The following is a 56047-nucleotide window of genomic DNA, read 5'->3' on the forward strand; positions in this document are numbered from 1 at the left end:
CATCGTTCTACGCCTCGGGCGTGGTCTCCTCCTGGATCACGGTCCGCGCCACCCGGAACGCCGTGTTCGCCGCCGGAACACCGCAGTACACGGCCGACTGGAGCAGCACCTCCTTGATCTCGGCGGGAGTCAGACCGTTGCGCAGCGCGGCCCGGGTGTGGAAGGCCAGCTCCTCCATGTGCCCGCCCGCGACCAACGCGGTCAGTGTGACCGCGCTGCGGGTGCGGCGGTCCAGGCCCTCCCTGGTCCATACCTCGCCCCAGGCATAGCGGGTGATCAGCTCCTGGAAGTCGCCGGTGAAGTCGTCTGCGGTTGCCGTGGCACGGTCCACATGCGCGTCCCCGAGGACCTGTCTGCGTACCCGCATGCCCGCCTCGTACGGGTCCGGGCGCCCTGCGGAGACGGCCTCCGGCTGCTCGGCGGGCGCGATCTCGGCGACCGGTACGGCCGGTGCGGAGACGGCGGGCTGGAGCAGCCGGTCGGGCAGCACGGTCAGCCCGGTGGAGGTGTCGGACGGGTTGTACCAGGCCGTGGAGAAGTGGTGGACGAGCAGATCCGTGACGGCGGCGGGCTGCTCGACCGGCGCGAGATGGGAGGCGCCGGGCACCAGCGCGAGCCGGGCGTCCGGTATCCCGGCCACCAGGGTACGGGCCTCAGCCGGTCCCGTGACCTTGTCCTCGGCACCGACCAGGACCAGCGTCGGTACGGTGATACGGCCCAGCTCCGCGCGGATGTCAAAGGCGGCGAGCGCCTCGCAGGCGGCTATGTAACAGCCGGGATCGGTGGTACGGACCATCTGGACGGCCCACTCCACAATGGCCGGCTGGGCTGCGGCGAAGTGCGCGGTGAACCAGCGCTCGGGCGCGGTGCGGGCCATCGGGTCCAGACCGTTGGCCCGTACGATCACTCCGCGCTGGCGGAACTCGTCGGCCGTGCCGAACCGCGGCGAGGCGGCCACCACGGCGAGCGAGGCGATCCGGTCGGGACGGCGCAGCGCCAGCTCCGCGCCCACGGCACCGGCGATGGAGCAGCCCACATATCCGAAGCGCTGCACCCCGAGCCCGTCGAGCGTGGCCAGCAGCCGTTCCGCCAGCTCGGGAACGCTGCTGGCAGGATGCGCGGGCGCGCCACCGTGCCCCGGCAGATCAAAGCGGATCACCCGCCACTGCCGAGCCAGCTCGGGCACCTGCCGGTCCCACATGTGCCAGGTGGTACCGAGGGAGGGGCCCAAGACCAGGATCGGTGCGTCTTCCGGCCCGTCACAGCGGTATTGCAGGGTTCTAGTCGTCGTCTCACTCACCCGCTCACGCTCCCATATCTCACATTTTCTCACGGGAGAGGGGTGGCACCCCGTTGTTCGCGAGATACGTGAAGCAACTCGCGCGGGCATCGTACAAGCGGACCGGCCGGAACACGTTCCCGGCCATGATCTTGTACGCCCGCCACGCGCAGCTGCCGCCCGTTGAGCCGGCGAGGGCCGGTTCCGCAACAAGGGTGGTACCAAGCACCGTCCGCCTCACCATCGTTAAGATCGGCAGCCGACGGCGAAACGGGGAGGGTCATGCGTAGGCAGTGGCAGTGGTATGTGCGGGCTGCGGGGACGGGGCTGGGGGCGGTGCTGCTCGCCGGATGCGGTGGCGAGCAGGCGGACACCGCCGCGCCGCTCGATCAGGCGCAGGTCCGGTCGGTGCTGCCGGACGCGAAGGCCATGCCCGGCTGGAAGACCGCCGAGAAGCCCTCGGCGGGCGCCCTGGACACCGAGTTCAAGAAAAGCAGCGTCTGCCCCAACGAGGGCAACAAGGGATGTGAGGGCTCCCGCTTCCTGGGGTCCGTCACCTTCGAGCGTGCCGACAGCGATGCTCTCGCCGGCCTGTGGATGGTCGCCTACGAGGACGAACAGGCCGCCGAGGCCGCGTACGACGTGCTCTGGAAGGACACGGCACGGAAGGCCGGCAAGGAGAAGGCCGATCTCGGCTCGGCGGGCGAGGAGCGCGACGCGCTGCGCGGCGCCGTCGGTCCGCAGGGCACACAAGGGATCACGGGGCAGATACGGGTGGGCACGACGATCCTGCGGCTCGATGCCTCCGCCCGCCACGAGGACCAGCTCGACAAGGGCTTCGTGAAGGACATCGCCGCTCTCTTCGCACACCGCGCCCAGCAGGCCCAGAACGGAGAAACACCCTCAGCGACACTGGGCGACGTCCAGAGTTGATGCCCCGAGGCCGCCCTGGAATCCCTGCGAAGGCTCCCCTGATACCTGCTCAGGGCCGCCACGGACCGGCCTGGTCCTGCGGGATGTGCGTGGCGTGGGGCGGTGGCGGGAGGGGACATTCCCCTGCCGGTGTGAACCGGCTCACCGAGCCGAGCCGGTTCACACCGGTGGCCCGGCCGTTCCAACGGCCGGGCCACCTGGCACGCATCAATGTCTCACTGGCCCAGCGACTGGTCGCGCTGCTTCTTGACCTGCTCGGTGAGGTCGCCTGTGTCGGCAGCCGGCGGGGCCGTGATCGGCTTGATGGCACCGAACTTCAGGAAGTCCATGGTGACCGTCATGCCGCCGCCGCTCTGCTTCACGCGCACGGGCAGGTCCTTCCCGTCGACCCAGACGTCGAAGGTCATCTTCCCGCCGCTCGCCTTCAGGGAGTTGATGGCGGCCTTCTTCTCCTGGGCGGTGAGGTTGGACGCGTTGACCTGCTGCGCGCCGACGCTACCCCGGTAGTGGGTGGCCTTCTTGCCGCGGACCGTCTCCTCGCCGAAGTTCTTCACGTCCTTCGCAGCACCGATGTAGCGCAGGCCCGCCGTCGGGTCGGCGTTGTCCGCGATGCTGTCCGCGCCCGACTCCCCCATGACGGCGGAGACATCGATCCGCATCCAGTGCTTGCCCTTGAGCGGGCCACTGGGCTGCGGGTCCACCTCGTAGTAGTACGCCCCGTCGACCATCTTCATCGTCAGCGTGGGGTCGTCCTGGAGAGACTGCATCTGCGCGTTCGCGGTGTCCATCTCGACATCGAGCGCGGCGCCGTCGCCCCAGGAGTAGGTGCCGTCCATGGATACCGGCTTGCCACCGGCCGCGGCGATCACCGTCGTCGTCTCGACCTCGGCCGAACCGAGCTTCGACGCCTTGTCCGACGCGCGGGTCAGCGCCACCATGATCGCGTCGGCGTGGCTGACGGCATCGGCGGTCTTCCTCACGGCTTCCGCGCCGCACGCGGTGGTCGCGGCCAGCACGGCAAAGGTGATCCCCGCCCACGCTCCGGTCCGGATGTACGTCATATGTCCCGCCCCTGATGTGTGATTCCTGTGTCCTTTGTAAGGAAGCGGACTCTAGCCGGACCGAGACCACGGACCAATCCGGGGGCACATATCGGGCTTTCGAGGCCAGGCCGTTGGCCAGGCAGGCTGGTCAAGGGCCCTGCGCCAAGCCGAGGTAAGCCGCACAGAGAACTTCAAACGCCGGCACGCCTGGCGCGGCGCGTGGGGATCACGGCGTGGTGGTGGAGACGACGAAGACGCGTGGGAAGCCCGGCTCGGTGAGGTCGACGACCACGTCCTGGCTGGGGCGTGGGGCCTGCTGGCGGTGGCTGGTGCCTGCCCAGTCATGGCCCGGGAGGTTGAAGTTCCAGCCGACGGTGCGCAGATCGCGCGGGCCGATCGGGATGTGGCCGTCCTTGAGCGCGGACCGGCTGGTTCCCATGTCGGTCAGGAACGTGTCGAGCTGCGTGGAGTCCACGTCGAACTGCACGTACAGCCGACTGGTCTTCCAGTTGCTCGTCTCGAAGTACCGCACCCGGGTGGCTCCGGTGGGGATCGGCACCTCGAAGATCCGGCGCTTCATCTTGGAGGGCCGGAGGTGCTGGAGTCCGGTGGCGGAGGACTCGGCCTCCTTGTCCCGGCCGCTCTCCCGGCTCTGTCCGGCGGAGATCACCAGATAGCCGGCCGGGATACCGATGAGCAGCACGATGACGACGGCCGTCAGCCAGCGGCGGCGGTTGCGGTGACGCCGGTCCTCCGGCGGCTTTCCGGTCTCCTCCGTGGCCGGCAACGGTCGGGACAGCGTCATGACTGCGGTTCCTGGCTCGTGCTCGTACGGGCGGTGCGGAGGGCCTGGGTGTAGCGCTCGTACCGCTCATGGCGCTCGACACGGCGGCGCTTGGCGCGGCGGAAGCGTCTGGCCACCAGCCGGGAGAGATCGGCGGCGCCGACCATGCCCGCCTCCGGGCCGAGCTGTGCCTTGGCGATCGTGGCCTCGGGACGGTAGCCACGGCCGGTGAGATGGCGGCGGAAGGCGTCACGGGCCGGGCCGATCAGCAGATCGTCGGCGGCGCTGACGCCTCCGCCGATGACAAAGCAGGACGGATCGAGGGCGGCGGCGAGATTGGCGATGCCGATGCCGAGCCACTGGCCGATGTCCTGGAACAGCTCGACGCACATGGCGTCGCCCTCACGCGCGAGCTCGGTGATCAGCGGGCCCGTGATGTCCTGCACATTGCCCTTGACGCGGTCGATGATGTTGTACGCGACGGGCGAGTCGGCGGCGGCCAGCTCCCTGGCCTCGCGTACGAGCGCGTTGCCCGAGCTGTACTGCTCCCAGCAGCCGCGGTTGCCGCACGGGCAGCGGTGGCCGCCGGGCACGACCTGCATATGGCCGAACTCACCGGCGACTCCGTACTTGCCGCGCTTGACCCGGCCGTCCTCCAGGATGGCGCCGCCGATGCCCGTGCCGAGCGTGATCATGACGAGATGGTCCTCGCCGCGCCCGGCGCCGAAGCGCCACTCCGCCCAGGCGGCGGTGTTGGCGTCGTTGTCGACCATCACCGGGACGGCGAGCCGTGCGGAGAGCGCGTCCCTGAGCGGTTCGTCGCGCCAGGCGAGATGCGGCGCGAAGAGCACCTTGGAGCGGTCCGCGTCGACCCAGCCGGCCGCGCCGATGCCGACGGCGTGCACATCGTGGCGGTCGGAGAGATCGAGGACCAGCTCCACGATGGTGTCCTCGACCACCCGTGGGCTCTTGGACTTGTCCGGAGTCTCGGTACGGAGCTTCTCCAGGATGTTGCCGTCGGGATCGACGACGCCGGCCATCACCTTCGTACCGCCGATGTCGATACCGACGGTCGGGACCCGGGGCGCGGTGAGCAGTGAGCGGCGCTCACGGGTGCCCGCGGTCCGCAGGACCGTGGCGCGGGCGGCGCCGCGGTGGGACGCGAAGTCACGGTAGGTGCTCATCGGCCGGACTCCCTCGTACGCGTCGGCTCAGGCCTGGCGCGGCGCCTGGCGCGGCGGATGAGCCGGAGTCGGCCGGGCCGCGGTTCGGGCCCGGGCCATGGTTCGGGTGCTCGCACGGGTCGTGTCGTCCCTGGGATCGGGGGCCGGCCGGCCCGGGTGGGCAGCGGCGGCGGATGGTGTCCGCCCTGGCAGATTGTGCCATCCGGGGCGGGCGAGGGCAGGTGAGGTGGCCGCGCGGCCCGTCGGTGTCAAGCGCGGCCCGGCAGCCTCAGGAGGCGTCAAGAGGTGTCGCCCTCGGCGCGCTCCAGTCCGGTGTCGCCCGTGGCGCGCTCCAGTTCATGGCTCAGCTCCGCCAGCTCCGAGCCGCCCGCCATCTCACGCGTCAGCTCGTCCAGAGTGATCGAGTCCTTGGTATGGCTTCCCGACATGATTCCGCGCTTGAGCATGGTGAACCGGTCGCCGACCAGAAAGGCATGGTGCGGATTGTGCGTGATGAGTACCACTCCGAGTCCCGCGTCCCGTGCGGCGGCCACATATTTGAGCACCACACCCGACTGCTTCACTCCGAGGGCCGCGGTCGGCTCGTCCAGCACCAGGACCTTCGCGCCGAAGTGGACGGCACGGGCGATGGCCACACACTGGCGCTCACCGCCGGACAGCGTGCCGATCGGTTGGTCGACATCGCGCAGATCGATGCCCATCCGCAGCAGCGCGGCCCGGGTCGTCTCCCGCATCAGCGCGACATCGAGCCGTCTGAAGGGACCGCGTCCTCTGGTCGGCTCGGATCCCAGGAAGAAGTTCCGCCAGACCGGCATCAGCGGCACCACGGCGAGGTCCTGGTAGACCGTGGCGATACCGCGGTCCAGGGCCTCGCGCGGCGAGGCGAGCACGGTCTTCTCGCCGTCGATCAGGAAGTCGCCCGCGTCATGCCGGTGCAGCCCGGCGATGATCTTGATCAAGGTGGACTTGCCGGCGCCGTTGTCGCCCAGTACGCAGCTGATCCCGCCCGCGTGCACCTCCAGCGAGACGCCTTCCAGGGCCCGGATATTGCCGTAGTACTTACTGACGTTGTCCAGCTCGACCAGTGCACCGCCCGCCACCGTCGCGCCGTCCACCGCCGTCGTCGCACTCTGCGCCGTCGCGTTCTCCGCCGTCATCGTGTCGCCTCCGCACGCTTGCGCACCCACGCGTTGAGCAGGGTCGCGAGAAGGAGCATCGCTCCGAGGAAGAACTTGAACCAGTCCGGGTTCCACTCCGCGTAGACGATGCCCTTGCTGGTCATGCCGAAGATGAACGCGCCGACCGCCGAGCCGATCGCCGAGCCGTAGCCGCCGGTGATCAGACAGCCGCCGATGACGGCCGCGATGATGTAGATCAGCTCGTTGCCGACGCCCTCGCCGGACTGGACGACATCGAACGAGAACAGCAGATGCTGCCCGGAGACCCAGGCACAGAAGGCCACGCCCATGTACAGCCCGATCCTGGTCCTGGCGACCGGTACGCCGACCGCGCGGGCGGCCTCGGCGTTGCCGCCGACCGCGAAGACCCAGTTGCCGAAGCGGGTCCGCAGCAGGATCCAGGTCGCCAGCAGCACCAGTACCGCCCACCACAGGATGGTCACCTTCAGCTCGACATCGCCAACGGTGAGCTGGGAGGCGAAGAGCTTCCTGGCGGAGGGAAAGCCCTCCATGTTCGCGATGGTCTTGGTGGAGACCGTGCCGCTGATCAGCTTCGTCAGCCCGAGATTGAGTCCGGTGAGCATCAGGAAGGTGCCCAGCGTGATGATGAAGCTCGGCAGTTTCGTACGCGTCAGCATCACACCGTTGAAGGCCCCGAGGGCCAGCGTGACCAGCAGCGACACACCGACGCCGACCCAGACGTTCGCCGTCATCTGATAGCTGAACATCGAGGAGACCAGCGCGGAGCTGGTGACCATCACACCTGCGGAGAGATCGAACTCGCCGCCGATCATCAGCAGCGCCACCGGGACGGCCATGATCCCGATCGTGGAGGCCGCGTACAGGACGGTGCCGAGGCTCGACGCCCGGAGGAACGAGTCCGCGAAGACCGAGAAGAAGAGGAAGACGGCGATCGCGCCGACGACCGCGCCCAGCTCGGGCCGGCCGAGCAGCGTACGCAGCGGCGAGACACGGAGCAGCCGCTCGTCGCCGACGCTGGTCCCGCGCGGCCCGTCCGGCCGGCCGTCCACCGGTGGCGCGGTCACGCTCATCGGGTGCCTCGCTCCGTGTACTTCGCCAGCGCTCCGGCGTCCTTCTCCGTGACGATCTGCGGTCCGGTGAGGACCGGGCGTCCGCCGCCGAGCACATCGGCGTTGTAGCGGTAGAGCCAGAGCAGATCCACGGCCTCGTATCCCTGGAGATACGGCTGCTGGTCGACGGCGAAGCCGAGCGTCCCTGCCGTGAGTCCGGCGGCGACCTTGGGATTCAGATCGAAGGTGTCGATCTCCGCCTCGCTGTTCGCCGTCTCCTTCGCCTTGACGGCGGCGTCCGCGAAGGGAGCGCCCAGGGTGACCACGGCGTCGATGCTCCGGTCCGCCTGGAGCTTGGCCTCGATGGACGCCTGGACGTCCGGCATGTTCGTACCCTCGACATAGAGGTTCTGGAGCTGACCGCCGAAGGTCTTCTTCGCTCCCGCGCACCGCTGCTCATGGCCGACATTGCCCTGTTCGTGGATGACACAGAGCGCCTTCTTCTTGCCGCGCTTGTCCAGCTCCTCGCCGACAGCCTCGCCGGCTATGGACTCGTCCTGGCCGATATGGCTGAGCGCGCCGAACTGCTTCGACTGCTCGGCTCCGGAGTTCACGGTGATCACCGGGATACCGGCCTTGACGGCCTTGGCGACGACGTCCTTCATCGCGTCGGGCTTGGCGAGCGTGACGACGAGCCCGTCGACCTTCTTGTCGATGTAGGACTGGACGAGCTGGGCCTGCTGCTGGCCCTCGTCGCTGTGCGCGTAGAGGAAGTCGATGTTGTCCTTGACGGCCGCCTGCTCGGCGCCGCGCTGGACGATGTCCCAGAAGGTGTCGCCGTCGCCGGAGTGGGTGACCATGGCGACGGTCCACTTCGGTGTGTCCACCGCGGCCCGGCCCTGGGCCGCGGCCCGCTGGGCCCGCTCCTCCGCGCGCTTGCCGCCCGTGCTGCTGCATCCGGCGAGTGCCGAGACCCCGAGCACCGCCGCCACCACCGCGCTCAGCGCGCGTATCCCTGTCCGAACCGTTGCCACGACGCCGTGCCCTTCTCACTGAAGTCCTCGGTACGGCCGGGATGCATACGGAGCCGGCCCGGCCGCCCAAGTATCGGTCATGTCCGTTCGCCGGGTGGTCATCGGGTGGCCCACCGGATGTTCCCGAGTTCTAGGGCCTCTCGTTTGGATCTTGCCGGGCTCGCGTGCCCTGGCACCGCGCCTCGCCGCGTTGTCGTCAGTCACCAGGGCTCCGCCATGGCTCCTTCCTCCGCCTTGCGATCCACGGCACCAGACCCCGCTCCCTGATCCGGCCAGACCCAAACGAAAGACCCTAGCCGGGCCCGCGTATGGGCGTCAATGCTTTGTCCGTACATTCTTACGAAGAGACGGGAGCGACGGGAGCGAAGAGGGCCCTACGGGCGTACGAGGAGCTGGAACTCGAAGGCGTACCGCGACGCCCGGTAGATGTGCGAGCCGAACTCGACGGCCCGCCCGGTGTCGTCGAACGTGGTCCGTTCCATCGTGAGCAGCGGCGCGCCCGCGGGCTCGGCCAGCAGCCCGCCCTCCTCGGCGGTGGCGGCCCGCGCGCCGACCGACTGCCGGGCGCTGTGCAGAGTGATCCCGGCCGAGCGCATCATCCGGTAGAGGCCGGTGGCCTCCAGCCGCTCGGTGTCGCAGTCGATGAGCCCGGACGGCAGATGGTTGCGCAGACGCGCCATCGGCTCGTCGTGCGCGTACCGCAGCCGCTCGATGAGCTGTACGTCCGCGCCCTCGGCGACGCCCAGCGCGGCGGCGACCTCCGCGGAGGCCTGCTCGACCGTGTTGCGCAGTACGCGCGTGGCCGGGCGCTGGCCCGCCGCCTCCAGATCGTCGTACAGGCTGCTCAGCTCCAGCGGGCGCTTGACCTGGCTGTGCACGACCTGCGTGCCGACGCCACGGCGGCGCACCAGCAGGCCTTTGTCGACCAGGGACTGGATGGCCTGGCGGACGGTGGGACGGGAGAGTCCGAGCCGGCCCGCGAGCTCGATCTCATTGCCCAGGAGGCTGCCCGGGGCCAGTCTGCCGCGCTCGATCGCCGCCTCCAGCTGCTGCGAGAGCTGGTAGTAGAGCGGCACGGGACTGGTGCGGTCGACACCGAGCTGGAGCGGCAGGGCGTGCTCCGCCTCCGGTCCGGGCGTCTCCTGTCCGGCTTGGGCTGATCTCGGCTGATGGGGCACGGGCCGAGCGTAGTCGCACTGTTTGTTGACGGGAAGTCGCGAAGTCAGATTGTCAGGACAAATGCTTGACATGGTGAGGGCATACAGCCACCTTGGGGGCCATGCGCATCGGACTCATCGGCACGGGCCGTATCGGCACCTTTCACGCGGACGTGCTCAGCCGCCATCGCGAGGTCGGCTCCCTGGTTGTCGCGGACATCGATTCGACCCGGGTGGCGGAGGTCGCCGACCGTACGGGATCGACCGCCGCCCCATCCGTCGACGAAGTGTTCACCTGGGGCGTGGACGCCGTGGTGATCGCCTCGGCCACCTCGTCCCACGCCGATCTGATCAGCCGCGCGGCCCGCGCCGGACTGCCCGCCTTCTGCGAGAAGCCGATCGCCCTCGATCTGGCCGGCACGCTCGGTGCGCTGCGCGAGGTGGAGTCGGCGGGCACGGTGCTCCAGCTCGGCTTCATGCGCCGCTTCGACGCGGGATACGCCTCGGCGCGCGAGCTCGTACGGTCGGGCCGGCTCGGCCGGCTGCACACCGTACGGGCGATCACCTCCGACCCGGCGCCGCCGCCCGCCGCGTATCTGCCGCTCTCGGGCGGGCTGTACCGCGACTGTCTGGTGCATGACTTCGACATCCTGCGCTGGGTCACCGGACGCGAGGTGGTGGAGGTCTACGCGACCGGCTCGGACGCCGGGCCCGGGATGTTCCGGGAGGCGGGCGACATCGACACCGCGGCGGCGGTGCTCACCCTGGACGACGGGACGCTCGCGACCGCCACGGCCACCCGGTGCAACGGCGCGGGCTATGACGTACGGATGGAACTGGCCGGTGAGCTCGACCAGTTCGCGGTCGGTCTCGACGACCGTACGCCGATCACCTCGACCGAGCCCAAGGGCCCGCCGCCCTGCGACAATCCGTGGCCGGGCTTTCTGGAGCGGTTCGCTCCGGCGTACGAGGCGGAGCTGGACGCCTTCCTCCAGGTCGTCAACGGCGAGCTGGACAATCCGTGCGACGGCAGGGAGGCGCTGCACGCGCTGCGCATCGCGGAGGCCTGCGAGCTGTCCCGGCGCGAGCACCGGCCGGTCGCGCTGACGGAGATTCCCGCCGACTGACACCGCGTCCGGCCGGTGCGCCACGGCGCTGCTACCAGCGCACCGGCTCTACCAGCGCACCGGCAGCTCGCGCACACCGCGGATCAGCATGCCGGGCAGCCATTCGTACGGGCCCGCCTCCGGGTCGAGCGCCAGCCCGGGGCAACGCTCCAGCAGCGCCCGGACGGCGATCCGGCCCTCCAGCCGGGCCAGCGGCGCGCCGATGCAGAAGTGGATGCCGTGCCCGAAGGCGAGATGCGCCGGGCCACGGCCGGGCGTCGCCGAGCGGTGTATGTCGAAGGTGTCGGGATCCGGGAAGCGGGCGGGATCGCGGTCCGCCGAGGCGAGCGCGACCAGCACCGCCTGCCGGGCCGGGATCTCCGTGCCGCCGTAGGAGACCGGCTCCCTGCTGAACCGTATGGTGCTGGTCTCCACCGGTCCCTCGAACCGCAGCGTCTCCTCGATCGCTCCGTCGAGCAGGGAGAAGTCGGCGCGCAGCGCGGCCAGTTGGCCGGGATGCGTGAGCAGTGAGCGGACCGCGTTGGCGATCAGATTGACGGTCGTCTCATGTCCGGCGATGAGCAGCACATAGGCCCAGGCGCGCAGTTCGGCCGCGGACAGCCGGTCGCCGTCCTCCGCGCGCGTGCGCAGCAGCGTGGAGAGCAGGTCGTCGGCGGGCGCGGAGGCGCGCTTGTCCTCGATGAGTTCGTCGAGATACGCGCACAGGGCGATGGTGTTGTCGCGCTGGCCGGTGGGCGTGGTGGGCGCGACGATCTCGTTGGTCCAGGCGCGGAAGGTGTCACGGTCCGCGTGCGGCACGCCGAGCAGTTCACAGATGACGATGATGGGCAGCGGAAAGGCCAGCGCGTCCACGAGGTCGCCGTGGCCGGCCGGGACCATGGCGTCGAGCAGTTCGTCGGTGATCCGCTGGACGCGCGGGCGCAGCGCCTCCACCCGGCGCGGAGTGAACTCGGGAGCGACCAGCTTGCGCAGCCGGGTGTGGTCCGGCGGGTCGAGAGTCAGTACGTGCGGGCCCATGATCGCCTCGTCGCCCGGCTCGTATCCCATGGTGGCGGGCGCCTTGGACAGCCGGGAGTCGGCAAGGGCCGCGCGGCCCTCCTCGTATCCGACGACCAGCCAGAAGCGATTGCCGTCCGGGGCCACCACCTCGTGAACGGGCCCTGCCTCGCGCAGTTTCGCGTAGTACGGATAGGGGTTGACATTGAAGTCCGGGCCGTATTCAGCCAGTTCGATGACCGCCATCGGGTCAGCCTACGGCGCCGCTCCCGGAGCCACCATCCCCGATGGCCGGATTGGCGTCATGCACCAACAGGGCGATCTGGACACGGTTGTTGAGACCGAGTTTGGCCAGGATGCGGGAGACATGGGCCTTGACGGTGGGCACGCTCATATAGAGCCCGGCGGCGATCTCCGCGTTGGACCGGCCCTGACCGACCGCCAGCGCGACCTCCCTCTCCCGCTCCGCGAGAGCGGCGAGCCGCTCCGCCGCCAAGTCCCTGCGGCCACCGTGGACCGCTCCCGCAACATGGCTCATCAACTGGCGTGTAACGGCCGGTGAGAGCACCGGATCTCCGGCGGCCACGCGCCGTACGGCGGTGACGATGTCGGCGGGCGGAGTGTCCTTGAGGACAAAACCGGCGGCTCCCGCGCGCAGCGCCCGCAGCACCTGCTCATCGGCGTGGAAGGTGGTCAGGACGAGGACCTCGGGCGCGTGCGGGCGGCGGCGCAGCGCCTCGGTGGCGGCCAGACCGTCCATGACGGGCATCCGGATGTCCATCAGCACCACATCGGGCGAGGTCCGTTCGACCAGGGCCGGAACCTCGGTGCCGTCGGAGGCCTCCCCCACGATCTCGATGCCGTCGGCGCCGCCGAGCATAAAGGTCAGTCCGGCGCGGACCAGCGGGTCGTCGTCGACGATGATCAGCCTGATGGTCATGGTGTCCACGGTAGCCAGGCCCGGACGGCGAATCCGCCGTCGCGGGTGGCTCCGTGCTCGAACCGGCCGCCCGCCAGCGCGGCGCGCTCGGTCAGCCCGATCAGCCCTTGACCGGAGCCGGGCACCTTCGGGACCTCGCCCTGAGGCGCGGTGTTGCGTATCTCGACAGTGAGCCCTTCTCCGGCGCCGCCGCTCAGCTCGACGGTGGCCTCGGTGCCCGGCGCGTGTTTGCGGGCATTGGTCAGGCCCTCCTGGGCGATACGGAAGGCGGTACGGCCGACGGCCGCGGGCACGGCCGACGGATCCTCGACACGGCTGTCGAGAGTGACCTTCATCCCGGCCTCGCGGGACTCGGCGACCAGCGCGTCCAGAGTGGCCAGAGTGGGCTGCGGCCGGTTGTCCTCGTCGCCGGGCGCCCGCAGCACTCCGATGATCGCGCGGAGATCCTGGAGGGCTTCGTGCGCGCTGTCCCTGATCACACCGGCGGCCCTGGCGACCTCGGGCGGCGGCGCGTCGGGCCGGAATTCCAGGGCGCCCGCGTGGACGCTGAGCAGCGTCAGCCGGTGGGCGAGCACATCGTGCATCTCCCGGGCGATGGCCTCGCGGGCCAGCCGCTGGGCCTGCTCGGCGCGGAGTCCGGCCTCGGCCTCGGCGCGTACGGCCCGCTCGCGCAGGGCGGCGAAGAGCTGGCGCCGGGACCGTACGAGCATGCCCCAGCCGGTCACCAGCAGAACGAGTATCGCGGTCGCGATCAGGGAGGCCGCCATGGAGGTGCCGGGATCGGGACGGAGGACGGACTGGACACTTCCGCCCATGAGGATCAGCCCGGCGACGATCAGTACGGGCCGCAGCGGCCGGTGTATGGCCACGCCGAACAGGGCCGCCAGCGCGGCGCCGCCCGCGACGGGGGCGAGCGTGCTGAGCACACCGAGCGCGGCGGCCAGCCCCACCGGCCACCGTCGCCGTAGCCACAGGGCACAGCAGGCGCCCGCGCCCGCCAGCAGATCGAGAAAGACGACGGCATCGGTGTTGCCCGCCTGCTCGCTCGACTCCAGGGCGAGCAGCCCGATACCGGCCGCGAGAAGGAACATCGACATGTCCACGGCCCAGTCGCGTACGGTACGGCGCGGCCGGGCCGCGCCGCGGTCGCCGGGCAGCTCGGGGCCTCGCGGGTCGATCAGCGCCGAGGGAAGCAGCCAGGGATGGTCCGTCCGTGTCATGGCGACGAATGTACGGACGCGGCGGCCGTGGCGGAGGGCTGTGGCGGCGGGACGAGACCAAAGTCGCGCGGGTCCCGACTTTCGGCACGGTCCCACCCAAGGCGAGTGGGAGAGGTCAGCCGGAGCCGGGGCTTACCCGTGCAGTTCCTGGTGGCGGGCCGTGAGACGGCGCATGCCCTCCTCGGTGAGGGAGCCGAAGAGCCGCAGCCGGGAGATACCGCCGTCGGGATAGATGTCGATCCGTACCTCGGTCGCCACCACGGGTACGGGCAGCGCGAAGCGGTGGTTCGTGTCGGGCTGGAGCCGGGTCCTGGACAGGATCTCGGTCCAGTCGCCGGTCGCGCCGTCGCGCACGGAGAGCGTCGCCCAGCCCGCCGCGTTGCCCTTCAGATACGCCGTGTCGATCTCGACCGCGCGGATCTCGGACTGCTCGGCCGGCCAGTAGCGGATCCAGTCGTTGCCCTTGTCCCTGCGCCGCCTGGTCTCCCAGCCGTCGTCCATCTTGCGCGAGCGGCCCGGCTGGATGGTGTTGGTGGCGGGCGAGTAGAAGCGGTCGGAGGCGTCCTGGACCGTGCCGCCGTTCTCCAGCGCGATCACATCGAACGTACCGAGGACACCGAGCCAGCCCGGATCGGGCGCGACCTCGCCGTACACCCGCAGCCGGGCGATCCCTCCGTCGGGATGCTGGTTGACGCGGAGATGGGTGAAGCGCCGCTCGGCGTCGACCGTGAAGCCGTTGGCGGCGTGGCCGCCGATGGCCGTACGAGGCACCAGCACCGTCCATGTCACCTCGTCGGCGAGCAGTTCCTCGGGCGACGGCGAGCCCGGCAGTGAGGTGCCCTCGACCGAGACCGCCTGCGGATAGTTGCCTCTGAAGTGCGCGGTGTCGACGACGATCCCGCGGATGACGCCGGGTGTGCCGAGCCTGACCAGCGCCCAGTCGTGATCCTCGTCGGCGGGATGCGGCCGGTCCGCGCCCGTGCCGCGTCTGCGTCTGGTCTCCCAGCCGTCCATGATCTTGCCCTTGTGCCCGAAGCGCTCGGGATCGAACTCCGCGCGCTCCGGCCTCAGCAGATTCTCGCGCTCGGCGAAGAACTCGTCATTGGCGGCGACGACTCCGGCCCCGAGCCGGCGGTCCGCGAGATCGACCAGATGCGCGAAGGGAAAGTCCGCGGTGCGGTAGTCGGCGTACGGATCGCCACCGCCGTACGGCCGGGCGTCACCGGTGAAGGAGGGCGGGACGGGCAGGGAGTCTTCCGACAAGGTCAGTCGTTCCTTTCGAGCAGTCGGCCGGACGGTTCGGCGAGGACGCCGTCATGGACGATCCGGGTGCCGCGCAGCCAGGTCGACCGGACGACTCCGTACAGACGCTTGCCCGCGTACGCGGTGACCTGGTTGCGGTGGTGCAGCGCGGCCGGATCCACGGTGAAGGTCTCGTCGGGCGCGAGCACCGCGAAGTCGGCGTCCCGGCCCGCCTCGACGGCGCCCTTACGGCTCAGTCCCGCGAGCGCGGCCGGGCCCGCCGACATCCAGCGGACGATGTCCTCCAGCGAGCGGCCCCGTGCGCGCGCCTCGGTCCAGATCGCGGGCAGACCGAGCTGGAGCGAGGAGATACCGCCCCAGGCGGCGGCGAAATCGGGAGTCTTCAGATCGGCGGTGCAGGGCGAGTGGTCGGAGACGACACAGTCGATGGTGCCGTCGATGAGCCCTTGCCAGAGCGCGTCCTGGTTCACGGCCTCGCGGATCGGCGGACAGCACTTGAACTCCGTTGCCCCGTCCGGGACTTCCTCGGCGGTGAGCGTGAGGAAGTGCGGACAGGACTCGACGGTGATCCGCACTCCCGCGCGCTTGGCCGCGGCGATCAGCGGCAGCGCGTCCGAAGAGGAGAGGTGCAGCACATGCACGCGCGCGTCGAGCCGCCCGGCCAGCGCGACGAGCCCTTCGATCGCCGCGTTCTCCGCGCCGCGCGGCCGGGACGCCAGGAAGTCGGCGTAGGCGGGACCACCGCGCTGAGGCGCGGAGGCCAGCTCATGGGGATCCTCGGCGTGGACGATCAGCAGTCCGCCGAAACCGGCGATCTCGGCCAGCGAACTTCCCAGGTGCTCCTGGTCCAGCTCGGGAAACTCCTCCACACCGGACGGCGACAGAAAGCATTTGAAGCCGAAGACACCGGCATCGTGCAGCGGCCGGAGATCCTTGAGATTGCCTGGGATCGCGCCGCCCCAGAAGCCCACGTCGATATGGGCCTTCGTACGCGCCACCTGCTGCTTGACGCGGAGATGGCCGACGGTCGTGGTGGGCGGCAGGGAGTTCAGAGGCATGTCGAGCAGCGTGGTGATCCCGCCGGCCGCGGCGGCACGGGTCGCGGTCCAGAAGCCCTCCCACTCGGTGCGTCCCGGATCGTTCACATGGACATGGGTGTCGACCAGTCCGGGCAGGACGACATCGTCCCCGACGTCCTCCAGCCGGGCGCCCGCCGGCAGCGGCGCGCCGTACGGCAGGACGGCCTCGATCCGTCCGCCGGCGACGGCGATGGAGGCGGCCCGCGTCCCTTCGGGCGTGATGACGCGTGTCGACCGCAGTATCAGATCCACCTCGGACACCCGTGCCCTCACTTCGCCGTCGCCACGTCGCTGTCTCTGCTGTCGCGAGCCAAGCATGTATTCGAAGCATGAATTCAACGAACTGTTGAAGGAGTCTTCACTCCGGATCCCGGCCCGTCAAGACCACTTTTCCAGGGCAGCCGCGCGGAACGGGCCGCACCGCGCTAGACTGGGTTACTTCCATAGAGCGGAAATCACATTTCACCAAGCAGAATGCGGCAGAAGGCCACTCGTACCCGGAGCAACAGGGGAGGAACGGGCCGAGGTGCTCTGACCGGCAGAGACGCCTCTCGGTCGGCCAGGTGCCGGGCCGCTGCGCCCGGTAGGCTGCCTGTTCGGCCCCGCCTGCTCCGAAAGGACCGTTGACGTGCCGTCGTCCAGCGCCAGCTCCACCGACGCCAGCAAATCCGCGCCCGCCAGCGGCGGCGTCCAGTCCCTTGAGCGCGCCTTCGACCTGCTCGAACGGATGGCGGACGCGGGCGGCGAGGTCGGCCTCAGCGAGCTCTCCGCCAGCAGCGGACTGCCGCTGCCGACGATCCACCGGCTGATGCGCACACTGGTCGCCTGCGGCTATGTGCGCCAGCAGTCGAACCGGCGGTACGCGCTCGGGCCACGGCTGATCCGGCTCGGCGAGTCGGCGTCGCGGCTGCTCGGCACCTGGGCCCGGCCGTATCTGGCCCGGCTGGTCGAGGAGACCGGCGAGACCGCGAACATGGCGCTGCTCGACGGCGACGAGATCGTCTATGTCGCCCAGGTCCCGTCCAAGCACTCGATGCGGATGTTCACCGAGGTGGGCCGCCGTGTGCTGCCGCACTCCACGGGCGTGGGCAAGGCGCTGCTCGCGCACGCGCCGGCGGAGGAGGTCCGCGCTCTGCTGGCCCGTACGGGTATGCCTGCCGCCACGGAGAAGACGATCACGACGCCCGAGGGCTTTCTGGAGGCCCTGGAGCTGGTACGCAGGGCCGGATACGCGGTCGACGACAACGAGCAGGAGATCGGTGTCCGCTGTCTGGCTGTACCGGTGCCCAACTCGCCGACGGCGGCGGCCATTTCGATCTCGGGGCCGGCGGGCCGGGTGACGGAGGAGGCCACGGAGAAGATCGTCCCGGTGCTCCAGGAGGTGGCCCGGGATCTCTCGGAGGTGCTGGCGAGCACGACGGCGCAAGGCTGAGCCGGTCGATCACCGGGTGTGGCGTGGGCTGCCCTGCCTCCTGCCGGGCCGCCGGACGAGCCGGCATCCGGCCCGCCCGGCAGATCCCTGGTACGTCCGGCCGATCCAGTACTCGATTCGGCACTCGAACCGGTACTCGAAAACGCGCTACCGGCGTGGCCGGGGCGCCTCTCCGAAGAGGTCGACGGCGTTCCGTACACCCATCAGCGCCGGTCCCAGCGCGCTGACCGAACCGATCGAACCGACGATCAGCAGCAGCGAACGGCGCATACGGGCGATCTCGGGAGCACCGTCCGCCACCATCCCGGCCAGCGCCGCCAGTTCGTCCTCGGCGATGGCCCGGTCCCTGAACTCGACCGGATAGCCCGCCAGTTCACGCCGGAGCCTGGAAACGGCCCCGTCCAGTCCCGCCACCCTCGGGTCCTCGCCGTTCTCTGTCACCGGCGGCTGCCCCACGCTCCGCAACAAAGCTTCCCCCCCCTTGCCCCTCGCGCCCACACATTCTTGTGTCGGCACACCTTCACGCTGACATTCCGACTCCCGGACGGTGGTCAAGCGCCAAGGTTCGCGGGCAAGTTAACGCCATTCCGCGCGGTGCGCGCCACTCCGCGGACGGAATACAGCGGGAATCCGAGTGGAATGCGGACAGAACACCCGATGATCACGGCGGGCCAGGTATCGGCACACCGCGCACGGATACGGTATGCAGGGCCTATGGCAGCAGGCACGGACAACGACAGCACGGGCGCTCGCGACAGCGCGGACGCTCGCGATACCGCCGCTTGCGATACCGCCGCTCGCGCCACCTCGGATCGGCCCGTCGCCGGGCTGCTGCTCGCGGCGGGCGGCGGGCGCAGACTGGGCGGCCGGCCGAAGGCACTGCTGAACCACCGGGGCCGCCCGCTGGTCGAGCATGCCGCGCGCACACTGCGCGAAGGCGGCTGCGCACCGGTGCATGTGGTGCTGGGCGCGGCGGCGGACCGCGTACGGCACGAGGCCGAGCTGCCCGGATGCGTTCTGGTCGACAATCCGCGGTGGGCCGACGGCATGGGATCCTCGCTGCGCGCCGGGCTGCTCTCGCTGCTCGGTACGGACGCGGCGGCGGCGCTCGTACTGCTGGTGGACCAGCCGGGCATCGGCGCGGCGGCGGTGGCCCGGGTGGTGGCCGCGTACACCGCCGCGCACAGCGGTCCCGACGCGCTGGTGTCGGCCGCGTACGACGGACGGCGCGGCCATCCCGTACTGTTCGGCGCCCGCCGCTGGGCGGAGATCGCGGCGGACGCGGAGGGCGATCGCGGGGCGCGTGGTTATCTGAAGGCGCATGCGAGCGAGATCGTTCTGGTCGAGTGCGGCGATGTCGCGCAGGCGTACGACATCGACACGGAGGAAGATCTGTCGTATCTGGAGCAGTAGTCCACGTCTGGAGCAGTAGCCCACGGCAGACCTACCGCGGACTCCCTGGCACCCGGCCCGGCATCGGGCCTGGCACCCGGCGCCATGGTCTGTCGACCCGGAGATTCTCGATATCAACAAACCATTGAACTTCCACCATGAGGAAACTACTATCCACAGGTCAGAGCGTCCGGCCTCTCGGTCGGCGCCCGCGACCGTATCCCGGCGCCATGGCACCTCGTGCCGTCCAAGGCGAACCGCCGGCCGCCGGGCACACCCCCCGCGAAGCATCCCGCGAAGGAGAGTGACAGCTCATGTCCGCACCAGCGCCGTCCCCAGCGGTGGTCGTCGACGCCGAACTCCTGCCCAGGCAGGACGAGGTACTCACCGACGCCGCCCTCACCTTTGTGGCGGAGCTGCACCGGCGGTTCACTCCCCGGCGTGATGAACTGCTCGCCCGCCGCACCGAGCGCCGCGCCGAGATCGCCCGTACCGCCAGTCTGGACTTTCTGCCGGAGACCGCCGCGATCCGCGAGGACGAGAGCTGGCGCGTCGCTCCCTCGCCCGCCGCGCTCGAAGACCGGCGGGTGGAGATCACCGGTCCCACGGACCGCAAGATGACGATCAACGCGCTCAACTCCGGCGCGCGGATCTGGCTCGCGGACTTCGAGGACGCCTCGGCGCCCACCTGGGAGAATGTGGTCCTGGGCCAGCTCAATCTGATGGATGCCTACGCTGGCCGTATCGACTTCACCGACCCGCGCTCCGGCAAGTCGTACGCCCTCAAGGACGCGGACCGGCTGGCGACCGTCGTGATGCGCCCGCGCGGCTGGCATCTGACGGAGCGTCATCTCCAGGTGGACGGAGTGCCGGTGCCCGGCGCGCTGGTCGACTTCGGTCTGTACTTCTTCCACAACGCGCGGACGCTGATCGAGCTGGGCAAGGGCCCGTACTTCTATCTCCCGAAGACGGAGTCGTATCTGGAGGCGCGCCTCTGGAACGACGTCTTTGTCTTCGCCCAGGACTACGTGGGCATTCCGCAGTCCACCGTGCGGGCGACCGTACTGATCGAGACGATCACCGCCGCCTACGAGATGGACGAGATCCTCTACGAGCTGCGCGACCACGCCTCCGGGCTCAACGCGGGCCGCTGGGACTATCTCTTCTCGATCGTGAAGAACTTCCGTGACGGCGGCGCCAAGTTCGTGCTGCCCGACCGCAACGCGGTCACGATGACGGCGCCGTTCATGCGCGCGTACACCGAACTGCTCGTCCGTACGTGCCACAAGCGCGGCGCGCACGCCATCGGCGGTATGGCGGCCTTCATCCCGTCACGGCATGACGCGGAGGTCAACAAGGTCGCCTTCGAGAAGGTCAAGGCGGACAAGGACCGCGAGGCCGCCGACGGCTTCGACGGCTCCTGGGTCGCCCATCCGGATCTGGTGCCGATCGCGATGGCCTCCTTCGACGCGGTGCTCGGCGACCGGCCGCACCAGAAGGACCGGCTGCGCGAGGACGTCTCCGTCGCGGCCGGTGATCTGATCGCTGTCGACTCGCTGGACGCGAGGCCGACGTACGAGGGCCTGCGCAATGCCGTCCAGGTCGGTATCCGGTATATCGAGGCCTGGCTGCGGGGCATGGGCGCGGTCGCGATCTTCAATCTGATGGAGGACGCGGCCACGGCGGAGATCTCCCGCTCCCAGATCTGGCAGTGGATCAACGCGGGCGTCGAGTTCGAGCACGACGGCCGGACCGTACGGGCCACTCCGGAACTCGCCCGCGCGATCGCCGACGAGGAACTCACCGCGATCCGCGCGGAGATCGGCGACGAGGCCTTCGCGTCCGGGAAGTGGCGGCAGGCCCATGATCTGCTGCTGACGGTGGCCCTGGACGAGCACTACACGGACTTCCTCACGCTCCCCGCGTACGAGCAGCTCCGCGGCTGAGGCGGCTCCGCGGCTGAGGCAGCTCCGCGGTTGAGACAGCTCTGCGGCTGAGGCGGCGGGCCCGGGTCGGGGGGTCCAGGTCCGTTCAGGCTTCTTCCGGTGCGGGAAGCCTCGGAACGCTGGCGATCAGCCGTCGGGAGTAGGGATGGGACGGCGAGCCCAGTACCGAGGCCGTGTCTCCCTGCTCCACGATCCGGCCGTGCTCCAGCACCGCCGTCCACTCGCACAGCGCCGCCACCACCGACAGATCGTGCGAGACCATCGCGACGGTCAGCCCTCTTGTCTCCTTCAGCTCGATCAGCAGATCCACGATCCTGACCCGGGTGGTCACATCGAGGGCGCTCACCGGCTCGTCGGCGAGCAGCACCCGTGGCTCGCACACGGTGGCTCTGGCGATCGCGACGCGCTGCCGCTGACCGCCGGAGAATTCGTGCGGATAGCGGTCGGCCGCGTCCGCGGGCAGGCCGACGGCCTCCAGCGCGGCGGCGACCCTGGGATCGTCGCCGCCTCGGGACCTGCTCAGTCCGAGCGAGCGCAGCGGCTCCGAGACGATTCCGCCGACCCGCTGACGAGGATCGAGCGACGAGTACGGATCCTGGAACACGCTCTGTACGCCACGGCGGAAGCGGCGCATCAATTCACGGTCGCGAAGCCTGAGTTCGTCGCCGTCGAACAGGATCCGTCCGCTCGTGGGCCGGGTGAGGCCGAGCAGCAGCCGGAGCACCGTGGTCTTGCCGGCGCCCGACTCACCGACCAGCCCAACGCTGCGGCCGGCGGTGATGTCGAGCGAGACGCCGTGCAGTACGGGCGGCGAGCCGCGATAGGCGAAGCCCGCGTCACGCGCGGCCAGGATCGGGGCGTCCTCGGCCAGGGAGTCCGGGGCCGGTGCGGCCGGGATCGGTGCGGCCGGGATCGGTGCGGTCATCGGACGATCCGTTCCAGTGCGCTTTCGAGGTGCCGGGCGCTGTCCACCAGATCCCGGGTGTACGGGTGCCGTGGGCGGCGCACGATGTCGTCCACGCTCCCGGACTCGACGGCCGATCCGTCCTTGAGCACCAGGACATGGTCGGTCACGGCGGAGACGACCGCCAGATCGTGGCTGACGAACAGCAGCGCCATGTCCCGCTGGGCGACCAGTCCGTCCAGCAGCGCGAGCACCTCCGACTGGACGGTGACATCCAGGGCGGTGGTGGGCTCGTCCGCGATCAGCAGGGCCGGTTCGCAGGCCAGGGCCATGGCGAGCGCCACCCGCTGGCGCTGACCGCCGGAGATCTCGTGCGGATAGGCACGGATGATCCGGTCCGGCTCGGGAAGCCGTACCTGGTCGAGTGACTCCTCCACCGCGCGGCGCAGCGCGGCTCCGCGCAGCCCGCGCCACCGGCGCAGCGGCTCGGCGATCTGGCCGCCGATCCGCATCAGCGGATCGAGCGCGGTGAGCGGCTCCTGGAAGACGACCGTGGCGGCCCGGCCGCGCAGACCGGTCAGCCGCTGCTCGGCCGCGCCGATGACCTCGGTGCCGGGCCCGTCCGTGGCCGTTCTCAGGACGATGCTGCCGGAGGCGGTCATCCCGGGCGGCAGCAGGCCCAGTACGGCGAGCGCGGTGAGGGACTTGCCGGAGCCGGACTCGCCGACCAGTCCGAGCCGGGAGCCCGCGGCGATCGAGAACGACAGGTCCGAGACCAGGGCCCGGCCCTGGTCGGTACGGATCGTGAGGCCTCCGACGTCGAGCACCTTCGCCTCGGGCGCCTGCGGACCGGGCACGTTCATCGGCTCCTCCGCCGGGTCGGGTCCAGCGTGTCGCGCAGTCCGTCGGCGATCAGATTGACACCGACGACCAGCATGACCAGCAGCACTCCGGGAGCGATGACTCCGGTGGGAGCGGTGAACACGGTCGCCTGTGCCTCGTGGAGCATCCGTCCCCAGGAGGCGTTCGGCGGCGGCGCGCCGAGCCCGAGGAACGACAGACTCGCCTCGGCCATCACGGCGAGACCGAACTGCTGGGCGAGATTCACCACCAGAGTGGGCCAGATATTGGGCAGCACATGGCCGGTGATCACACGTGGCCATGACGTTCCCGAGGTACGGGCCGCGGTGATGTAGTCCTGGGCCAGCACGCGCTTGACCAGGATCCGGGTCAGCCGGGCCACCACCGCGGTCATGGCGAACCCGATGGCGAGAACGGCCGAGCTGAGCGAGGCCGACCGGGCCGCGACCATCAGCATGGCCAGCAGCAGTGTGGGAAAGGCGATCAGCACGTCCAGCAGCGTGGAGAGTGTGTCGTCCAGCCAGCGGGTGGCGAAGCCGGCGGCCAGTCCGGCGCAGACGCCGAGCGCCGTGCCGATCGCGATCGCGCCGAGACCGGCCTCCAGCGCGATACGCGCGCCGGTCATGAGCTGGGTGAGCAGATCACGGCCGAGCTTGTCGGTGCCCAGGAGATGCGGCAGGCCGGGTGACATCAGCCGGCCGCCGGTGGTGTCGTCGGGCGCGTACGGCACCCAGAACAGGGAGACCAGCGCAACCGCGACGATCAGCCCCACCAGGACACAGCCCGCCATCAGCGCCGGTGAACGCCGTCTCCGTACGGGCGGTACGGGCGCCGAAGCCGTGCCGGCCTCCTTGCCCGTATCCGGAGGCGTCTTCGTAAGCTCCACGGCGGTCGGCTCCTCTGCGGTCCGTCTGGTCCGCTCCGTCCGCTCGGTCCGTTCACTCATCGGGCACCTCCCGACAGCCGGCCCCGCAGCCGGGGATCGATCAGCCGCTGGGCGACATCGCTCAGGAATCCGATGACGAGGACCGCGAACGTGCTCACGAAGAGCACTCCCTGGACCGTCGGATAGTCATGCTGGGCGACCGCCTGGGCGAGCAGACTGCCCAGACCGGGCAGTGCGAACACCGTCTCGACCACCACCGCGCCCAGCAGCGTCGTGGCGAGTTCGATACCGAGGACCGAGACGACCGGTACGGCGCCGTTACGCATTCCATGGCGCCACATCGCCCGGTTGAAGGACGAGCCGAGCGCCCTGGCCGTACGCAGATAGTCGCTGCCGAGGACATCCAGGGCGGCGGACCGTACGTACCGGATCAGCGAGGCGGACATCACCAGGGCGACGGTGATCACCGGCAGGGCCAGCGAGGTCAGTGCCTCTCCCGGCTGCGCCCAGCCGTCCTGCGGAAAGCCGCCGGCGGGCAGCACTCCGAGGCGCAGCGCGAACACGGTGATCAGGATCATCCCGATCCAGAAGACCGGTACGGCGATGCCCAGTTGGGAGATTCCGCTGATCAGCGTGCCGTACCAGGTGGCCGACCGATGGGCGGCGACAAAGCCGACGGGAACCGCGATCACCACGGCCAGCAGAAAGGAGAGCAGCGTCAGCGGGACGGTGACATCGAGCCGGGAGGTGATCTCCGGACCGACCGGCAGTGAGCTGATGAACGAGTTGCCCAGGTCGAAGGTGGCCAGTTGGCCGAGCCAGGTGACGAACTGCTCGGGCAGCGGGCGGTCCGAGCCGATCTCATGACGGGCCGCGGCGATCTGCTCCGGAGTGGCGCCTACGGAGAGCAGGGAGTTCGCGGGATCGCCGGGCAGCAGCCGTAGCAGCAGGAAGATCACCACGCCGGCCAGAAACAGGGAGCCGGCCAGAAAGGCCAGCCGCCGCAGCAGGTACGAGATCATCAGGGAGGAGGACCGATCGACGGAAGCGGGATATCGACGGGGCGACGGGGATACCGACGGAGATATCGGCCACGGCGGAGGCGCCGCCGTACGGACCGGGTGGGGCGACCGGGCCCGTACGGCGGCGCGGAGCATCAGCTCTTCTTGATGCCGTAGGCGTAGAACTGCGAGTTGAGACCGTTGAGCGGGTAGCCCGACAGCTTGGTGGAGGCCACCACGATCTGCGGGTAGAGGTAGAGCCAGTCGCTGGCCGCGTCCTGTGCGATCTGGTTGTTGACCTTCTTCAGCAGCGCCGTCTGCTCGTCGGTGGTGTCCGACTGCTCGGCCTGCTTGACCCACTCGGTGACCTGCTTGTTGTCATAGCCCCAGTAGAAGTCCGGGTCCCCGTACCAGACGATGTCGCGGTCGTTGACATGCTCCTGGAGCGTCGCGCTGAAGTCGTGGTTCTTGTAGACCTTGGTGTACCACTCGTCCGGCGTGATGATGTTGATCTTGACATTGATACCGACCTTGGCCAGCTCCGACTTGATGAAGGTGGCCGCCGTCGGATGCGGGTCGTAGTTCGGCGTGTCGAGCGTGAAGTCGAAGCCCTTGGCATAGCCGGCCTCGGCGAGCTGCCGCTTGGCGAGCGCCACGTCGTACGGATTGACCTTGGTGAGGTCCTCGTACCAGGGATCGGTCGGCGGGACCATCGAGCCGATCAGCGTGCCGTGGTCGCCCCACACCGACTGGAGCAGCTTCTTGTTGTCGATCGCCGAGCTGACGGCCTTGCGGACCTTGACGTTGTCGAACGGCTTGACCTTGTCGTTGAAGGCCAGCAGCAGCTTGGTGGTCGACTTGCCGTCGTTGACCTTGTAGGCCGGGTTGCTCTTGAACTGGTCGAGAGCGTCCGGGCTCTGCTCGCTGGTCACCACGTCCACGGCGTTGGTGAGCAGCGCGTTGTTGAGGGCGGTGGCGTCCTTGTAGTAGTGGAAGACGACCTTCGCGTTGGTCGCGGGCGTTCCCCAGTAGCCCGTGAAGCGCTCCAGGCTGAGCGCGGAGCCCCGCGTCCACTTGTCCAGCTTGTACGGTCCGCTGCCGTCCTCCGAGGTCTTGAGGTCCTTGGCCTCGGAGTTGACGATCCACACATAGCTGAGGTTGTAGACGAACGAGATCGACTTGGACGAGAGCGTCACCTCGACCGTGGCCGGGTCGGGCGTCGCGATCGACTTGATCATGTCGAAGCTGCTCTTGCGCGCCGACTGGGAGTTCTCGGCGGTCACCTTCTCGATGCTGTACTTCACATCCGCGGAGGTGAGCTTCTTGCCCGAGTGGAAGGTGACACCGTCGCGCAGCTTGAACGTGTACGTGAGGCCGTCCGGGCTGACGGTGTAATCCTCGGCGAGCTGCTTCTCGACCTTGCCGGTGTCGGTGAGCCTGAACAGGCCTTCGTAGACATTGCCGTTGAGCGCCTCGGTCACGCCCTGGCCGCCGCCTCCGGTGTTGTCCAGATTCTGCGGTTCGTAGAGCGATCCGACGCCGACCGTGGCGTTCTTGTCGTACGAACCGGAGGGCGTGGTGTTCTTGCTGTCGGTCCCGGAGCCGCAGGCGGTGAGGGCCAGGGACAGGGTGACCGCCAGGGTGCCGCCGAGCAGCGGTACGGACTTTCTCATCTCTTCTACTCCTGATCAACGGCCGGACGCGGGTCCCGCGAGCGGTGACCGGTCCGGCTGTGGTGCCGTGGGTGAGCTCAGTTGACGGCGTAGCCGCCACGGAAAACCGGGACCTTCTCGCCCGCCTCGACGGGCAGGTGCAGCCGGTTCTGCCGTGGCGGCAACGGACAGTTGTACTGAGCGGAGAAACCGCACGGCGGCACGAAGACGCGGTTGAAGTCGAGTATCACCGTCTCGCTCTTCCCTTCACGCGGGACGAACAGGAAGCGGCCCGCGCCATAAGTGTCAGTGCCGTTGGTCGGATCACCGAAGACCAGGAGAAGCGTTCCGTCGTCGTTGAAGGCCGACAGTGTGTAGTCCACACCGTCCAGTGTGACGTGGATATCGCCGGGAACGACCAGTTCCCGGCTGCCTCCGCTGTCCCTGATGTGCTCGAACGGCACGCGCCGGTCGGTGGAGACGGAGGTGAAGGCGGCCTCGACCACCCAGTCCGGCTGGAACGGATAGGCATCGATATGTGAGAAGTGCCGCACGGCCGGGGCATCGGCGTCCCAGAAACGCAGGGCGTGCTCCGGCTCACCGGTATGGAGATTGGTCCGCGCCACTGTGGTGACCGTCACACCGTCGGACGGCGTGACCCGCGCCAACTCCTCGGTCACCTCGGCGCCGGGAGCCAGCCAACGGGTCTCGACCAGCGCCAGATTACCGAGAGGCCCGGTCACGGCGGTCTGCCGTGAGACACGCCAGGCGTCAAAACCAGCCTGTGCGGCGGCTATGGCCGTCACGGAAGCACGGGTTTGTACGGACATGCGTAACTCGCTCCGGTCTGCGTAAAAGGTTCGATCCGGCGCGCGTTGTCGCTGTCGGGTCTGGAACGAGTGGATCGTACATGCGAGGGATTATTTCCAGCCATAATCGACCATCCTTCGAGACAGCCGTCCCAAATCCGTCTTCGCCCGATGAGTTCCGGTGGCCGGGCCGGTCCACCTCTGTATGGAAACGAATATGAAGGCCGACCCGTTCGACCTCGGTCCCGTCTGCCGGACCGTGGCCGGGCTGGTGGGCGGTATCAGTGAGGAACAGCTCACCGGGCCCACGCCCTGTCCCGCGTACACCGTGCGGGAGGTGCTCGGGCATCTCGTCGGGCTGACCGTGGCGTTCCGGGACGCGGCGCGGAAGGAGCTCGGGCCGACGACGGATACGTCACCGAACGCCGCTCTGCCCGTGCTGCCCGACGACTGGCGCGAGGCGCTGCCCCGGCAGCTGGACGAACTGGCGGAGGCCTGGCGGTCGCCCGGCGCCTGGCAGGGCGGCACCCGGGTCGGCGGTGTCGAGCTGCCGGGTGAGGTGGCGGCGGTCGTGGCGCTCAACGAAGTGCAGATCCATGGCTGGGATCTCGCGCGGAGCACGGGCCAGGAGTACGCGCCGGACGAGGCGAGCCTGCGCGTGTCGTACGCGATGCTGATCGCCGCGGCGCGGTCGGCCGATGGAGATCCGGCTCCTGACGGGCTGTTCGGCCCGCCCGTCGAGCTGCCCGAGGAAGCCCCGCTGCTGGACCGGGTGATCGGCCTGAGCGGCCGTCGCCCCGACTGGCGGCCGGGCGCATGAGCGGGCGGGTCCGGGCCGGGGCCCGGAGGTCGGGGGGCCTCACGGTCGACCGGTCCGGACCCGCTCCCGAGGGCGTCCCGATGCCTGGGCCGTCCTGATATCCGAGGGCGCGCTGTCCCGGTGACCGGCGTCATGACCAGCGCCGGTCGCCGGGCTCAGGCGGTCGTGGGCCGGGCCGTCGCCGTACCGGCGGATATGGTTCCGGCCGTGCGGAGCAGTGCGCGGGCGGCTTCCTGGAAGCAGGCGTCCGTCTCGGCCGCGCTCCCGGAGCGACCGGGACACCACACACGGCGGTCGCGCTCCGCCAGATCGGTGAGACGGTCGAGATGCGGCCGTGACAGGTTCTCGGGCCCGAGGGCCACGAGCGCGTCCAGGGCTCCCATCGCATCGGCATGGCGCTCGGCGGAGGTCAGGGCCGCGTCCGCCAGATCCGTACGGTCCCGGTCCGACGGATCCACGGCGAGCAGGGCGAGGACCATCGCCGGTGCCCGTTCCGGGACGGCCAGTCCGCGTTCCAGCGCCGGGCGCAGCGAGGCCGCGGCCGGGCCGAGGAGAGCGGCGGCCTTCGCCGCGCGCACGGCCGTCCAGCGCATCCACTCGCTCTCCGCCTGCGCCAGTACGCGCGCGATCACGGGCACCGCGTCGTCCGGGTCGCCCGTCAGCCGCCACAGCGCGAGCGCGATCTCCAGATCGGCGTCCTTCCGAGGAATCGTCGTACCGTCCTCGTCCGTACCGAGGGCCGACCGGAGCGAGGGCAGCAGTACGGCGGCGTCCTGGCCCAGGCCGTCGGTGGCACCGGCCGCCTCCCGCAGCCGGCGAGGATCGCGGCCGGCCAGCTCGACCGCGAGAACCGTCAGCAGCGGCCCGCTGTCGCCGGCGATCCCGTGCAGTGCGCGCGCCGCCGCGAACCGGCCCTCCTCCGGCCCCGATATGGCGGCCTCGCGCAGCGGCCCGACGGCCTTGACGGGATCGGCCGCCGCCAGTGCGCGCGGCACGAAGACCGGGAACGTCTCCAGCACCGCGAGGAGTTCGGGAAACGCGGGCGCGGCGCGCTCGCCCCAACCGGTCAGCAGCCAGGTGAGCCGGATCGGCTCGTTCCCGGTGAGATCCGGATCCGTCAGCCGGGCCCGTACAGCGGTCAGCAACTCCGGGCGGTACGGGAACGGCTCGACGCCCTCGCCGTCCCGGAAACGGCAGGCCGCGCCCAGAGCCGCGGGCCGTTCGGACAGATCACGCGCGAGCAGCGGCGCCGCCCGCTCCGGGTCGATCCGGACGAGCGAGGCGAGCGCGCCGTCCGCGAGATCGCCGCCGCTGGACGCAAGAACGGCCAGCGCGGGCGCCGCCGGAGCCGCGTACGCGCCCAGCTTGTCCACGACGGTGAGCGCCGGGCGCGCCGAGGACGGATCCTCCAGCAGGCGGACCAGCGGCGCCGCGAGCCGGGCCGCGGCCTCGCGCGAGTAGTCGCACGCCTCTTCCGCCGCCCACAGGGCCTCCGCCCGCGCCTCGGCGTCCGGAGAACGGAGCACAGCGTCGAGCAGGGAGAGCGCCGCCTCGCGGTCGGCGGCGGTCTCCCGCTCCAACAGGGTGTCCACGATGTACCGGAAGGGCTCCATCCGGTCCTCGTCGAAGCGGTCGGCGACCAGTGCGTCGAGCGGGAGCAGCGACAGCACGGCCTCATGGTGCGCGGATGTCCAGGGCAGTTCCGCGTCCAGACAGCCGAGGACCGCGGCGATCCGCAGCTCCGCCGGCTCGCCGACGTCGAGGCCCGCCGTCACCGCGGGCGCGGCGCCCGTCGGATCGAGCAGCGCCGTCGCGGCCAGCAGCTCGGCCCGTACGAGCGTGTCCTCCTCATGCTCCCCGCACCGCCGCAGCGCCGGAAGGACCGGCTCCGCCGCTCCCGTTCTGGCCGCCGCCCAGACCGCCGCCTGCCGCAGCCGCGCGTCGTCCGCCTCCACGAACGGCAGGATCAGGGGCAGTTGGGCGATGACGGCCGCCCGGCAGCCGCCGACCGCCTCGCCGTCCCGCTCGTCCCCGCTCTCGGCTATCCCGCCCAGCAGAAGCAGCAGTTCAAGACTCTGGACTCCGGCGGCGGCCAGCCCGGCCAGATACGGCACGGCGTGCGCGGTGGCCTCGTACACCGAGCCCTGGTGGAAGATGCTGCCGTACAACTCGCCCAGCGCCGACGACACCTCCTCCTCGTCCTCGCTCGCCAACCCGCGCAGCAGCGCGGGCACATCCTCGGCGCTGCCGTAGGCGTGCTCGAACTCCGCCCATGGCTGGGCGTCCAGATCGGTGAATACCTGTACGAGATCCATGACCGGAATCGTGCCACGTGGGTCTGACAACGCCTCGTTCCCGGCCCAACCTCGGGCTCCGGCCGCCTCAGAGCACGTTCGGGCCGCGCTCAGACCGCGTTCGGGTCGCGCCCGTGCGCCTCGTCGTACGCCGCCCGCGACTCGGCGATCGTCACCCGGTGGCGCTCGGCCCAGTCCGTCAGTCCCAGCAGAGAGGCGTGCAGTTCGCGGGCCACCGCCGTCAGTTCGTACTCGACCTTGGGCGGGACCGTCGGATGCACCGTACGGATCAGCAGCCCGTCACGCTCCAGATTGCGCAAGGTCAGGGTGAGCATCCGCCGGCTGATGCCCTCGATGGAGCGCTCCAGCTCCGTGAAGCGGATCGGTCCATGGGCGGCGGCGACGATGATCAGGACGCTCCACTTCCCGGCGACCCTGTCAAGAACCTCCCGCACCGGGCATGCCTGCGCGTGCACGAGCTGCGTCGTTACGCGCGTGTTCCCTTGGGACATCGAAGTGCCTCCTTACCGGCGGCCTGGACGGCCGCCCACGATAAGCCCGTTACATATCGTGCACCTTTGGAGGTCCGAAGCCCATGGACAGGGTCGTACCACCTGCCCGTCACTCCCGCTGGACAGCGCTGACCGTGCTGTGCGCGGGAACCCTGATGACCGTTCTCGACGGCAGTATCGTCACCGTGGCGATGCCCGCGATCCAGTCCGACCTCGGCTTCTCACCGGCCGGTCTCGCCTGGGTCGTCAACGCCTATCTGATCGCCTTCGCCGGACTCCTGCTGCTGGCGGGACGGCTCGGTGATCTCATCGGCAGACGGCGGATGTTCGTCTCCGGACTCGCCGTGTTCACCGCCGCCTCGCTGCTCTGCGGACTCTCCACCAGCTCCGGCGCCCTGATCGCCGCGCGCTTTCTCCAGGGCGTCGGAGGAGCGATGACCTCGGCGGTCGTCCTCGGGATGCTGGTCGCGCTCTTCGAGGAGGGCCGCGACCGGGCCAGGGCCATCGCCGTGTTCAGCGCGGTGGGTGCCGCGGGCGGCGCGCTCGGCACCTTTCTCGGCGGCGCCCTCACCTCGGCGCTCGGCTGGCACTCGATCTTCCTGATCAATCTGCCGATCGGAGTGGCCGCGCTGATCGCCGCCACGCGCGTGCTGGAGAACGACCGCGGACAGGGCCTCGGCAAGGGCGCGGATTATCCGGGCGCGGTGCTGGTCACGGCGGCGCTGATGCTCGGTGTCCACACCATCGTCAAGGCCGCCGACCACGGCTGGACATCCGCCCGCACTCTCGGGTTCGGCGGACTCTCCGTACTGCTGCTCGCGGGCTTCGCCGTACGGCAGTCGTACGCGGCCGATCCTCTGCTGCGTCCACGGCTGCTGCGCTCACGGACGCTGGTCGGCGCGAATCTCGTGCAGCTGCTGATGGTCGCCGGGATGTTCACCTTCCAGTATCTCGGCGCGCTCTACATCCAGCGGGTGCTGGGCTACGACGCGCTGCTGACGGGCCTCGCGTTCCTGCCCGCGCCGGTCGTCATCGGTGTGCTGATGCTGGGCCTGTCAGCCCGGGTGACCGTACGGTTCGGGCCCCGGCGTGTGCTGCTCGCCGGGCTCGCGCTGATCGTCGCCGGGCTGACGCTGTTCGGGCGGGCGCCCGCGGACGGTACGTACGCCGCCGACGTGCTGCCCGTGACGCTGCTGCTCGGCATCGGCTTCGGCCTCGCCATGCCGGCGCTCACGGGCCTGGCGATGGCGGACGTACGGCCGGAGGACGGCGGTCTCGCGTCGGGCCTGTTCAACACCGGCCAGGTGGTGGGCGGTGCGCTCGGTCTCGCCGTCACCACGACGCTCGCCTCCGGCCGGACGAGCGAGCTGCTCAGCGCGGGCGACGACGCGGTGGCGGCGTTGAGCGACGGCTACCGGCTCGCGTTCCGTACGGCGGCGGGCGTGGCCGTGGCGGCGCTCGCGGTGGCGGCGGCTCTCCTCCGTAAGGAGAAGCCGCGCGGAGACAAGCCAAGCAGGGAGAAGCCGCGAACCTCCGCTCCGCAGGGCACGGTTCATCCGCCGTCCACCACCCATACGGGGTAATCCCGGACTACTCCCGTAATCTCATGATCCGGCCGGTACACACTCGGGATCCGGTGCACACCACGGGGAAGGGACCGGTAGGTGCTCCACGCGCTCCGCCGACTGCTGCTCGTCCTGCTGGCGCCGCTGCTCGCGCTCTGCGCCGCGTGCACATCCGGCCCCGCCGCCTCCACCGTCCCGGGTGGACCTGGCGGATCCGGCGGACCGGGCGGGCCCGGTGGAACCGTCTCCTCCGCCACGTCGGCCGGGCTGGACGATCCGGCGAAGAAGGAGATCGCGATGCGGCTCGTCTCCAGCGCGGAGAACTCCTCACTGGACTGGAAAGCCCAGTACGGCTACATCGAAGACATCGGCGACGGCCGCGGCTACACCGCCGGCATCATCGGATTCTGCACCGGCTGCGGCGATCTCCTCCTGGTCGTCCTGCGGTACACCGACGCGCGCCCCGGCAATGCCCTGGAGCGTTTCCTCCCCGCGCTGCGCGCGGCCCGGGGCAGCGCGTCCCACGAAGGGCTCGGCCGCGCCTTCACCGACGCCTGGCGGAAGGCGGCCGAGGATCCCGCTCTGCGGAAGGCCCAGGACGAGGAGCGCGACCGGACGTACTTCGATCCGGCCGTCACCCGGGCGAAGGCCGACGGCCTCGGCACGCTCGGGCAGTTCATCTACTTCGACGCCTATGTGATGCACGGCTACGGCGACGGCACAAGGGACGGCAAGGTCGAGGCCGGCTTCCGTACGATCCGCGAACAGGCCCTGCGCAAGGCCGAGTCGCCCGCGCGCGGAGGCGACGAGACGGCGTATCTCGACGCGTTCCTGGACGCACGGGTCGCCGCGATGCGCGACGAACCGTCCCACTCGGACATCAGTCGCGTCGAGACGGCCCAGCGGATCTTCCTCGACCGAGGCAATCTGGATCTGGATCCGCCGCTCGACTGGACGGTGTACGGCGACCGCTACCGCATCGCCGCGCAGTAGCGCGTAGTCGCCGAAGTAGCGCGCAGTCGCCCTCTCACTTCTTCTTCACATCCGAACGGGTAGGCACCACCTCTCAGCCTTGATAGGAAAGCTTCCTAACAGATAAGCGCAACCAGGAACTCTCCCCATGGAGGTCAGGGTGCCCACCCCCCACGTACGCACTGTTCTGCTCGCACTGACACTGGTCGCCGTTCCTCTCACCGCCACCACCACCGCGCACGCGGCACCGGAGCCCGCCGACGCCGGCCGCGCCGCCCCCCTCGCGCCCTCCGCCGCCGCGGCGACGGGACTCGACGATCCGGCGAAGAAGGAGATCGCCATGCAGCTCGTCTCCAGCGCGGAGAACTCCTCGCTGGACTGGAAAGCCCAGTACGGCTACATCGAAGACATCGGCGACGGCCGCGGCTACACCGCCGGCATCATCGGATTCTGTTCCGGTACGGGCGACATGCTGGACCTGGTCGAGCTGTACACCGGCCGTAAGCCGGGCAACGCGCTCGCCTCGTATCTGCCCGCCCTGCGGCAGGTCGACGGCACGGACTCGCACCAGGGACTCGACCCGGGCTTCACCTCGGCCTGGAAGCAGGCGGCCAAGGACTCCGCGTTCAAGACCGCGCAGAACGACGAGCGCGACCGCGTCTACTTCAACCCGGCCGTGAACCGCGCCAAGCAGGACAAGCTCGGCACGCTCGGGCAGTTCGCGTACTACGACGCCATCGTCATGCACGGCGACGGCGGCGACAGCACCAGCTTCAGCAGTATCCGCAAGCGCGCGCTGGCCAAGGCGAAGCCTCCGGCCCAGGGCGGCGACGAGAAGCAGTATCTGCACGCCTTCCTCGACGCCCGGGTGTGGGCGATGAAGCAGGAGGAGGCGCACGAGGACACCAGCCGGGTGGACACCGCGCAGCGGGTGTTCCTCAACAAGGGCAATCTGAATCTGGACCCGCCGCTGGACTGGAAGGTCTACGGCGACAGCTTCCACATCGGCTGAACGAGATCGGCTGAACGGGCCGGTCGTCAGGCGTAGTCGGTAGTCAGGCGTAGTCGGTAATACGACGGCGGGTACGGCACCTCGGGCTTCCATCGGTGCCGTACCCGTACTCGTACCCGTACTCGTACCCGTCCCGTCTCTGAGCCCCGTCCCGCCTCTGAGCGCGGCGAGGCGGCCGGACGATCAGCCCGATCGGCCCTCCGCCGCGATCCGCGCGAGGCGCCGCGCCTCGCTCCGTGTCTCACGGGCGATGGCGTCCTCGTCCACCGTGGTCAGACGGTTGTCCTCGACCACGCTCACGCCGTTGACCAGCGAGAGCGTGACGGGCGCGGCGGCGCCGAGGACCAGCGCGACGACCGGGTCCGCGATCGAGGCGTGCGCGAGCGTGTCCAGCTTCCAGAGCACGAGATCGGCGAGCTTGCCCGTCTCGATCGACCCGATCTGATCGGCGCGGCCGAGGACTTGAGCGCCGCCGTACGTACCGAGCCGCAGCGCCTGACGCGCGTTCAGGGCGCTCTCACTCCGTGCGCCGAGGCGGTTGATGAGCAGCGCGTTGCGCAGCTCGGTGTGGAGTTCGCCCGACTCGTTGGAAGCGGTCCCGTCGACACCCAGACCGACCGGGACACCCGCCGCGAGCATGTCGGAGACCCTGGCGATCCCGGCGGCGAGGCGGGCGTTGGAGGACGGGCAGTGTGCGACGCCCGTGCCCGTACGCGCGAACGCGGCAATGTCGGAGTCGTTCATATGGACGCAGTGGGCCATCCACACATCGGAGCCGAGCCAGCCGGTCGACTCGAAGTAGTCCGTAGGTCCCATCCCGAACAGCTCCTTGCAGAACTGCTCCTCCTCCATGGTCTCACTGCCGTGCGTATGCAGCCTCACGCCCTTACGCCGGGCCAACTCCGCGCCCTCCACGAGCAGTTCGGTGGAGACGGAGAACGGCGAGCACGGTGCGACCGCGATCTGGGTCATCGCGTCGGACGCGGTGTCGTGGTGGCGGTCGATGGTCGCCTCGGTGGCGGCGAGCGCGCCGTCGAGGGACTCCACGGCGAAGTCCGGAGGCAGTCCGCCGTCCGAGATCCCGCGGTCCATGGAGCCACGGGCGAGAGTGAACCGTACGCCTGTCTCCGCGGCGGCGCCGATGATCGCACCCGACAGATCTCCCGTGCCGCGCGGATAGACATAGTGGTGGTCCATGGCGGTGGTGACGCCGCCGCGGGCCATCATCGCGAGCGAGCCCCGCGCCGCCGCCCGTACCATCGGCTCGTCGATCCGCGCCCAGATCGGATAGAGCGCCACCAGCCAGTCGAAGAGATTGTGGTCGGTGGCGAGCCCTCGGGTGATCCACTGGTAGAAGTGATGATGCGTATTGACCAGGCCCGGAGTGATGAGATGCCCGGTGCCGTCGATACGGCGGACCACCCGCTCCAGACCGGCCGGAGCCGGGCCCGCGCCGACCGACTCGATCCGGTTGTCCGCGACGACGACATGTCCCGAGGCGTACTCGGTGTCGTGCGCGTCCACGGTCGCGATGGCGCAGTTCTCGATGACGATGCGCGAAGCCGCCATGGCGATTCCTCTTCCTCTTCCTGCCTTCGGGCGTCGGCCCGGCTCATCCACCGGACTCGTCGGACTCATTGGGCCGGTCGGGCTCATAGGGTTCATCGGGCTCATCGGAGACGCGTGAGGTCGACCGGGATGCGCGGCTCGGCTCCGTCGCGCAGGACGGTGGCCTCGATGAGCCCGTAGGGACGGTCGGCCGCGAAGTACACCTCGTTGTCGTTCTTCAGCCCGAAGGGCTCCAGATCGACCAGGAAGTGATGCTTGTTCGGCAGGGAGAAACGGATCTCCTCGATCTCACCGCGGTTCTCGATGACGCTCGTACCCATCTGGTACAGGGACTGCTGGAGCGAGAGCGAGTAGGTCTCGGCGAAGGTCCGGAGGATGTGCTTCTTCGTCTGCGCGTAGGACTCGTCCCAGTCCGGCATCGGTACGCCGTCACCCGAGCCGTCACCCGAGCCGTCACTCGAACCGTCACTCGAACCGTTGCCCGACCAGCGGTAGCGCCATCGCGCGGAGACGTCGGTCGCGAGAATACGGTCGTACGCCTCCCGGAGCGTTGTGTACTTGTCCTTGGCGTAGCCCCAGAACTCGGAGTTGGTCGAGTTCAGCACCGTCAGATCCGTCAGTCCCGAGACGACCTCCCAGCTGTCGCCGTCGAAGGTGATCTGGGCGAGACGTGTCTCCTGGCCCGTACGGACGAAGGAGTGCCTGGGCTGCTCGGCCGTGCCGGACCAGACCTCGCCGTCGGGAGCCATGCCGTCGGAGGTGTCGATGCGCTCCCAGGCGTACTCCTCGATCCGGATACGCGCCCGGTGGATCGGCTCCTGGCCGGTCACGAAGTGCCGGGCGAGATGGATGCCGAACTGCTCGGCCGACTCGATGCCATGCTCCTTGGCGAACGCGTACACCGTGTTCTTGGTGGTGTCGGTCGGCAGGACATGGGTGTTGGAACCGGAGTGATGGACGTCCGCCATGTCGCCGGAGAGGGCGACGGAGACATTCAGGTCCTTGATGTGATGGGTACGGCCGTCCCGCGTGATCCTGACGACGCGGCTCTCCGCCTTGCCGTACTGGTTCTGGCCGAGAATCGTGGGCATGGCTCGCTAGCTCCCTCGGTATACGGAGTAGCCGAACGGGCTGAGCAGCAGCGGTACGTGGTAGTGCTCGCCGGGAGTGACGGTGAAGGTGATCGTCACCTCCGGGAAGAACGATGTGCCGCTGTCCCGTGCGCGGAAGGCGCGGGAGGCGTCCAGCTGTGCCTCGGCTTGGTCTCTGCTGACGAAATACGCCTCGGTCCCGAAGTCGAGACGTACCTGTGCCGTTTCCGTCGGCAGCGCCGGCAGGTCCTTGCAGCGCCCGTCCGCGTCGGTGCGCGAGCCGCCGAGCGCCACCCAGGCGGCGCCGGGACCGCTCCGGGCAGCGAGCGACACGGCGACGTCCACGGCGGGGCGTCCGGTGCTGGTGTCCAGGATGTGCGTGGACACCGAGGCGGTGGTCGCGGTGGTGCTCATGAGGCGCTGTCCTTTGCGTTCTCTGCGTCCACTGCGTCCTCGGCCACGAGGTCCTCCGTCAGACGGGTCAGCCGGATACGGTTGATCTTCCCCAGTTCGGCGCGTGCGATCGCGCGCTCCCGCTCGGGCGTGTGCGCCAGCCGCTCCTTCAGCGCATCACGCATCTGCTCACCGGTCGCGCCGGTGGCGCAGATCAGAAAGACATGTCCGAAACGGTCCTGGTACGCCAGATTCAGTTCCAGCATCTCGGCCCTGAGCTCCTCGGAGGCACCGGCCATCCCTCGCTGCTCCCGGGAGGAGGCGGGATCTCCGGGCTTCGGCCGGCCGATCGGCGGATGCCCAGCCATCGCCTCGGCCAGCTCCGTGTCGTCCAGCTCATCCGTGGCGGTGTCACCGGCGGCGAAGAGGGCGTCGGCAGTGGCGTACGGGCGCCGGGCGAGCAGCTTCCTCGCCCACGCCGGACTGGCGCACACCTCGTGCAGCACGGCCAGGAGCGCACGGTCGGAAGAGTCGGAAGAGGTGTTGAACCGGGCCAGGCCCGGTGCCGGTGTCGAAGTCACGGGAGCCTCCGTGGCTGTGCTGGGCAGGCTTCGCATAGCTAACGCCCTCGGCACCACAACGTCAACACTTTGTTGAAATCCTGTATACGAAAGCCCCGGCACTGCCCCTTACCGGGCCCTCTTCCATTGCACTGCCTTCGCCTCTATTGCACTCCCTTCGCCGCGTTCTCGCGGTTCAGGTAGTTGTAGACGGTGAAGCGGCTGACGCCGAGGGCGCTCGCCACCGTCTCCACGCCATGGCGTACGGAGAAGGCGCCGCGCGCCTCCAGTATCCGTACGACCGACTGCTTGGTCCTGCGGTCGAGATCGGCGAGCGGCATACCGTGCTGCCGCTCCAGGGCCGCCAGGATGTGATCCAGGGACTCCGAGAGCTGCGGCAGCCGTACGGCGAGGATGTCCGCGCCCTCCCAGGCGAGCACGACATCGTCGGGCAGGGCCTCCTGAGGCGCGAGCAGTTCGCCGCCCATGGCGTCCACCAGCGGCTTTACCGCCATGATGAAGGGATGGTCCACCGGCCCGGTCACCGGGCGTCCTCGACTGCGGCGACGTCGGCGGCACCGGCGACGTCGGTGATATGGGTGTCGTCGGTGATATGGGCGTCACCGATCACATTCACCTGGAGCGAGATCCGGGTGGCGCCGACGGCCAGCGACCTGCGCAGCAGCGCGTCCACCGTGCTCAGCACCGCCTCCGCGCCGCCCTCCGCCGTATTGCCGAAGGGCCCTACGTCGACGGCGTCCAGTTCCGCGCTCTGGACGATCTCGCGGGCCACCACCGCGTGCGCGGGCGCCTCGTCGAGATCGAAAGGTTCGGTCGTGAACTCGACTCTCAGTCGCATCGTGCCTCCATCGCACCGGCCTGGGACGAGGACGACCTTAACCGACAGTCTGACGAACCGCGGATCTCCTGAGTGCAGCACTTGGCTCCACCGCCCGCCTTGTGGAACTCGGACAGCTCAACCGGAACCGGGACATAGCCGCGCCGTGTGAGCCCTTCGATGAGACTGGTGGCGCGCGGAGAGATGATCACATGGCAGCCGTCGGAGACGGAGTTCAGACCGAAGGCCATCGCGTCGTCCGCAGTGGCGAGCAGCGCGTCGGGGAAGAGCCGCTCCAGCACCGCGCGGCTCCCGGGCGAGAAGGCTTCTGGGTAGTACGCGACGTTCTCGTCGTCCAGGGCGAACAGCGCGGTGTCCAGATGGTAGAAGTACGGGTCCACAAGACGGAGGCTGACCGTCGGCACTCCGAAGAACTCCTGGGCCTCCTGGTGCGCCTCGACCGTCGTACGGAAACCGGTGCCGGCCAGGACGAGACCGCCGACCGGTACGAAGTCGCCCTCGCCCTCGCACACGGCCTGCGGGACATGCACCTCGAATCCGGCCGCCTCCTCGAACCACCGCGCGTACGCGCCGGCCTCGGGACGCCGCTGCGGCGCGTGGAACCGCGAGCCGAAGACCCGGCCGTCGATCACCACCGCCGCGTTGGCGGCGAACACCATGTCGGGCAGTCCCGCGAGGGGTTCGACGGTCTCCACCGTATGGCCGAGATCGCGGTAGACGCGCACGAGCGACTCCCACTGGGCGCGCGCGAGGGCCGTGTCGACGGGCGTCCCTTCGCGCATCCAGGGATTGATGGCATAGCGGACGTCGAAGTGACGTGGTTCGCAGGTCAGATAGCGCCGAGGCCTGGGCACACGAGGTCCGGGCGCACGGAAGGACGGCATGGAGTTTCCTCTCGCCGACGGGGATGCCTCAACGATAGGAAGGGAAGGAGAGTCCCTCAAGGAACGGAACTTGCGCGTGGACGCAAGAATGCTGCGTCGTGGGCCCGTTCAGCGGCTGTTCGTTGCGTCAGAGCGCGCAGGGCGCGTCAGCACGTCAGAGCGCGTCAGAGCGCGTCAGGGCGTGACGGGTCCCGCGTCGGGCGGTGCGGCGAGGCTTCCGGCCTCCGGGCTGTTGGGCAGCAGATGGGTCAGTACGACAAAGCTGTTGGTACGGGTGACGAACGGCTCGGCCCGGATCCGCTCCAGCACCTCCTCGAAATGCCCGATGTCCGCGGCCCTGATATGCAGCAGGGCGTCCGCGCCACCGGTCACGGTCACCGCGGCCACCACCTCGGGATGGTTCCGGGTGACTTCGGCGAGCCGCCGCGGCGGCGCCGCGCTGTCGCAGAAGACCTCGACATACGCCTCGGTGCGCCAGCCGAGGGCGGCGGGCCGCACGATGGTGGTGAATCCGGTGATCACATCGTCGTCACGCATCCGGTCGACCCTGCGCTTGACCGCGGGCGCCGACAGTCCGACCGTCTGGCCGATCTCGGTGAAGCTGCTCCTGGCGTTGGCGATGAGCGCCGCGAGAATCCGCCGGTCCAGCTCGTCGAGCACCGGCTGCTGATACGCCATGGGAGCCTCCGCCTTCTCGGCTTCGCAGGATGGATTCGGGCCGGGTTCGGGCCGGGTTCGGGACGTACGCTCCGGCGCTCCGGCCTCCACCGCCCGGGCCGGTCCTCACCGTACGGATTATGGTCCGGACCGTACGGATCACGGTCCGGCGAGCTCGCGCTGCATCAGGACCGTGTCCAGCCGTCGGCCGTGCTTGTGGCCGACTCCCGTCAGCCGTCCCGCGTCAACGAAACCGAAGCGCCGGTGCAGGGCGGCCGACGCGTCGTCGCCGGTGTCGACCAGGACCGCGATCACCTGCCGTATCCCGGCCTCGGCGCAGCCGGTCAGCAGCGTGCCCAGGAGCGCGCCGCCGAGTCCTCGGCCGGTGCGGCCCGGGGCCAGATAGATGGTGTCCTCGACGGTGTGCCGGTAGGCCGGTTTCGTACGCCAGGGCGCGGCATACGCGTACCCAGCCACCTCACCGGCCACCTCGGCGACCAGGAACGGCAGCCCGCGCCCGGCGAGTTGGTCGAGCCGCTCCCGCCAGGCGGCGAGGCCCGGCGGTGTCTCTTCGAAGGTGACCACGCTGTGGACGACGTAGTACGCGAAGATCGCGGCCACGGCGTCGAGGTCTCCGGGCACGGCCGGGCGGACCACCGCCTCGGGCGACATCGGCGCCGTCGAGTCGATCCGCACCACGGACATCCCTCCTCCTTCGGATCCTTCGGACAGGTTTCGCCGCGCCGCCGACGATCATCGCAGGACCATACTGACCGGCGGCTGCCGGATTTCCGGTGTGTTCATCCGTGGCCTCTTGACAGCCCAGGAGCCCCGGAGGCAGGCTTTCCATCAAGCAGAAGATAACTTCCGCAATACGGAAGGAGCGCCTGACTCCTCATGGCCCCTCTCACCACGAACGGGCGCGGCGCAGAGCAGCGCTTCGATGTGAACCTGTCCATCCTCTTCACCGAGCTCCCTCTACTGGAGCGTCCCGCCGCCGCGGCGGCTGCGGGCTTCAGTGCCGTGGAGCTGTGGTGGCCCTGGATCGACACCCCCACGCCGCCGCAGAGCGAGCTGGACGCCCTCAAGCAGGCGCTCAACGACGCGGGCACGCAGCTCGTGGGGCTGAACTTCTACGCCGGACAGCTCCCGGGCCCCGACCGCGGCGCGGTCTCCGTACCCGGTGAGGAGGCCGAGCGGTTCCGCGCCAATGTCGAGGTCGCGGCGGCCTTCGCCGCGTCCGTCGACTGTCCGGCGCTCAACGCGCTGTACGGCAATCGCGTCGAGGGCGTCGACCCGCACCTCCAGGACACTCTCGCCCTGGACAATCTGGTGCTGGCCGCCCGCGCGGCGAGCGAGGCCGGATCGATCCTGCTGATCGAGGCGCTCAACAAGCCGGAGTCGCCGCTCTATCCGCTGGTGAGCGCGGAGTCCGCGATCAAGGTGGTCGACCGCGTCAACGAGGCCACCGGGCTCGACAACGCCGCGTTCCTGCTCGATCTCTACCACCTGTCGATGAACGGCGAGGACCTGAACGAGGTCATCGACCGCTATGCCGACAAGACCGGCCATGTACAGATCGCGGACAACCCGGGCCGAGGTGCTCCCGGCACCGGAGCGCTGCCGCTGGACGATCTCATCGGGCGGCTGCGGAAGGCCGGTTACGCCGGCTGGATCGGCCTGGAGTACAAGCCGGGCGACCGTCCGAGCGCCGAGGCCTTCGACTGGCTCGCCAACTGACCACCGGACCACCGTCACGTGACCACCGTCACGCGCGTGTCGAGACGCACGCACGTGTGCCGAAAGAGGGCAGCCTCATGAGTAATCCTCCCAAGATCGCGTGGATCGGCCTCGGCATCATGGGCTCGCCCATGTCCGAGAATCTGATCAAGGCCGGTTACCCGGTGACCGGTTACACCCTGGAGCAGCCCAAGCTGGACCGGCTGGCCGCGGCCGGCGGCACGGTCGCGGGCTCGGTCGCCGAAGCGGTACGGGACGCCGATGTGATCGTCACGATGGTGCCCGCCTCCCCGCAGGTCGAGGCGATCGCCTATGGCGAGGACGGCATTCTGGAGAACGCCCGCAGCGGCGCGCTGCTGATCGACATGTCGTCCATCACTCCGCAGACCTCGGTGGATCTGGCCAAGAACGCGGCGGAGAAGGGCATCCGGGTGCTGGACGCGCCGGTCTCCGGCGGCGAGGCCGGTGCCATCGAGGCGGTCCTCTCCATCATGGTCGGCGGTGAGCGGGCCGACTTCGACGAGGCCAAGCCGCTGTTCGACGCCCTCGGCAGGACCATCGTGCTCTGCGGGCCGCATGGCTCGGGCCAGACGGTGAAGGCCGCCAACCAGCTCATCGTCGCGGTCAATATCCAGGCGTGCGCCGAGGCCGTGGTCTTCCTGGAGAAGTCCGGTGTGGACCTCGCGGCGGCGCTCGACGTCCTCAACGGCGGTCTGGCCGGCTCGACCGTGCTGACGCGTAAGAAGGACAACTTCCTGAACCGTGACTTCAAGCCCGGCTTCCGGATCGATCTGCACCACAAGGACATGGGCATCGTCACGGACGCCGCCCGCAATGTGGGTGCCGCGCTTCCGGTCGGTGCCGTGGTCGCCCAACTGGTCGCCTCCCTGCGCGCGCAGGGCGACGGCGGCCTGGACCACTCGGCACTGCTGCGCTCCGTCGAGCGCCTCTCCGGCGACCAGGTCTAAGACTCAAGGACCGTCGCCGGACCTCCGAACCCGGGCGGCGCCTGCGCTGACACCTGTCCTGTCGCGCCCAGGCGCCGGCGCCGCCCGGAACCACACAGGCGAGCGCGGAGCACGGAATCTCCCGTGCTCCGCGCTCTTCTGCGTTCCCACGGGCTTCCGCGTTCCCACGGGACCGTACGAAGCCGACGGCCCCCGTACCGGATTCTCTCCGGTGCGGGGGCCGCGTCCGTCCGTCGCTGCTCGGTCGGGGACAGCGACGGATCAGGTCAGCGGCAGGATCTCCGTGGGCGCGTGCCACGGCTCCGTGGCGATGTCCTCGAACTCGTTCACGCTCGCGATGTCGCTGCCGCTCATCGAGATGTTCGTGACGCGTTCGAGGATCGCCTCGACCACGACCGGCACCCGGAACTCGGCGGCGAGCTTCTTCGCCTCCTCGAAGGCCGGCAGAAGCTGATCGGGCTCGGTGACCCGGATCGCCTTGCAGCCCAGCCCTTCCACGACCTTGACATGGTCGACGCCGTACACGCCCAGCTCGGGCGAGTTGATGTTCTCGAACTCCAGATTGACCTGGAAGTCGATGTCGAAGTTGCGCTGCGCCTGGCGGATCAGCCCCAGATACGAGTTGTTCACCAGCACATGCACATAAGGGATACGGTGCTGCGCGCCGACCGCCAGCTCCTCCAGCATGAACTGGAAGTCGTAGTCGCCGGAGAGGGCGACGACCGACGCCTCCGGATCGGCGACGGCGACTCCGAGCGCGGCGGGAACGGTCCAGCCGAGCGGGCCCGCCTGGCCGCAGTTGATCCAGTGGCGCGGCCGGTAGACATGCAGCATCTGCGCGCCGGCGATCTGCGAGAGTCCGATGGTGGTGACATACCGGGTCTCGGGACCGAAGGCCCGGTTCATCTCCTCGTACACCCGCTGCGGCTTGAGCGGCACATTGTCGAAGTGTGTACGGCGATGGAGCGTCGCCTTGCGCTGCTGTGCGGAGGCGGCCCACGCGGCGCGGTCGGGCAGCTCGCCCGCGTCCTTCAGCTCCTTCGCGATCTCCACGAAGAGCTCCAGGGCAACCTTGGCGTCGGAGGCGATCCCGTAGTCCGGCGGGAAGATCTTGCCGATCTGGGTGGGCTCGATGTCGACATGGACGAAGGTCCGTCTCTGCCGGTAGACATCGAGTTTTCCGGTGTGGCGGTTGGCCCAGCGGTTGCCGATGCCGAGGACGAAGTCCGACTCCAGGAAGGTCGCGTTGCCGTAGCGGTGCGAGGTCTGGAGGCCGACCATGCCGGCGTTCAGCTCATGGTCGTCCGCGATGGCGCCCCAGCCCATCAGCGTGGGAATGACCGGAGTACCGGTCAGCTCCGCGAACTCGACCAGCAGTTCGGCGGCGTCGGCGTTGATGATGCCGCCGCCCGCGACGATCAGCGGGCGCTCGGACGCGTTGAGCAGCCGTACGGCTTTCTCGATCTGCGCGCGGCTCGCGGCCGGCCGGTAGACCGGCAGCGGCTCATAGGTCTCCGGGTCGAACTCGATCTCGGTGAGCTGGACATCGAGCGGCAGATCCACCAGAACCGGACCGGGCCGGCCCGAGCGCATCAGATGGAAGGCCTGCTGGAGGACGCCGGGAACCTGCGCGGCCTCCAGGACCGTCGTCGCGGCCTTGGTGACGGGCCGGGCGATGGAGGCGATGTCGACGGCCTGGAAGTCCTCCTTGTGGATCACCGCGGTCGGCGCCTGGCCGGTGATGCACAGGATCGGGATCGAGTCACCGGTCGCGGAGTAGAGGCCGGTGATCATGTCCGTGCCGGCGGGCCCCGACGTACCGACGCAGACGCCGATATTGCCGGGATGGGTACGGGTGTAGCCCTCGGCCATGTGCGAGGCGCCCTCGACATGGCGGGCGAGCGTGTGCTGGATCCCGCCGGATGCCTTCAGGGCCGCGTAGAAGGGATTGATCGCGGCGCCCGGCACACCGAACGCGTTTGTCACGCCCTCGCGCTTGAGGATCTCAACTGCCGCTCGGGCAGCGGTCATTCGAGGCATGGAGTACTCCTGCTTCGGCCGGCGGATTCGGGCTCTGTCGCGCCACCTGAGAGTCGATTCCGTAATGCGGAAGTTTAGTTCTGCTATATGGAATCAATCTAAGGTGGACTCCGTACCGCGTCAAGGGATGGCCGAGATGACCGAAGAGCCTCGCCTGGGCCTCGCTCTTGGTGGACGATGGGACACCGAGCGCGACGGGTCGCGGCCGGAGGGACCGGTGGGAGGCGGAGAGGCGCGTGGTGGCAGAGAGCGTGTGGGTGAGCTGTCCGTCCTGCGGCGGCCGGCATGCCTTCGAGGTGTCGGTCTATCCCTGCGCGTGCGGAGCTCCGGTGGCGCCCGCGCCGGTCGGCGGCGTACCGGTGCAGCCGGTCACGTACCGCAGCTGGGCGGAGGAGTGGGTGGCCGTCCGCTGTACGGCGTGCGGACGCGAGGACCAGTGGCCACGGCCGGAACTGGGCTGTCCGTGCGGGACGGTGCTGCGGATTCCGGTACGGGAGGACGGCGGTACGGGTACGGGTACGGCTCTGGCGAGGTCGTCGGCGGAGCCGTCGGTCCCTGAAGCCGGGCCGTCGGCCGGGCCGTCTTCCGCAGGACCGCATCCCGCGGGACCGCATCCTGCGGGACCGCCCGTGCGTATCCCGCTGCCGCGGACCGCGGCGTCACCGCGCCCGTCGTTCCGCCCGCTGACGATCCGTACCGCGCATGACGCGGTCACGGCTGCGGCGCTCTATCTGCGCTGGCTGGGCTTCGAGGGCGTCGTCCGGGCCGGAGAGGGAACGGAGGGCGCGCCGTATCTGATCGATCTGTGCGGCCCGGACGTGGTCGCCCAGGTGGAGCCGACCACCCGGCCCGCCAATGTGCGCTCCGTCGAGTGCCTCTGGCTCAACGGACTGGGCGCCTCGGCGCTGGGCGTCTTCTTCTCGCTCGCCGGGTACGCGGACGACGCGCTCGCCCGCGCCGACGATCTGGGCATTCCGCTCTTCGTCATGGACCTCACCGGCACTCCCAGGCCGGTCAACGGCGCGGCGGACGAACTGGTCTCGACCGGCGCGTAGTGCTTCCGGCGCGTGATGCTGATCGGCCGACATCTGGTCCTCCGCCTCGGCTTCAGCCCGTCCGGCCGGGCCCGGACATCGCCGCCGCTCCGTGCGGTGTCATGTGCTGCGTGAACCACTCCGTGGCCAGATGGGCCACCGCTTCCAGGGCTCCGGGCTCCTCGAAGAGATGGGTGGCTCCCGGCACGACGGCGACCTGGTGTTCGCAGCGCAGCCGTCCTGCCGCCTGCCGGTTGAGGCGCAGTACCTCGGTGTCCGCGCCGCCGACGATGAGCAGTGTGGGTGCCCGTACCTCCGCGAGCCGGCCCGCCGCCAGATCGGGACGGCCGCCACGGGAGACCACCGCCGCGATGTCCGTATGCGGCTCGGCCGCCGACATCAGAGCCGCGGCGGCACCGGTGCTGGCACCGAAGCAGCCGATCGGCAGGGCGCGTTCGCGGCGCAGCCACAGGACGGCCAGGGTGAGCCGCTCGGCCAGCAGGCCGATGTCGAAGACATTGGTACGGTCCAGTTCCTCGTCCGGTGTGAGCAGATCGAACAGCAGAGTGCCGAAGCCCGCCCGGTTCAGGGCCGACGCCACGGCCTGGTTACGTGGGCTGTGCCGGCTGCTTCCGCTGCCGTGCGCGAAGGCCACGATGCCCGGCGCGCCGTCCGGCACCACCAGGCTCCCGGGCAGCGCGGTCGGTCCGGTGCCGACCATGACCTCCGGATCCCCGGCGAGCCGCCCGGCCACCTCCGGCCCGGGCTCCGGCCACGTACCGCCGGTCGTACCCGTACCCGTACCCGTACCCGAGCCCGTGCCTGCGCCCGAGCCCGTGCCTCTACCTGTACGCGCGGTGCTCTCCTCGGGCATCGCGCCTCGGCTGAGCAGCGCCGCGACCTCGTCGTCGCCGGTCTGCGCGAAGTCCACGTACCACTGACCGACCGAGCCGAAGTACTCCGGTGAGTACAGACACACCACGGCGTCGGCCTCCTGCCTCAGCCAGGCCAGCGCGTCGGCCGGTGCCAGCGGTACGGCCAGCACCACCCGTGCCGCACCGCGCGCCCGCGCCACGCGGCAGGCGGCGAACGCGGTGGAGCCCGTGGCGATGCCGTCGTCGACGATCACCGCCGTACGGTCCTTGAGCCCGACCGGCGGCCGGTCGCCACGGTAGCGCCGCAGCCGCAGCTCCAGCGCCTCGCGCGCGTCCTGCTCGATCTCCGCGCGCTCGCGCGGGCCGACCCGGGCGACGCGGAGCACATCGTCGTTCATGATCCGTACGCCGTCCTCACCGATGGCGCCGAATCCCAGCTCGGGCTGGTACGGCACGCCCAGCTTGCGTACGGCGATCACATCCAGCGGCGCGCCCAGCGCACGGGCCACCTCGTACGCCACCGGAATCCCGCCGCGCGGCAGGCCCAGCACCACGGGATCGCCGAGATCCATCCGTTCCAGTTCTTCGGCCAGCCGTTTCCCGGCGGCCGTTCGGTCGACGAAGCGCATGATCCGCCTCCTCTCCCGGGGCCCTGCGGCCCGCATCGGGAACACTCTCCATCCAACCCGAAAACGCCCGGACCGGCAGGACCGGCAGAGTCGTCCCGGGCCGGGCGCGGATCCCCCGTAGCGCCACCCGTAGCGCCACAAGAGCTCCGGGTGGAGTCTGGAGAGGAGGAACCCGCAGGCCGCCGGGGGCCTGGTGGGCCTGGCCCGGGCCGAGAGGCCCTAGCCGCCGCGACATCGCCAAGGAGGCGGCAGCCATGACCACCACGACCGACACCACGTTGCACGGCCTCTCCCCGATCCACCGGGAGCGGCTGATGCACGGCGCGCGCCAGGTGAACTTCCCCGAAGGCACGCGCATCTTCGACGAGGGCCAGCCCGCCGACCGCTTCTGGATCGTGCGCAGCGGCTGCGTGATCCTCGATGTGCGGGTACCGGGCCGCCGCCCGGCGGAGATAGCGTCCCTGGGCTCCGGCAGTCTCGTCGGCTGGTCCTGGCTCTTTCCGCCGTTCGTCTGGCAGTTCGGCGCGGAGGCCATGACGCTGGTGCGGACGTACGAGTTCGACGCGGACGACGTACGGCGGATGTGCCACGGCGATCCGGTGTTCGGCCAGGCCGTGGCGCTCTGGATCGGCGGCGTGCTCGCCCACCGGCTGCACGAGGCGAGGACCCGGCTGCTCGATCTGTTCGCACCGTACGGCAGCAGCGAAGGACCGATGCCATGACACCGCGCCTCCGGGATCAGGCGCGGACCGGCACCTAGCCTGATCCAGGACCTGATCCAGGAATAGTCATGTACCGGGCCCGGGTTGGCACGGTGATCGCTGTATTTCACAGGCACGTGGGAGAGAAGAACGATGGTTACTCTGCAGGAGTCCGTGGGCCGGTACGGGATCTGGAGCTCGGGACTCCGCTCCGACGGCCCGGCGGGCGGTGAAGCCCTGGAGGCCGCCGCCGAACTGGAGGAGCTCGGCTTCGGCGCCGTCTGGCTGGGCATGAGCGGTGTCGAGCACGCGGAACCGCTCATCGAGGCCACGTCGCGGCTCACCGTCGCCACCGGCATCCTCAGCATCTGGCAGTACGAGGCCGCCGACACCGCCGCCCGCTTCCTGCGGCTGGACTCCGAGCATCCGGGACGCTTCGTACTCGGTCTCGGTGCCAGCCACGCCAAGATCGCCTCGCAGTACCGGCGTCCCTATTCCTCGATGGCCGAGTATCTCGACGGACTGGACGAGGGCAAGGTCCCGGCCGGCCGGATCGTGCTCGCCGCGCTCGGCCCGAAGATGCTCGAACTCTCCCGTGACCGCGCGGGCGGTGCCCATCCGTATCTGGTCACTCCCGAGCACACCGCGCAGGCCCGTGACATTCTCGGCGCCGGACCGCTCCTGGCTCCCGAGCTGAAGGTCGTCCTGGACACCGATCCGGAGACCGCCCGTACCACGGCCCGCGACTACCTCGCCATGTATCTCACGCTGCCGAACTACACGAACAGCTTCCTGCGGCTGGGCTTCACCGAGGACGACTTCCTGAACGGCGGCAGCGACCGGCTCATCGACGCCGTCTACGCCTGGGGCGACGACGCCCGGATCAAGAGCCGTATCGACGAATTCCACGCGGCCGGCGCGGACCATGTCGCGCTCCAGATCGTGACGCCCGGCAGCACCGCGGGCGCACCGGGCACCCTGCCTCGTGCCGAGTGGCGACGGCTCGCCGAGGTAGTGGCCTGAGTGGCCTGACCTCGCCGAATGTACGGGAAAGTCCCGCCGGGCGCCGGTCACACGACAGCCACCCGGCGGGACTTTCCCGTATCCGCCCTGCGCCACGCCCTACGCCGGGAACCCCGAACCGGAGCCCGAGCCGGAGCCCGAACCCGAACCGGAGCCGGAGCCGGAGAACCGCTCCCGCAGTTCGATCTTTCTGACCTTTCCGCTCACGGTCATGGGAAAGGCGTCCACGATCTCCAGCCGGCGCGGGATCTTGTAGTGCGCGAGCCGCTCACGGCAGTACGCCACGATCCCGTCCGGCGTCGGTGGCCGCGCCGGATCGCGAGGGATCACACAGGCGAGGATCTCCTCACCGTACTTCTCGTCCGGTACGCCGATCACCTGCACATCCATGATCTCGGGATGGCCGTGCAGGAACTCCTCGATCTCGCGCGGCGAGACATTCTCACCGCCTCTGATGATCATGTCCTTGATCCGGCCGACGATCTGCGCGTAGCCGTCCTCCCTGATCGCCGCGAGATCGCCGGTGTGCATCCAGCGGCCCTGGTCGATGACCTCCGCCGTGCGCTCCGTAACAGATCGACACCTCGGCCATGTTCATCTCGGCGACCACCCGCCTCATCACCTCCACCGGGCAGGGCGAGCCCGCCATGATCCCGGTGCGCAGCGAGGATAGGTCGTACGAGGCGAGATCGGGGAGGTTCAGCTCGGCGATGAACATGGTGGGAACGCCGTACAGCGAGGTCACCCGCTCCTGCCCGACCGCGCGCAGTGTCGCCGCCGCGTCGAACGACGGCGCCGGGATGACGATGCACGCGCCGTGGGAGGTGGCACCGAGATTGCCCATCACCATGCCGAAGCAGTGGTAGAAGGGAACGGGCAGACACACCCGGTCCTGCTCCGTGTAACCGATCGTCTCCCCCACGAAATAGCCGTTGTTGAGGATGTTGTGGTGGGAGAGTGTGGCGCCCTTGGGAAAGCCGGTGGTGCCCGAGGTGTACTGGATATTGATCGGGTCGTCGCAGGAGAGCCCGGCCTCACGTTCCGCGAGCTGATCCCCCGTCACCGACCTTGCTGCCGACAGCAGTTCGTCCCAGCTCGGATCACCGATGTAGTGCACGGAGCGCAGTTCGGGACAGCGGTCGCGCACCTGCTCGACCAGGGCGCGGTAGTCACCGGTCCGGTGGGCGAGGGAGGCGATCAGCAGCGATACCCCGGACTGCCGGAGTACGTACTCCACTTCGTGGGCGCGGTAAGCGGGATTGATGTTCACCATGATCGCGCCGATACGGGCGGTGGCGTACTGCACGAACACCCACTCCGGGCAGTTGACGGCCCAGATCCCGACCCGGTCGCCCTTGGCCACCCCGCGTCCCAGCAGCGCCCGCGCCAGTCCGTCGACCGCCGCGCCGAACTCCGCGTAGGTCCAGCGCCGCCCTGACGGTACGTCGACCAGCTCTCCGGGACACGCCTTAGACGCCGGCGAGACCGCCGTCGACCGAGAGAGTGCTGCCGTGGATATTCGCTGCGCCGTCACCGGCGAGGAAGACGACGGCGGCCGCGACTTCCTCGGGTGTGCTCAGACGCTGCGCCGGCGCGCGCTGAACCATCTGTTCCAGCAGTTCCCGGACCTGTGAGGTCTTCTCCGTGAGTGTCGGTCCCGGGGCGACGGTGTTCACCCGTACCCCAGAGGGCCCGTACTCCGCTGCCCACGACTTGGTGAGGGAGTGGACGGCTGCCTTCGTCGCGCTGTACAGGGCGCTGTGGGCTCTGCCGATCAGGCCGTTGATCGAGCCGACGTTGACGATCGCGCCGCCACCACGGGCCGCCATCGCCGGGGCCAGCAGACCGGTGAGCAGGAACGCGGCCTTGACGTTGGTCGCGAGTGCCGCATCCAGCAGTTCTTCGGGGATCTCGGCGGTCGGTCGGCTGGGTATCAGCATTGCGGCGTTGTTGACGAGGATGTCGACCGTACCAGCAGAACGTGCGAGTGCCTGGACGTCGGCCCTGCTGCTGAGATCCGCTGCCACGAATCGCGCGTCGCCGCCCTGGTCGGCGATGGCGGCGGCGACCCGCTCGCCGCGTTCCACGTTGCGGCCGCTGACCACAACCCTTGCTCCCTCGTCGGCGAGGGCGTGCGCGATCGCGACCCCGATACCATCGGTTGAGCCGGTGACCAAGGCGTGTCGGCCGTCCAGACGTGTGCTCATAAAGTTGCTCCTGATGTTGGAATTGGGAACCTGACCGTGGCACGCGAAAATTGGACCAGCAAGTCCAAAAGAATGCTGCGCGTCTCGCCGCGAAGGATGCCCCATGCCCGGCGGCGGATCGTCAACGGCGCCGCAGCCGAAATACGCGCGAGCCGTCGGCAGCGGCCGGTCACACGTCGCGACCGGCCAGGTCCAGGTCCAGGTCCAAGAGGTCCAGGTCACCAACGACGCCGTGGCGTCTGGGTGCGAAGTAGGCGGTCCCGCCGACTGCGGGTTGCGCGTCGCTGAAGCTCGTGTCGGCGGTCATGACCTTGTAGGCCGGCCGACCGTCGCAGGCTGGATCAGGCCGGTGACTTCACCGAATCCGATCTTGGTGCCGTTCGGTCCGGGTGCTGTGGCCGAGATGGTGACCTCGTCGCCGTCCCGCAGAAACGTGCGTTTCTCCCCACGTACCGTGAGGGGGTCACGGCCGCCCCAGGTGAGTTCGATGAACGCCCCCCGCTGGTGCTTCTCGGGACCGGAGATGGTGCCGGAGGCGAACAGGTCCCCGGTCCGGGCCGCGGCGCCGTTGCTCGGGAAGCGGCACCCGCGCGTACTGGAGCGCCGCCATCGGCACCACCCACGGGGAGATCGAGGTGGCGAAGCTCTTGCCCAGGTGCGGGCCCAGCGGTACGTACTCCCATGCCTGCAGATCCCGGGCGGACCAGTCGTTCACCAGCACCGCGCCGAACTCATGCTCGTCGAATTCGTCCACCCCGATACGCCCGCCCAACGTTGATCCGGCACCGACGACGAACCCGAGTTCAGCCTCGATGTCGAGCCGGCGGGTCGGCCCGTAGCTGGGGACGGTCTCGTCAGGTGCCTTGCGCTGCCCGCAGGGACGGACGATTCCGGTGCCGGAGACGACGACCGTGCCGGCGCGGCCGTGGTAACCGACCGGAAGATGCTTCCAGTTCGGCAGCAACAGCGCCGCGTCCGGCCGGAACAGCCGGCCCAGGTTCGAGGCGTGGTGCTCGGAGGCATAGAAGTCCACATAGTCCGCGACCTCGAACGGCAGGTGCAGTCTTACGTCACGCAGCGAATGGCAGGCTTCCTCCGGTACGGGCCGGTCGACTGCGGCACGGATCCGTTCACGTACTTGTACCCATCGTGCGGGCCCCTGCGCCATAAACAGGTTCAGCGACGGCGCCTCGAACACCGGGTCGCCGAGCAGCAGCGCCAGGTCCACCACGGTGTCGCCCAGCCGCACCCCGGCCCGGGGCGCCGCCCCGGCGGCGGAGAACACCCCGTAGGGCAGATTGCCAGGTCCGAAGGCCGAGCCTTCGGGGACTTCGATGACGTTCACCGGCGTCGGCCTTCCGTATCCGTCGTTCCGTTTCCGTCGTGCGCGAGGGCTTCGGCGGCCGTCACGATCCCGGCCCCCGTCCGGACCAGGTCCAGGCGTAGGCCGGGTCCTCACTGGCCAGAGCGGCCTCGCCCAGCTCCAGCGGCCTGAACGTGTCGACCATGACGGCCAGTTCGTCGAAGAACTCGGCACTGAGCGAGCGCTCCACCGCACCGGGCTGCGGCCCGTGGCTGTGCCCGCCCGGGTGCAGGCTGACCGAGCCCGGTCCGATCCCGGATCCCCTGCGGGCCTCGTAGTTCCCTCCGCAGTAGAACATGACCTCGTCGGAGTCCACATTGGAGTGGTAATACGGCACCGGGACCGACAACGGGTGATAGTCCACCTTCCGCGGCACGAAGTTGCACACCACGAAGTTGTCGGCCTCGAACACCTGGTGTGCGGGCGGCGGTTGTGGCAGGCATCGGCTACCTGCTCAAGGACCGGGTCGCGCGCGTGGAGGAATTCCAGGAGGCACTCGCCCGCGTCGCCGCCGGCGGTACGGCCCCGGACCCCGAGGTCGTCTCGCAGCTCTTCAACCGCCACGACCCCCTCGACATGCTCACCCCGCGGGAACGAGAAGTCCTCGAACTCATGACACAAGGCCACGACAACCCCACCATCGCGAAAACCCCGCACATCACCGAACGGTCCGTCAGCAAGCACATCGGCAACATCTTCGCCAAACTCGATCTCCCGCCCAGCGACAGCGGACACCGGCGCGTGCTGGTCCTGTCAGATGCGCCGGTCAAGAGCGACGTCTCCGAAGCCTGCAAGGAACAGCGGCATGTATGCGGCGAGCGTCGGCGACCGAGCAGGCTCCCTCCGAGCTTGGGGAAGTGAGCCGGACCTCGTCAGTGCGTGAGGGCTGTGTCGAGGCGGGCGAGCAGTGTCCCCAGGCTTGCCGTCTGCCGCTCGTCGAGCGATCCGAAAAGTTGACGAAGGACGTGTGTTCCCGCTTGTTCTGCCGTCGCCAGCGTTGTGCGGCCCTTGTCCGTCAGGGACACGGTCTTGCGGCGGCGGTCTTCGGTGTCGCCGGTCCGGGTGACCAGACCGGCGCGTTCGAGTCCTTCCACGATCTGTGTGACCGATCGCGGCGCCTGACCGAGGGCATCCGCGAGCTGGGCCTGGTGCAGCGCGCCGCGAGCGGCCAGTGCTTGGAGGACCTTGGCGCGGGACAGCGACAGTCCCGCCGCCGACTGCATCTGCCGGTCCACTTCTTCGCGGACGCCGTAGGCGGTCGTGAGGAAGGCCAGTCCTACCTGCTCAGGGCCGTGGGTGGTGATCGCTGCGTCCTCGCTCATGGTGTCGGGTATCCTCCCACAAGGAAGTCGTGAGGTACCTCATGAATGAATGGAGTGAGTGATGGACCGTCCCGTCGCAGTGATCACCGGAGCCACCTCCGGCCTGGGCCGTATCGCCGCCCTCGACCTGGCGGGCCGCGGCTACCGCGTCGGTGTGGTGGCCCGCTCCCGCGCCAAGGCCGACGCCCTCGTGAGCGAACTCAAGACGGTGGCCGACGACGTGCCGGTCGACGTCTTCCACGCGGACCTGGGCCTGGTCTCGCAGGCCCACCGGATCGGGCAGGAGATCGCCGCGCACTACCCGCGGGTGGACGTCCTGATCAACAACGCCGGGCTGCACGCCTTCTCCCAGCGCACCACCGCCGAAGGCTTCGCGGAGATGACCGCGGTCAACTACCTGGGCCCGTTCGTACTGACCCAGGCCCTGACCGACAGGCTCCTCGCCTCGGCGCCGGCACGCATCGTCAACGTCGCTTCCGAGGCGTCCCGGCAGGCCAGGACGATCGCACCGGCCGAGGACCTGCGGCGCGTCGATCCCTACACCCGCCGGGAGTCGATGGCCCTGTACGGGCGGACCAAGCTGATGACGATCATGTGGACGCAGGAACTGGCCCGGCGGCTGGACGCCACGAAGGTCACCGTCAACTGCTGCGACCCCGGCTTCAACGCCACCGGTCTCGGCCGTGATCTGCCCGGCTCCGAGGTCCTGCGGCGGGTACTGAACACGCTGCGCGTCGGTGACCCGCGCAAGGGCGCCGGCATCATCGTCCGGCTGGCCGCCGATCCCGCGTTCGCGCGCACCAGCGGCGGCTACTTCTCGGTGCGCGACGCCCGGCCGCTGGAGTGCCCCGAGCCCGGCCGGGACGCCGGCGTGCAGAAGGAGCTGTGGGAGGAGACCGTGGCGCTGCTCGCCGCCCGCGCGACGGGCTGAGACCGGCGGATCCGTCTCAGGGATGACGCTGACCCAGTACCGGGGTACCGCCCCGGCCTCAGATTCCGTCTTGAGTACCTCAATCCCGTCACACCCGCCTCCTACCTTTCATTCCGGTGCCTGTCAGGCCCGCTTTCGCACATCCCCTTATCTCCTGGTGGGAGTACTTTTCATGGCCACCTTTCTCTACCGGCTCGGCCGGCTCGCCTTCCGGCGGCGCAGGCTGATGCTGCTGGCATGGACCGCGGTGCTTGTCGCCGCGGGCATCGGGGTCAGCAGCGTGTCCGGCGGTACGACGGACGACTTCACCCTTCCTGGCACCCAGTCGCAGCGGGCCATCGACCTGCTGGAGAGGGAGTTCCCCCAGGCGGCTGCCTCCGGTGCCACGGCCCGTGTGGTGATCGAAGCCGCGGACGGGCAGAAGCTGACGTCCGCCGCGCACAAGCCGCAGGTGGAGTCTCTGGTCGAGGAGCTGCGGACGGCCCCTCAGGTGGCGAACGTCGCGGATCCCTTCACCAGCGGACTGGTCAGCGCCTCGGGCAGCATCGCCTACGCCCAGGTCACCTACGCCGTCCCGCAGGCCGAGATCACCACTGCCGCGTCCGACGCCCTGCACGAGGTCGTCAAGCGGGGTGCGGACGCGGGTCTCGCGGTCAGCCTCGGCGGCAACGCGGTCCTGGACGAGGAGGAGAGCAATGCCGCGGAACTGATCGGCCTGCTGGTCGCCGCCTTCGTGCTGGTGATCACCTTCGGCTCCCTGGTCGCGGCCGGGCTGCCGCTACTGTCCGCCGTCGTCGGCGTCGGCGTCGCGCTGTGCGCCGTCACCGTCGCCTCGTCGTTCGTCGACATGGCCTCCAACGCCCAGACCCTGTCCCTGATGCTGGGCCTGGCGGTG

At 69.6% G+C, this 56047-nt stretch carries 52 protein-coding genes and 4 pseudogenes (1 of these 56 cut by a window edge); 17 read left to right on the forward strand and 39 right to left on the reverse strand.

Going from position 1 to position 56047, the window contains the following annotated elements; translation table 11 throughout:
* Positions 1 to 7: 7 nt before the first annotated feature.
* On the reverse strand, positions 8 to 1300 hold the full coding sequence (gene pcaC / locus ACFV6H_RS26320; protein ID WP_093596090.1) for a 4-carboxymuconolactone decarboxylase: 1293 nt from the start codon (positions 1298 to 1300) through the stop codon (positions 8 to 10).
* 261 nt (positions 1301 to 1561) lie between these two features.
* Here pcaC and ACFV6H_RS26325 point away from each other — a divergent pair, with 261 nt between their 5' ends.
* On the forward strand, positions 1562 to 2212 hold the full coding sequence (locus ACFV6H_RS26325; RefSeq protein WP_385546532.1) for a hypothetical protein: 651 nt from the start codon (positions 1562 to 1564) through the stop codon (positions 2210 to 2212).
* A 215-nt stretch (positions 2213 to 2427) separates the two neighbouring features.
* Here the strand turns inward: ACFV6H_RS26325 and ACFV6H_RS26330 are convergent, their stop codons facing one another.
* The 7 genes from ACFV6H_RS26330 to ACFV6H_RS26360 all read right to left on the reverse strand — a co-directional run bounded on the left by ACFV6H_RS26330 (position 2428) and on the right by ACFV6H_RS26360 (position 9644).
* Positions 2428 to 3273, reverse strand: a complete 846-nt coding sequence (locus tag ACFV6H_RS26330; protein ID WP_385546535.1) for a hypothetical protein — start codon at positions 3271 to 3273, stop codon at positions 2428 to 2430.
* A gap of 208 nt (positions 3274 to 3481) precedes the next feature.
* Positions 3482 to 4060 carry a hypothetical protein gene (locus ACFV6H_RS26335; RefSeq protein WP_384981480.1) on the reverse strand — a complete coding sequence of 193 codons (579 nt, stop codon included), beginning with the start codon at positions 4058 to 4060 and terminating at the stop codon, positions 3482 to 3484.
* Positions 4057 to 5223, reverse strand: coding sequence for an ROK family glucokinase (locus ACFV6H_RS26340; RefSeq protein WP_385546538.1), 1167 nt, complete (start codon positions 5221 to 5223; stop codon positions 4057 to 4059). The genes ACFV6H_RS26335 and ACFV6H_RS26340 overlap by 4 nt, the downstream gene beginning before the upstream one ends.
* 278 nt (positions 5224 to 5501) lie before the next feature.
* Complete coding sequence (locus ACFV6H_RS26345) at positions 5502 to 6380, reverse strand: ATP-binding cassette domain-containing protein (protein ID WP_385546541.1); 879 nt, start codon at positions 6378 to 6380, stop codon at positions 5502 to 5504.
* Entirely contained in the window at positions 6377 to 7453 is a 1077-nt protein-coding gene (locus ACFV6H_RS26350) for an ABC transporter permease (protein WP_385546544.1), read from the reverse strand. The genes ACFV6H_RS26345 and ACFV6H_RS26350 overlap by 4 nt, the downstream gene beginning before the upstream one ends.
* The gene (locus tag ACFV6H_RS26355) at positions 7450 to 8466 is read right to left on the reverse strand and encodes a sugar ABC transporter substrate-binding protein (RefSeq protein ID WP_093597692.1); all 1017 of its coding nucleotides are present in this window, start codon (positions 8464 to 8466) and stop codon (positions 7450 to 7452) included. The genes ACFV6H_RS26350 and ACFV6H_RS26355 overlap by 4 nt, the downstream gene beginning before the upstream one ends.
* Positions 8467 to 8840: 374 nt before the next feature.
* Complete coding sequence (locus tag ACFV6H_RS26360) at positions 8841 to 9644, reverse strand: GntR family transcriptional regulator (RefSeq protein WP_385546547.1); 804 nt, start codon at positions 9642 to 9644, stop codon at positions 8841 to 8843.
* A 101-nt stretch (positions 9645 to 9745) separates the two neighbouring features.
* Between ACFV6H_RS26360 and ACFV6H_RS26365 the strand changes: the two genes are divergently transcribed.
* The gene (locus tag ACFV6H_RS26365) at positions 9746 to 10750 is read left to right on the forward strand and encodes a Gfo/Idh/MocA family oxidoreductase (protein WP_384981465.1); all 1005 of its coding nucleotides are present in this window, start codon (positions 9746 to 9748) and stop codon (positions 10748 to 10750) included.
* Between the two features lie 48 nt (positions 10751 to 10798).
* Here the strand turns inward: ACFV6H_RS26365 and ACFV6H_RS26370 are convergent, their stop codons facing one another.
* The 5 genes from ACFV6H_RS26370 to allB all read right to left on the reverse strand — a co-directional run bounded on the left by ACFV6H_RS26370 (position 10799) and on the right by allB (position 16509).
* Positions 10799 to 11992 carry a cytochrome P450 gene (locus tag ACFV6H_RS26370; RefSeq protein ID WP_385546551.1) on the reverse strand — a complete coding sequence of 398 codons (1194 nt, stop codon included), beginning with the start codon at positions 11990 to 11992 and terminating at the stop codon, positions 10799 to 10801.
* Positions 11993 to 11996: 4 nt separating this feature from the next.
* A complete protein-coding gene (locus ACFV6H_RS26375; protein ID WP_385546554.1) occupies positions 11997 to 12686 on the reverse strand; it encodes a response regulator in 690 nt (229 codons plus the stop codon).
* Positions 12683 to 13906: a sensor histidine kinase gene (locus tag ACFV6H_RS26380; RefSeq protein ID WP_385546557.1), complete on the reverse strand. Its 1224-nt coding sequence runs from the start codon at positions 13904 to 13906 to the stop codon at positions 12683 to 12685. Before ACFV6H_RS26380 ends, ACFV6H_RS26375 begins: the two co-directional genes overlap by 4 nt.
* Before the next feature lie 132 nt (positions 13907 to 14038).
* Positions 14039 to 15169: an allantoicase gene (gene alc / locus ACFV6H_RS26385; RefSeq protein WP_385546560.1), complete on the reverse strand. Its 1131-nt coding sequence runs from the start codon at positions 15167 to 15169 to the stop codon at positions 14039 to 14041.
* Between the two features lie 2 nt (positions 15170 to 15171).
* Positions 15172 to 16509, reverse strand: a complete 1338-nt coding sequence (allB, locus tag ACFV6H_RS26390; RefSeq protein ID WP_385546564.1) for an allantoinase AllB — start codon at positions 16507 to 16509, stop codon at positions 15172 to 15174.
* 367 nt (positions 16510 to 16876) lie between these two features.
* Here allB and ACFV6H_RS26395 point away from each other — a divergent pair, with 367 nt between their 5' ends.
* Positions 16877 to 17680, forward strand: a complete 804-nt coding sequence (locus tag ACFV6H_RS26395) for an IclR family transcriptional regulator (RefSeq protein ID WP_093600454.1) — start codon at positions 16877 to 16879, stop codon at positions 17678 to 17680.
* 147 nt (positions 17681 to 17827) lie between these two features.
* On the opposite strand, the gene ACFV6H_RS26400 is transcribed toward ACFV6H_RS26395, so the two are convergent.
* Positions 17828 to 18148, reverse strand: a complete 321-nt coding sequence (locus tag ACFV6H_RS26400) for a DUF5955 family protein (protein ID WP_093600457.1) — start codon at positions 18146 to 18148, stop codon at positions 17828 to 17830.
* Between the two features lie 246 nt (positions 18149 to 18394).
* Between ACFV6H_RS26400 and ACFV6H_RS26405 the strand changes: the two genes are divergently transcribed.
* Both ACFV6H_RS26405 and aceB read left to right on the forward strand, forming a co-directional pair.
* On the forward strand, positions 18395 to 19093 hold the full coding sequence (locus ACFV6H_RS26405) for an NTP transferase domain-containing protein (RefSeq protein WP_385546569.1): 699 nt from the start codon (positions 18395 to 18397) through the stop codon (positions 19091 to 19093).
* A 293-nt stretch (positions 19094 to 19386) separates the two neighbouring features.
* Positions 19387 to 21018 (forward strand): malate synthase A, encoded by a 1632-nt coding sequence (gene aceB, locus ACFV6H_RS26410; RefSeq protein WP_385546572.1) that lies wholly within the window; start codon positions 19387 to 19389, stop codon positions 21016 to 21018.
* Between the two features lie 85 nt (positions 21019 to 21103).
* Here aceB and ACFV6H_RS26415 read toward each other — a convergent pair whose 3' ends face one another.
* The 6 genes from ACFV6H_RS26415 to ACFV6H_RS26440 form a co-directional block, all read right to left on the reverse strand.
* On the reverse strand, positions 21104 to 21943 hold the full coding sequence (locus tag ACFV6H_RS26415) for an ABC transporter ATP-binding protein (protein WP_385546575.1): 840 nt from the start codon (positions 21941 to 21943) through the stop codon (positions 21104 to 21106).
* Positions 21940 to 22785, reverse strand: coding sequence for an ATP-binding cassette domain-containing protein (locus tag ACFV6H_RS26420; RefSeq protein WP_385546578.1), 846 nt, complete (start codon positions 22783 to 22785; stop codon positions 21940 to 21942). The genes ACFV6H_RS26415 and ACFV6H_RS26420 overlap by 4 nt, the downstream gene beginning before the upstream one ends.
* Entirely contained in the window at positions 22782 to 23669 is an 888-nt protein-coding gene (locus tag ACFV6H_RS26425) for an ABC transporter permease (protein ID WP_385546581.1), read from the reverse strand. The genes ACFV6H_RS26420 and ACFV6H_RS26425 overlap by 4 nt, the downstream gene beginning before the upstream one ends.
* Before the next feature lie 56 nt (positions 23670 to 23725).
* Complete coding sequence (locus ACFV6H_RS26430; protein WP_384786617.1) at positions 23726 to 24691, reverse strand: ABC transporter permease; 966 nt, start codon at positions 24689 to 24691, stop codon at positions 23726 to 23728.
* Positions 24692 to 24825: 134 nt separating this feature from the next.
* On the reverse strand, positions 24826 to 26343 hold the full coding sequence (locus tag ACFV6H_RS26435; protein WP_385546584.1) for an ABC transporter substrate-binding protein: 1518 nt from the start codon (positions 26341 to 26343) through the stop codon (positions 24826 to 24828).
* Positions 26344 to 26420: 77 nt separating this feature from the next.
* Positions 26421 to 27152: a DUF1684 domain-containing protein gene (locus ACFV6H_RS26440; protein WP_385546587.1), complete on the reverse strand. Its 732-nt coding sequence runs from the start codon at positions 27150 to 27152 to the stop codon at positions 26421 to 26423.
* Between the two features lie 196 nt (positions 27153 to 27348).
* On the opposite strand from ACFV6H_RS26440, the gene ACFV6H_RS26445 reads away from it, so the two are divergent.
* Positions 27349 to 27951, forward strand: coding sequence for a TIGR03086 family metal-binding protein (locus ACFV6H_RS26445; protein WP_385546589.1), 603 nt, complete (start codon positions 27349 to 27351; stop codon positions 27949 to 27951).
* 155 nt (positions 27952 to 28106) lie between these two features.
* Here ACFV6H_RS26445 and ACFV6H_RS26450 read toward each other — a convergent pair whose 3' ends face one another.
* The gene (locus tag ACFV6H_RS26450; RefSeq protein WP_385546592.1) at positions 28107 to 30266 is read right to left on the reverse strand and encodes a hypothetical protein; all 2160 of its coding nucleotides are present in this window, start codon (positions 30264 to 30266) and stop codon (positions 28107 to 28109) included.
* Between the two features lie 89 nt (positions 30267 to 30355).
* Positions 30356 to 30757, reverse strand: coding sequence for a winged helix-turn-helix transcriptional regulator (locus tag ACFV6H_RS26455; RefSeq protein WP_385546595.1), 402 nt, complete (start codon positions 30755 to 30757; stop codon positions 30356 to 30358).
* Between the two features lie 83 nt (positions 30758 to 30840).
* Between ACFV6H_RS26455 and ACFV6H_RS26460 the strand changes: the two genes are divergently transcribed.
* The 3 genes from ACFV6H_RS26460 to ACFV6H_RS26470 all read left to right on the forward strand — a co-directional run bounded on the left by ACFV6H_RS26460 (position 30841) and on the right by ACFV6H_RS26470 (position 34306).
* Complete coding sequence (locus tag ACFV6H_RS26460) at positions 30841 to 32340, forward strand: MFS transporter (protein ID WP_385546598.1); 1500 nt, start codon at positions 30841 to 30843, stop codon at positions 32338 to 32340.
* Positions 32341 to 32421: 81 nt separating this feature from the next.
* A complete protein-coding gene (locus ACFV6H_RS26465; protein ID WP_385546601.1) occupies positions 32422 to 33315 on the forward strand; it encodes a chitosanase in 894 nt (297 codons plus the stop codon).
* Positions 33316 to 33442: 127 nt separating this feature from the next.
* On the forward strand, positions 33443 to 34306 hold the full coding sequence (locus tag ACFV6H_RS26470) for a chitosanase (protein ID WP_385546603.1): 864 nt from the start codon (positions 33443 to 33445) through the stop codon (positions 34304 to 34306).
* 183 nt (positions 34307 to 34489) lie between these two features.
* Here ACFV6H_RS26470 and ACFV6H_RS26475 read toward each other — a convergent pair whose 3' ends face one another.
* From ACFV6H_RS26475 to ACFV6H_RS26515, 9 genes are all read right to left on the reverse strand, one after another.
* Positions 34490 to 35875, reverse strand: coding sequence for an 8-oxoguanine deaminase (locus ACFV6H_RS26475; protein ID WP_385546606.1), 1386 nt, complete (start codon positions 35873 to 35875; stop codon positions 34490 to 34492).
* Between the two features lie 101 nt (positions 35876 to 35976).
* Positions 35977 to 36966, reverse strand: a complete 990-nt coding sequence (pucL, locus tag ACFV6H_RS26480; RefSeq protein WP_385546609.1) for a factor-independent urate hydroxylase — start codon at positions 36964 to 36966, stop codon at positions 35977 to 35979.
* A gap of 6 nt (positions 36967 to 36972) precedes the next feature.
* Positions 36973 to 37380 (reverse strand): hydroxyisourate hydrolase, encoded by a 408-nt coding sequence (uraH, locus tag ACFV6H_RS26485; protein ID WP_385546612.1) that lies wholly within the window; start codon positions 37378 to 37380, stop codon positions 36973 to 36975.
* Complete coding sequence (gene uraD, locus ACFV6H_RS26490) at positions 37377 to 37940, reverse strand: 2-oxo-4-hydroxy-4-carboxy-5-ureidoimidazoline decarboxylase (RefSeq protein ID WP_385546615.1); 564 nt, start codon at positions 37938 to 37940, stop codon at positions 37377 to 37379. The genes uraH and uraD overlap by 4 nt, the downstream gene beginning before the upstream one ends.
* A 143-nt stretch (positions 37941 to 38083) precedes the next feature.
* Complete coding sequence (locus ACFV6H_RS26495; protein ID WP_093600251.1) at positions 38084 to 38464, reverse strand: helix-turn-helix domain-containing protein; 381 nt, start codon at positions 38462 to 38464, stop codon at positions 38084 to 38086.
* Positions 38461 to 38778 carry a hypothetical protein gene (locus ACFV6H_RS26500; RefSeq protein ID WP_385546619.1) on the reverse strand — a complete coding sequence of 106 codons (318 nt, stop codon included), beginning with the start codon at positions 38776 to 38778 and terminating at the stop codon, positions 38461 to 38463. Before ACFV6H_RS26500 ends, ACFV6H_RS26495 begins: the two co-directional genes overlap by 4 nt.
* Entirely contained in the window at positions 38769 to 39662 is an 894-nt protein-coding gene (gene ddaH, locus ACFV6H_RS26505; RefSeq protein ID WP_385546622.1) for a dimethylargininase, read from the reverse strand. Before ddaH ends, ACFV6H_RS26500 begins: the two co-directional genes overlap by 10 nt.
* Before the next feature lie 174 nt (positions 39663 to 39836).
* Positions 39837 to 40340, reverse strand: a complete 504-nt coding sequence (locus ACFV6H_RS26510) for an Lrp/AsnC family transcriptional regulator (RefSeq protein ID WP_093600255.1) — start codon at positions 40338 to 40340, stop codon at positions 39837 to 39839.
* Between the two features lie 138 nt (positions 40341 to 40478).
* Positions 40479 to 41024 carry a GNAT family N-acetyltransferase gene (locus tag ACFV6H_RS26515; RefSeq protein ID WP_385546626.1) on the reverse strand — a complete coding sequence of 182 codons (546 nt, stop codon included), beginning with the start codon at positions 41022 to 41024 and terminating at the stop codon, positions 40479 to 40481.
* A 192-nt stretch (positions 41025 to 41216) separates the two neighbouring features.
* On the opposite strand from ACFV6H_RS26515, the gene ACFV6H_RS26520 reads away from it, so the two are divergent.
* Together ACFV6H_RS26520 and ACFV6H_RS26525 are read left to right on the forward strand one after the other, a co-directional pair.
* Entirely contained in the window at positions 41217 to 42059 is an 843-nt protein-coding gene (locus ACFV6H_RS26520; RefSeq protein ID WP_385546629.1) for a TIM barrel protein, read from the forward strand.
* A 77-nt stretch (positions 42060 to 42136) separates the two neighbouring features.
* Positions 42137 to 43027, forward strand: a complete 891-nt coding sequence (locus ACFV6H_RS26525) for a 2-hydroxy-3-oxopropionate reductase (RefSeq protein ID WP_093603009.1) — start codon at positions 42137 to 42139, stop codon at positions 43025 to 43027.
* A 261-nt stretch (positions 43028 to 43288) separates the two neighbouring features.
* Here the strand turns inward: ACFV6H_RS26525 and gcl are convergent, their stop codons facing one another.
* Positions 43289 to 45067 (reverse strand): glyoxylate carboligase, encoded by a 1779-nt coding sequence (gene gcl, locus ACFV6H_RS26530; RefSeq protein ID WP_385546634.1) that lies wholly within the window; start codon positions 45065 to 45067, stop codon positions 43289 to 43291.
* Between the two features lie 239 nt (positions 45068 to 45306).
* Between gcl and ACFV6H_RS26535 the strand changes: the two genes are divergently transcribed.
* Positions 45307 to 46122: a hypothetical protein gene (locus tag ACFV6H_RS26535; RefSeq protein WP_385546637.1), complete on the forward strand. Its 816-nt coding sequence runs from the start codon at positions 45307 to 45309 to the stop codon at positions 46120 to 46122.
* A gap of 52 nt (positions 46123 to 46174) precedes the next feature.
* Here the strand turns inward: ACFV6H_RS26535 and ACFV6H_RS26540 are convergent, their stop codons facing one another.
* Positions 46175 to 47605 carry a phosphoribosyltransferase family protein gene (locus ACFV6H_RS26540; RefSeq protein WP_385546640.1) on the reverse strand — a complete coding sequence of 477 codons (1431 nt, stop codon included), beginning with the start codon at positions 47603 to 47605 and terminating at the stop codon, positions 46175 to 46177.
* A gap of 254 nt (positions 47606 to 47859) precedes the next feature.
* Here ACFV6H_RS26540 and ACFV6H_RS26545 point away from each other — a divergent pair, with 254 nt between their 5' ends.
* Both ACFV6H_RS26545 and ACFV6H_RS26550 read left to right on the forward strand, forming a co-directional pair.
* Positions 47860 to 48327 carry a Crp/Fnr family transcriptional regulator gene (locus ACFV6H_RS26545; protein ID WP_093600042.1) on the forward strand — a complete coding sequence of 156 codons (468 nt, stop codon included), beginning with the start codon at positions 47860 to 47862 and terminating at the stop codon, positions 48325 to 48327.
* Between the two features lie 132 nt (positions 48328 to 48459).
* Positions 48460 to 49329 carry an LLM class F420-dependent oxidoreductase gene (locus ACFV6H_RS26550; RefSeq protein ID WP_385546644.1) on the forward strand — a complete coding sequence of 290 codons (870 nt, stop codon included), beginning with the start codon at positions 48460 to 48462 and terminating at the stop codon, positions 49327 to 49329.
* 99 nt (positions 49330 to 49428) lie between these two features.
* Here ACFV6H_RS26550 and ACFV6H_RS26555 read toward each other — a convergent pair.
* The 5 genes and pseudogenes from ACFV6H_RS26555 to ACFV6H_RS26575 form a co-directional block, all read right to left on the reverse strand.
* Positions 49429 to 50863 (reverse strand): annotated as a pseudogene (locus ACFV6H_RS26555) (AMP-binding protein).
* Positions 50799 to 51536 carry an SDR family NAD(P)-dependent oxidoreductase gene (locus ACFV6H_RS26560; protein WP_385546647.1) on the reverse strand — a complete coding sequence of 246 codons (738 nt, stop codon included), beginning with the start codon at positions 51534 to 51536 and terminating at the stop codon, positions 50799 to 50801. Before ACFV6H_RS26560 ends, ACFV6H_RS26555 begins: the two are co-directional and overlap by 65 nt.
* A 169-nt stretch (positions 51537 to 51705) precedes the next feature.
* A complete protein-coding gene (locus ACFV6H_RS26565; protein WP_385546652.1) occupies positions 51706 to 51843 on the reverse strand; it encodes a hypothetical protein in 138 nt (45 codons plus the stop codon).
* A pseudogene (locus tag ACFV6H_RS26570) lies at positions 51840 to 52881 on the reverse strand (fumarylacetoacetate hydrolase family protein). Before ACFV6H_RS26570 ends, ACFV6H_RS26565 begins: the two are co-directional and overlap by 4 nt.
* 61 nt (positions 52882 to 52942) lie before the next feature.
* Positions 52943 to 53332, reverse strand: a pseudogene (locus tag ACFV6H_RS26575) (homogentisate 1,2-dioxygenase domain-containing protein); the annotation flags it as partial.
* Positions 53333 to 53334: 2 nt separating this feature from the next.
* Here ACFV6H_RS26575 and ACFV6H_RS26580 point away from each other — a divergent pair.
* A pseudogene (locus ACFV6H_RS26580) lies at positions 53335 to 53760 on the forward strand (helix-turn-helix transcriptional regulator); the annotation flags it as partial.
* A gap of 11 nt (positions 53761 to 53771) precedes the next feature.
* On the opposite strand, the gene ACFV6H_RS26585 reads toward ACFV6H_RS26580, so the two are convergent.
* Positions 53772 to 54221, reverse strand: coding sequence for a MarR family winged helix-turn-helix transcriptional regulator (locus ACFV6H_RS26585; RefSeq protein WP_385546655.1), 450 nt, complete (start codon positions 54219 to 54221; stop codon positions 53772 to 53774).
* 61 nt (positions 54222 to 54282) lie between these two features.
* Between ACFV6H_RS26585 and ACFV6H_RS26590 the strand changes: the two genes are divergently transcribed.
* Positions 54283 to 55152: an SDR family NAD(P)-dependent oxidoreductase gene (locus ACFV6H_RS26590; RefSeq protein WP_385546658.1), complete on the forward strand. Its 870-nt coding sequence runs from the start codon at positions 54283 to 54285 to the stop codon at positions 55150 to 55152.
* A 172-nt stretch (positions 55153 to 55324) separates the two neighbouring features.
* Positions 55325 to 56047, forward strand: the beginning of a protein-coding gene (locus ACFV6H_RS26595) for an MMPL family transporter (protein ID WP_385546661.1). Its footprint extends 1506 nt past the window's final position; the window shows 723 of its 2229 coding nt (coding positions 1-723); its start codon is at positions 55325 to 55327; its stop codon lies beyond the right edge, outside the window.

Source organism: Streptomyces sp. NPDC059743, assembly GCF_042732975.1.
In the GTDB taxonomy this organism is placed as follows: Bacteria; Actinomycetota; Actinomycetes; order Streptomycetales; family Streptomycetaceae; genus Streptomyces.

Coding starts and splice junctions, on each gene's coding strand:
- ACFV6H_RS26325 (WP_385546532.1), top strand. CDS start 1,562: ATGCGTAGGCAGTGGCAGTGGTATGTGCGGGCTGCGGGGACGGGGCTG.
- ACFV6H_RS26330 (WP_385546535.1), bottom strand. CDS start 3,273: ATGACGTACATCCGGACCGGAGCGTGGGCGGGGATCACCTTTGCCGTG.
- ACFV6H_RS26335 (WP_384981480.1), bottom strand. CDS start 4,060: ATGACGCTGTCCCGACCGTTGCCGGCCACGGAGGAGACCGGAAAGCCG.
- ACFV6H_RS26340 (WP_385546538.1), bottom strand. CDS start 5,223: ATGAGCACCTACCGTGACTTCGCGTCCCACCGCGGCGCCGCCCGCGCC.
- ACFV6H_RS26345 (WP_385546541.1), bottom strand. CDS start 6,380: ATGACGGCGGAGAACGCGACGGCGCAGAGTGCGACGACGGCGGTGGAC.
- ACFV6H_RS26350 (WP_385546544.1), bottom strand. CDS start 7,453: ATGAGCGTGACCGCGCCACCGGTGGACGGCCGGCCGGACGGGCCGCGC.
- ACFV6H_RS26365 (WP_384981465.1), top strand. CDS start 9,746: ATGCGCATCGGACTCATCGGCACGGGCCGTATCGGCACCTTTCACGCG.
- ACFV6H_RS26370 (WP_385546551.1), bottom strand. CDS start 11,992: ATGGCGGTCATCGAACTGGCTGAATACGGCCCGGACTTCAATGTCAAC.
- ACFV6H_RS26375 (WP_385546554.1), bottom strand. CDS start 12,686: ATGACCATCAGGCTGATCATCGTCGACGACGACCCGCTGGTCCGCGCC.
- ACFV6H_RS26380 (WP_385546557.1), bottom strand. CDS start 13,906: ATGACACGGACGGACCATCCCTGGCTGCTTCCCTCGGCGCTGATCGAC.
- ACFV6H_RS26405 (WP_385546569.1), top strand. CDS start 18,395: ATGGCAGCAGGCACGGACAACGACAGCACGGGCGCTCGCGACAGCGCG.
- aceB (WP_385546572.1), top strand. CDS start 19,387: ATGTCCGCACCAGCGCCGTCCCCAGCGGTGGTCGTCGACGCCGAACTC.
- ACFV6H_RS26415 (WP_385546575.1), bottom strand. CDS start 21,943: ATGACCGCACCGATCCCGGCCGCACCGATCCCGGCCGCACCGGCCCCG.
- ACFV6H_RS26420 (WP_385546578.1), bottom strand. CDS start 22,785: ATGAACGTGCCCGGTCCGCAGGCGCCCGAGGCGAAGGTGCTCGACGTC.
- ACFV6H_RS26430 (WP_384786617.1), bottom strand. CDS start 24,691: ATGATCTCGTACCTGCTGCGGCGGCTGGCCTTTCTGGCCGGCTCCCTG.
- ACFV6H_RS26435 (WP_385546584.1), bottom strand. CDS start 26,343: ATGAGAAAGTCCGTACCGCTGCTCGGCGGCACCCTGGCGGTCACCCTG.
- ACFV6H_RS26440 (WP_385546587.1), bottom strand. CDS start 27,152: ATGTCCGTACAAACCCGTGCTTCCGTGACGGCCATAGCCGCCGCACAG.
- ACFV6H_RS26445 (WP_385546589.1), top strand. CDS start 27,349: ATGAAGGCCGACCCGTTCGACCTCGGTCCCGTCTGCCGGACCGTGGCC.
- ACFV6H_RS26450 (WP_385546592.1), bottom strand. CDS start 30,266: ATGGATCTCGTACAGGTATTCACCGATCTGGACGCCCAGCCATGGGCG.
- ACFV6H_RS26455 (WP_385546595.1), bottom strand. CDS start 30,757: ATGTCCCAAGGGAACACGCGCGTAACGACGCAGCTCGTGCACGCGCAG.
- ACFV6H_RS26460 (WP_385546598.1), top strand. CDS start 30,841: ATGGACAGGGTCGTACCACCTGCCCGTCACTCCCGCTGGACAGCGCTG.
- ACFV6H_RS26470 (WP_385546603.1), top strand. CDS start 33,443: ATGGAGGTCAGGGTGCCCACCCCCCACGTACGCACTGTTCTGCTCGCA.
- ACFV6H_RS26475 (WP_385546606.1), bottom strand. CDS start 35,875: ATGGCGGCTTCGCGCATCGTCATCGAGAACTGCGCCATCGCGACCGTG.
- pucL (WP_385546609.1), bottom strand. CDS start 36,966: ATGCCCACGATTCTCGGCCAGAACCAGTACGGCAAGGCGGAGAGCCGC.
- uraH (WP_385546612.1), bottom strand. CDS start 37,380: ATGAGCACCACCGCGACCACCGCCTCGGTGTCCACGCACATCCTGGAC.
- ACFV6H_RS26500 (WP_385546619.1), bottom strand. CDS start 38,778: ATGCGACTGAGAGTCGAGTTCACGACCGAACCTTTCGATCTCGACGAG.
- ddaH (WP_385546622.1), bottom strand. CDS start 39,662: ATGCCGTCCTTCCGTGCGCCCGGACCTCGTGTGCCCAGGCCTCGGCGC.
- ACFV6H_RS26510 (WP_093600255.1), bottom strand. CDS start 40,340: ATGGCGTATCAGCAGCCGGTGCTCGACGAGCTGGACCGGCGGATTCTC.
- ACFV6H_RS26515 (WP_385546626.1), bottom strand. CDS start 41,024: ATGTCCGTGGTGCGGATCGACTCGACGGCGCCGATGTCGCCCGAGGCG.
- ACFV6H_RS26520 (WP_385546629.1), top strand. CDS start 41,217: ATGGCCCCTCTCACCACGAACGGGCGCGGCGCAGAGCAGCGCTTCGAT.
- ACFV6H_RS26525 (WP_093603009.1), top strand. CDS start 42,137: ATGAGTAATCCTCCCAAGATCGCGTGGATCGGCCTCGGCATCATGGGC.
- gcl (WP_385546634.1), bottom strand. CDS start 45,067: ATGCCTCGAATGACCGCTGCCCGAGCGGCAGTTGAGATCCTCAAGCGC.
- ACFV6H_RS26540 (WP_385546640.1), bottom strand. CDS start 47,605: ATGCGCTTCGTCGACCGAACGGCCGCCGGGAAACGGCTGGCCGAAGAA.
- ACFV6H_RS26545 (WP_093600042.1), top strand. CDS start 47,860: ATGACCACCACGACCGACACCACGTTGCACGGCCTCTCCCCGATCCAC.
- ACFV6H_RS26550 (WP_385546644.1), top strand. CDS start 48,460: ATGGTTACTCTGCAGGAGTCCGTGGGCCGGTACGGGATCTGGAGCTCG.
- ACFV6H_RS26560 (WP_385546647.1), bottom strand. CDS start 51,536: ATGAGCACACGTCTGGACGGCCGACACGCCTTGGTCACCGGCTCAACC.
- ACFV6H_RS26565 (WP_385546652.1), bottom strand. CDS start 51,843: ATGACCGCCGACACGAGCTTCAGCGACGCGCAACCCGCAGTCGGCGGG.
- ACFV6H_RS26585 (WP_385546655.1), bottom strand. CDS start 54,221: ATGAGCGAGGACGCAGCGATCACCACCCACGGCCCTGAGCAGGTAGGA.
- ACFV6H_RS26590 (WP_385546658.1), top strand. CDS start 54,283: ATGGACCGTCCCGTCGCAGTGATCACCGGAGCCACCTCCGGCCTGGGC.